The sequence below is a fragment of the Microbacterium timonense genome, from assembly GCF_900292075.1.
Classification (GTDB): domain Bacteria; phylum Actinomycetota; class Actinomycetes; order Actinomycetales; family Microbacteriaceae; genus Microbacterium; species Microbacterium timonense.
Genome location: NZ_OLMV01000001.1, coordinates 858,469 through 916,139 on the forward strand (window position 1 = coordinate 858,469; position 57,671 = coordinate 916,139).

Sequence of the window (57,671 nt, forward strand, 5' to 3'; positions counted from 1 at the left end):
AAGCTGCGGCGGGACGCTCCCCCGCCACTCGAGGGACGACAAGAACACGCCGACGGGGACGACGACCACCAGCACCACCAGGACGAAGACGCCGGAGAGCTCGCGCGAGCGCCGCTCGCGGAGGAACATCGCCGCCAGCGCCATGCAGATGCGCGCCAGAATCGCAGACGTGAGTACTCCCAGCAGCACGGAGACGATGGTGACCGGCACGGGGACGCCGTGATCGGCCCACACCACAGCCGTGCTGATGGCGACGGCGATCAGCACGAAGATCGGCACGCTCAGCAGTCCCGCCACCACCAGCACCATGGCGAGCGGCCCGCGCGGCAGGGCGAACAGCGCGAAGCGACGCGGATCGAGCGGGTCGTCGACGGAGGCGAACAGCGGTGCCAGCGCGAAGCCCAGCGTCACCGCGGAGCCACCCAGCACGGTCACCGCGAGGACGGCATCGGTGGAGGCATCCGACATCGTGAGGATCGCCCAGCAGGCCGCCACCGTCGCCGCGACCAAAAGCACCAGCCCGGTGGTCACGCGAGCCACATGGCGGCCGTCCCCGCGCAGCGCGCCGAACAGCAGCGCGAGTCTCAGTCGGAGAACGTGTGCAACCACTCGAGGCCCTCCACATCGCTGAGCCCGCCCGCGAGCTCCACGAAGCGCTGCTCGAGCGTGAGCTCGCCACGCACCTCGTCCACTGTGCCCTCGGCGAGCACCTGGCCCGCGACGATCACAGCGACGCGCGTGCACACCCGCTCCACGAGCTCCATGCCGTGGCTCGAGAGGATCACCGTGCCGCCGTGCGCCACATAGGTGGAGAGGATGTCGAGGATGACGGCGCTGGAGACCGGATCGACCGCCTCGAACGGCTCGTCGAGCACCAGCAGGCGCGGCGAGTGGATGAGCGCCCCGGCGAGCATGACCTTCTTCAGCATGCCCGCGGAGTAGTCCGAGACGCTTCGTCCGAGAGCATCGCCGAGGTCGAACGCCCGCGCGAGGTCGCCTGTGCGGCTCTCGACCACGGCCGGCGGGAGCCCTCGCAGCACCCCGTAGTAGTAGAGAAGCTGGCGTCCGGTGAGGCGGTCGAAGGTCCGCAGCCTGTCGGGAAGGACGCCCATGAGCTTCTTCGCGGCCAGGGGCTTCGCTCCTGCGTTCACACCGCCGACGTGGATGGTGCCGCGGTCGGGCTCGAGCAGAGCGGCGATCATCGACAGCGTGGTCGTCTTACCTGCACCATTCGGACCGACCAGGCCGTAGAACGTCCCGGCGGGAACCGTGAGGTCGATGCCGTCGACGGCGAGGGTGCTGCCGAATCGCTTGCTCACTCCGCGGAGGACGAGCGCGTCGCCCGCCGTCGCCGCCTCAGGCGACAGCGGAAGGGTCAGTGATGCCGTGCCCGGCTTGTCCTCCCCCGCGTAGCCCTCCTCGGGGGTCGCGAGAAGCGGCGCGGCGGTCGTGACGTCGGTGACGGGGTCCGGCGCGGGCTCGACCTCCGGTTCCGCCACGGGTTCAGCGACTTCAGCCTCCACCGGGGCAGCGGCTTCAGCCTCCACCGGGACAGCGGCTTCCACCGGGACAGCGGCTTCCACCGGGACAGCGGCTTCCACCGGGCCAGCGGCTTCCACCGGGCCAGCGGCGTCGACCGGGATCTCCGCGTCGACCTCGACGGCGTCGGGCTCTGCCGGCGCCTGGACCGGTGCGTCCGCCTCAGGCTGTGGCGCCTCGCCCTCGGGCTGCGGCGCTTCGCTCTCCGGCACTGACGGCGCTTCGAGTGCGTGACCGGCTTCGTCGGTACCGGCGACGTGCGGTGCGGAGGTGTCGGCCGGCAGCGGAGGGCGCGGCGGGATCACGATGCCGGCGGCGGCACTGGCCGCGAGCTCCAGGTCACTGGGAAGCGGAGGCGGCGGACCCGGATCGGGCGGTGCTGCAACCGGTCGCTTCTTGCGCGGCGCAGGCTTCTTCGACGCATCGGCGCGCGGTTTGCGCGGCGGGCGACGCGGTTTGTCGGGAGTGGGAGCGGAGGCAGCCGAATCCTTGAGCGGAACGACGCGCACCGCCTGGTGACGGTCCGGCTCTTCCGGATCGATGTCGTTCGGCACCGGGAGGGAGGCTGTCACCGAACCAACGTATCAAGCGGGTCCGCCACGGGGCAGTCGCCGTTCCCGATTGGCGCGAGACAGATGTGTGTCGTGGCACCGATGCGCCTTTTACACCGAATGTCACGAATCGGCAACGGGGGCGGCTGATTCTGCGCCTTCCCAGGGGCCATCGCTACCATGGTCCCGGCACGAAGGGGTGTCCGGCCGGTGAACCGGCAGTGAATCACGCACTTCAGGAGCAGATTTTGACCCTTCAGACCGTCATTCTCGCAGCCGGCATGGGCTCGCGGCTGGGACGCAGCCTTCCCAAGCCGCTCACCGAGCTCGGCGACGGCCGCAGCATCATGCAGCAGCAGCACGACAACATCCGTGCCGCATTCGGCCGTGACGCCAAGATCACCACGGTGGTCGGGTACCGGGCCGAGACCATCGTCGAGGCGTTCCCCGACGTGGACTACGTCTACAACGACCGGTACGACCAGACCAACACGTCCAAGAGCCTGCTGCGCGCCCTCGCGACCACCGGCCGGGCCGGCGTGCTGTGGATGAACGGCGATGTCGTGTTCGATCCGCGCGTGCTCGGCCGCGCCATCTCACTGATCGAGCGCGACCAGTCCTTCGTGACCGTGAACACGGCCAAGGTCAGCGACGAGGAGGTCAAGTACACCGTGACCTCCGAGGGTTACATCAAGGAGCTGTCGAAGACGGTCAAGGGCGGGATCGGCGAGGCCGTCGGCATCAACTACATCTCCAGCCGCGACAAGAAGGCGTTCATGCGCCACCTCACCCGCGTCGACGACCAGGACTACTTCGAGCGCGGCCTCGAGCTCGCCATCGCAGAGGACGGCGTCCTGCTCCAGCCGCTGGACATCTCCGATCTGTACGCCGTCGAGGTGGACTTCGCGGAAGACCTCGAGCGCGCGAACCTGTTCGTCTGACGGATTCCTGCCCGGTGTCAACCCTGAGCAGCTGCTCAGGGTCGTGCGCATAGGATCGGCGCGATGGCCGAGAAGGTTCACCGCATCCACTCGCTGCCGGGCGACGCCCCGTGGCACGGCGGCCTGCCGCCGACGGGGTCTGACGAGCACCCGTTCACCATCCGCGCGCTGGACCGCGTCCTGGCCATCCAGCGCCCCGTCGTGCTCGCGCATCTGCGCAGCATCCGTCTCAGGAATCCGGATGCCTCGCCGGCCGAGATCGTCCGGATCCTCGAGAGGCGGTATCTCGCGGCGGTGACCACCGGCGGCGCAGCCGTCGGGGCGACCGCGGTGATCCCGGGCATCGGAACGGGGGTCACGCTGGCTCTCAGCGGCGTCGAGACGGTGGGATTCCTCGAGGCCACCACGCTGTTCGCGCAGTCCGTAGCGGAGGTGCACGGCATCCCTGTGGCGGACCCCGATCGCGCGCGGGCGCTCGTGCTCACCCTCATGCTGGGCAAGGAGGGCGTCGACCTGGTCACCCAGCTGGCGGGACAGGCCGCGGGGCGGGGTCCCACCCGTGCGGCGTACTGGGGCGAGATGGTCACCAAGACGCTTCCTCGCGCGGCCGTCGGCCCCCTGGTCGATCGCCTCAAGACCGCGTTCATCCACCAGTTCGCGGCGCGCGGCGGGGCCTCGTGGCTCGGCAAGGCGCTGCCCTTCGGCATCGGCGCGGCGATCGGCGGGGCCGGCAACCATATCCTCGGACGCCGTGTCCTAGTGGGGTCGCGGCGCGCCTTCGGCGTTCCCCCGCTGACGTTGCCGGTCGACGTGGAACCTCGCCCGGGCGCGGACAGGATCGAGCGACTCGCGAGCCGCGGGATCCGGCGGGCGGGCCAGGCCGTGGCCGGGGGCGTCTCCCGCGGGACGACCGCGATCGGTCACATCGTCGGTCGGCGCCGGCCCGCGATCGAGCAGGGTCCCGACACACCGCCCTCCCCCTGAACCGGATCGCGACCTGACGTCATCGTCATCGACGGGGTGACAATGAGGGTATGGGTCTGTTCAGTCAACGTCCCGAAGAGACGAACGAGTGGGCGGGGCTCCCGTCCGAGCCGGCACGTCCCCAGACAGCTGCGGAGCGACTGGCCGATGCCGCGCCCGTCGATGTCGTCGGGCTCGGTCCCGGCGATCTCGGCACCGGAGCCGTCGAGTCCATCGTCATTCCCGTGAAGCCGGTCGTCGAGATCGCCGAATCCCGGGATACCGGCGCCGACGGCTAGCCGCGCGACGCGTCGGGAGGGGCCGAAGGCGAGCGGAGCATGTCTGTTGACGCGCACCGGGTGTGAAAGCGGCGGGCTGGATCGCCCGAATCGGGCCGCCGCGGGGCCCGCAACGGCGTGTCGTCCCGCCGCTTTGACGCGGCGTCGCCTCGCCCCGGGGAGCTCCCCGGCTCACCTCCCTTGCAGTCGGGCGTGCGCTTCTGCTCGAAGACTCGAACCGGCCGTCGGCCGCCCGCCGAGCAGGCAGGGCTGCAAGCGCTTGCATTCAATCCTCGACACGCTTCACCTGCGGGCATACGCTCGCAGGTATGGACAGCACCGTGGCGTGCCTTGCGGCGTGGATGCCGCGGCAGCGGTGGTACGCCGCGAAAGGGCGACCGCCGAGCCTTCGCCTCGTCTCGTGGTGGGATCTCACCGGCGACGAGTCGGCCGACGGCGCGTCACCGCTCGACGCCGACGTCCGGGTGCGCACATTCCTCGTGGCCGACGAGGGGGCGCTGCCCACCGTTCTGTATCAGATCCCCGTGGTGGAGCGCGCCACGGAGTCCGTCGATGCGGATCCCGCACATGTCATCGGCAGCCCCACCCCCGGAACCACCTTCATCGACGGCCCGCACGACCCCGCGTACGCGCAAGCGCTGCTGCGGCTCGTCGCACGAGGAGGGACCGCTCGCGGGCCTCAGACCGCCGCTGTCGGCCATCCGTCCTCGCGCACGCCGTCGCCGGCGGGAGCATCGTCCCGGGTGGTCAGCGGCGAGCAGTCCAACACCTCGCTGATCTATGAAGGCCCCGATGTGTCGGTGATCTGCAAGGTCTACCGGCAGCTGCACCCTGGGCTCAATCCCGACATCGAGCTTCAAGAGGGGCTGGCTGCCGCCGGATCAGCACACGTGCCACGCCCCATCGGCTGGTTGGAGGGGACCTGGCCGGATCCCGAAACAGCTCGCGGCGTCGTACAGGGATCGCTCGCCTTCGCGCAGGAGTTCCTTCCCGGCGTGGAGGACGCCTGGCGCGTCGCCCTGCACGCGGCGGCGCGGGGCGAGGACTTCCACGCCGCGGCGCACGCGCTGGGAAGCGCAACGGCGGAAGTCCACCTCGCGCTGGCACGGTGCTTCCCCACAAGACCGCCGACCGCCGCCGACCGGGATGCCACCGCCGCGACGTGGAGGCGCCGATTGTCGATCGCCATCGCCGAGGTTCCGGAGCTCGCCCCGCATCAAGCGGCAGCAGAGGCCGTGTACCGCCGCGCTCTCGCAGTGCCGTGGCCGCCGCTGCAGCGGATACACGGCGACTACCACCTGGGGCAGGTGCTCCACTCCCCCGAGCGCGGCTGGGTGCTGCTGGACTTCGAGGGCGAGCCGCTGCGGCCCATGGCCGAACGCACGCGGCCGGATCTCGCGCTGCGTGATGTGGCCGGGATGCTGCGTTCGTTCGACTATGTCGCGGGCTCCCTGCGGCTCGACGATCCGGACCGGTCCCGGTCCGCCGACGTCGTGCGCGGCTGGGCGCGCGACGCCAGGAACGGGTTCCTCGCCGGGTACGCGACCACCGCCGGCGACCTCGACCCCGGGCATCCCCTGCTGGCCGCGCTCGAACTCGACAAGGCCGTCTACGAGGCGATCTACGAGGCGCGCAATCGCCCGACCTGGGTCGCCATTCCGCTGGGCGCGATCTCGCGGCTGGTCGCGCGGCCCACTCCTGTCGGCTGACGCCGCCGAGCCCTCGCGCCTTCCGGCTCAGACCTCGTCGTCCAGTTCTGCTTCGTCTTCCGGCTCGTCGTCGGCATCGTCCGCGGATCGCGCGTACCACGATTCCCACTCGTCCATCAGCCGCTGCACGGCGGCGTGGAAGCGCGCCGTCGCGGCACCCGGCGTCGTGTCGCCGAAGTAGTGCCTGACCCAATGCTCCAGCCGGGCGACCGCCTCCGGGTCCGCCAGCACGCGCTCCGCCTGCGCGACGATGTCGGATGCCGCGTCCGCGTCCAGCCACTCGCACGCCGACAGATACCCGTGCGTGTCGATCGCCGCGGCCGGGTCGACCGGGCGCGTGATCATCAGCGGCTTGTCGGCGGCCAGCCGGTCGTAGACCATAGCCGAGATGTCGACGACTGCCACGTCGGCCGCCGCCAGCTGCCAGCCGAGGTCGGGCCCGTCGTCGAACACGTGCTGCGCTGACGGGTCGCTCGCATTGGCTGCCGCCAAGGCGGCGATGATGCGCTTGTTCGCGGCCCCGTACTCCGGATCGACCACCCCCGAACGCGGGTGCGGGCGATAGATGACCCGGTGCCGCCCGGTCGCGAGCAGCGCCGTCACCAGCGCCTCGCCGTGCGTGGCGATCGAGCCGTAGTGGGCGGAAGGCCGGTCGCCTTCCCACGTGGGCGCGTACAGCACCACCGTGCGGTGGTCGGGCATATAGGGAAGCGTGCCCGAGTAGTGATCGGCCTGCGGACGCCCGATCTCGATGGTGCGACGGTCGATGTCGTAATCCCACAGCACCCGCGACAGCCGCTCTCGCGCGGCGTCGCCGGCGATCATCGCGTAGTCGTACGCCTTGTACTGATTGGTGGTCATGTACATCTTGTCGGACTCGCCGTGGTTGATGAACACGTGCCAGCGCCGCCCGTACCGGAACATCTGGAAGTTGCGGGTGTTCTGGTTCACGTAGAACACGACACGGATGTCCTGCTTCGCGATGAAGGCCTCGAGATCCCTCACGGTCGGCACGAACGCGACCGGCAGCGCGTCGTCCGCCAAGAGCGCTCGTGCACCGGTCGCCGAGCGACTGAGCACCACCACCGGCCACGTCCTTGCCAGACCCGACAACGGCTTGTACCACTGCCGCATCTGGTACATGTTGACCGCGCCGTCCGCGAAGTACACCGCCACCCGGTAGTGGAACGGCGCGTGGGGCGGGCGAGCGGCCAGAGCCCGTCGCACATCGATGACCGCGGAGCGGCTGCGCACGGCCTTGCGTACCAGCGCGACCGCCTTCTTGGCATCGGAGACGAGACCCACCCGTCCAGCCTACCCAGGGGCACCCGTGACATGATCGACGCGTGCATGTCGAGCAACACGGGCGCAGGGACGCTCCGGTCCCGGCCCCCGACGCCGGCGTGACGTTCGTGATGCCGGTGCTCAACGAGCGCAGCTACCTGCGCCGCGCCGTCGAGACGGTACTGGCTCAGGACATCGCCGGACCGACGGAGCTCATCCTCGCACTCGGCCCCTCCACCGACGGCACCTCCGAACTCGCCCAGCAGCTCGCTCAGGACGACGGCCGCATCGTCCTCGTCGACAACCCGGCCGCCGACATCCCGATCGGACTGAATCTCGCCATCCGCGCAGGACGCTATCCGACCGTGATCCGCGTGGACGCGCACTCCGAGCTCGACCCCGCGTACGCGCGGCGGGCCCTGGCGACGCTGGATCGTGTGCGTGCCGCGAATGTCGGCGGCGTGATGCGCGCCGACGGCCGCACGCCGTTCCAGCGGGCGGTGGCCCGCGCCTACAACTCGCCGATCGGCCTCGGCGGTGGCGCCTACCACGGCGGCACCCAGGAAGGTGAGGCCGAGTCCGCGTACCTGGGGGTGATGCGGCGGGCTGTGCTCGACGAGGTGGGGCTGTTCGACGAGAGCATCCGTCGCGGCGAGGACTGGGAGCTGAACCTGCGCATCCGCCGGGCCGGGTACCGCGTCTGGTTCGACCCGTCGCTGGCTGTCACGTACTGGCCACGCGAGAGCTGGACCCGACTGGTGCGTCAGTTCACGGCCACCGGACGCTGGCGGGGCGAGCTCGTCCGCCGGTTCGGGCGAGGGAACTCGCTCCGGTTCTTCGCCCCGCCGCTGCTCGTCCTGGATGTCGTGCTCGCGCTCGTGATCGCCGTGCTGCAGCTGACGGGCGTGCTGCAGGGCTGGGCCTCGGTCGGGGCATCCGTCGTGTATCTGCCGCTCATCGCCTACGCGGTGCTGATCGTGGCCGTTGGTCTCGGCCCCGGCGGCGGCCGCGGCTGGCGCGACAAGCTCTGGACCATCGCCGTGCTCCCGACGATGCACCTCGCGTGGGGGTGCGGGTTCCTGCTGGGGCTCGTGGGCGGCGCACACGACACCGTGGACACATCCCGCCTCGGCAGCCGCAACACCCCGCTGCCCTGAGCGCCCGCCCGTCCCCGATCCGGCGGGCCGGCCCGCGCCGCCGTCGGGGCCTCAGCGAGGGTCGATGAACCCCTGGTCGAGGATGCGCGCGACCACCCGCTCCGCGGCATGACCGTCGTCACGCGCGTTGAACTTCTCACGCCACCGGGCGTAGCGATCCGCGTAGCGCGCGCGGTCGTCCGCCGCGAGCGCCGCCACCAGCTCGTCCTGGCTGCGCACCATCGGACCCGGCGCGTGCGCCGACAGATCGAAGTAGAACCCGCGCAGCTCGCCGCGGTAGTGCTCCATGTCGGGCACCAGGAAGTACATCGGCTTCCCGGTCACCGAGAAGTCGAACATCACGGACGAGTAGTCCGTGATGAGAGCATCGGCGACGAGCAGGAGCTGCGACGTGTCGGGAAAGCCCGTCACGTCGATGACCCGCGGGCCCTCGGCATCCCGTCCAGGCAGCAGCGTGCGCGAGTGACCGCGGACGAGGATGACGGCGTCGGTGGCCGCGGCAAGGGAGACGGGATCGACGAAGTCGACGATCTGATCCCGATCGTCGCGCCAGGTGGGCGCGTACAGCAGCACGCGCTCATCGTCCCGGATGCCGAGCGCCCGCCGCGTGGCGGCGCCGTCGCCGGTGCTCAGCACGTCGTTGCGCGGGTATCCCTCGACCCACACCGGGCGCGTCAGGAACGCGTAGGCCTTGCCGAGGATCCGGGCGGCGTAGGGGTTCTGGGCGAGGAGGATGTTCCAGCGCCGCGACTCGCGCACGACGGCCGCCATGCGACGGGGGTCGAAGCCGGGTCGATGCAGGGCGAGGCGTTTGAGAGGCGTGCCATGCCACGTCTGCAGCACCACCTGGCCCTTGCGCCGCGAGAACCTCCGGCGCAGCCAGTCGTTCACCACGAGCAGGCGTGCCGCCCCCCGGGCGCGCCACCAGTCCGGGCTGCCCTCGACCACCGGCACCGCACCCTCGGGCACCGCCACCGAGAGGTCGACCACGCTCCAGTACCGCGTCACTCCCGGGGCGCGACGAGCCAGCTCCCGATCGATCGCGAGCGGGTTGCAGCTCGCGTTGCGGCCGTAGAAGCTCTCGAAGAAGACCGCGTTCTCGAAGCCGGTGGCGGGCCGGGTCGCATATCGGCGCTCGAGGGCATCCTGTCCCTCGCCCGAGTCATAGGCCGGGTCGATCGGCGGGCCGACCCGCAGCGTCCAGCCCTCCAGCGACGCCCGCAGGGTGCCGAGCTGGGTGAGCGGGATGCCTTCGGACGCGGGGATGTCGCCGGCTCCGGCGACGCGCAGCTCGTAGGCGCCCGACGGCAGCGGAAGCTCGTCGCCACCCCATCGCGCAGCGCGCAGGGGCAGCACCGCACGCCAGGTCTTACCGCGACCGGTGATGCGCGCGGTGACGCGGGCCCGCGCCCCCACCAGTTCGACGGACGCCGGACGCTCGCCGTCGCCGGAGAGCACGAGCGTCGGGCCGTCGTCTGTCGTGAAGCGCGCGTCGGTCATCCGGTTCCTTTCCTGCGGGCTCGGTGGCGGGCCGCCCCGGCCAGAATCGCACGGTACACCCTCCGCGCGTTGCCACCGTCGCGGTAAGCGTGGACACGCCTGCTCAGCGCGTCCGCGCGCGCGATGCGCCGCGATCGCTCGCTCTCATCGCCCAGCACGGCATCCAGCTGCCCCGCCGTCTCGTGCCAGTCGGCCGCCCAGTCCTGTCCCGCCACGTCGGCGTAGGTCCCGTAGAACCCCCGGCGTCGGGCGTACTCGTCGACGTCCGGTGCGAGGAACAGCGTCGGCAGCGGCACCAGTGCGGCGTCGAAGGCCAACGACGAGTAATCGGTGACCAGGGCATCGACTCCCGGCAGAAGCGGCGTGACGTCGGCGACCAGGTCGCTGCCGAGGGCGTGCACGCGGTCGGTCGTGACCGGCGGCGTGTACTCGCCGGCCCCGAGCGGGTGGGAACGGACGAGGAGCGTGGCATCGTGGCGTGTGAGGACGTCGATGATCCGCGCCCACTCTGCGGCGGTCGGAACGGCGGGGTCCGCCGCCCCGTCGCGCCAGGTGGGGGCATACAGCACGACCGGGCCGGCACCGCCCCACTCGGGCACCGCGCGCGCGATCAGGGTACGCGCTGTCGAGCGCCGCTCCTCCGCGGTGCCCTGGGAGAGCACGTCCACGCGCGGCTCGCCCGTCACCGGCACCGCTGCGTCCGACAGGGCGAATGCGGACTCCAGCCGGCCACGAACGAGATGCGACGCCGCCGGCAGCAGGCCGATCCGTCGCGCCGCGGCCCGGTACATGAGCCGCAGCAGGCTGCGCACCGCCGTGCGCGCACGGGTCCGGGCCACCGCGTCGGGCACGCGCAGCGTCTCCGGCGAATCCAGCCCGATCCGCTTGAGCGGGATGCCGTGCCACAGCTGCACCACGAACGCGCCCGACACGGCATACCGGTTGACGTCGCCGAATCCGTGCGTCACGACGATGACGCGCGCCCGGGCGGTGCGCCACAGGCCGCGCAGCGAACCCTTCGGAACGGCGGGGATGCCGCGGGCCGCCGCATCCCGGGCCTCACGAGGTGTGGCCACCAGCCAGACGGCACGGTGGCCGTGGTCGGCCGCAACGTTCCAGAGGGCCAGCGCGCCGTCGCCGATACCGACCGCACAGCCGAAGACCCACTCATCGCGCGAGCGCGGGACGACGGCGGTGAGGAGGCGCCCTGCGGCATAGAGCGGAAGCGCCGCGAGCTTGCTCGCATTCCCCGCGCCGAACGAGAAGGACGCCATCACGCGAGCCTATCCTGCTCGCGTGATGGCGCCCGTGATGGTGGATTACTTCCCGAGCTCGCCGAGCGTCACCGTCGCCGTGAGCGTCTTGCCGTCGCGCACGTACGTGACCTCAGCCTCGCTGCCGGCGGCCGCGGCACGCACCTGCGCCGTGAGGTCGGTGGCGTCGGTGATCGGGACGCCGTTGAAGCCGGTGACGATGTCGCCCGCCTTCAGCCCCGCAGTGGCCGCGGCACCGCCATCGGTGACCTCCTGGATGTATGCGCCGGTGATGCTGGAGCCCTCGACCGACGCAGCCGGCTGGACGCTCGCGCCGAGCAGGCCGTGCGTGGCGGAGCCGTTCTCGATGATCTCGTCGGTGACGCGCTTGACGATGTCGGACGGGATCGAGAAGCCGACGCCGATCGAGCCGGAACCGTCCGAGGACGAGCCGCCTGCCGTCGCGATGGCGACGTTGATGCCGATCAGCTTGCCGTCGGAATCGACGAGCGCACCGCCCGAGTTGCCGGGGTTGATCGCCGCATCGGTCTGGATGACGGCGATCGAGATGCTCTCGCTCGGAGTCTGCTGCTGCTGGCCCTGGCCGAAGTCGAACCGGAACGGGCCCTGCTGCCCGTCGCCCTGGTCCTGCTCGTCCTCATCGCCGCCCTCCGGCGCTGCCGACGACGCGATCTGGATGGAGCGGTTCAGGGCGCTGACGATGCCCTCGGTCACGGAGTTGGGAAGACCCAGCGGCGCGCCGATCGCGACGGTCGTGTCGCCGACGTTCAGCTTGCTCGAGTCCGCGAACTGGATCGGGGTGAGGTCCTCGGCATCCTTCAGCTTGATCACCGCGAGGTCGTACGTCGGGTCGGTGCCGACGACTTCGGCGTCGTACACGCGTCCGTCCGAGGTGGTCACGCGGATCGTCGCGTCGCCGGTGGCGCCGTCGAGCGTCACGACGTGCGTGTTCGTCACCACGTAGCCGTCCTTCGTCAGGACGACCCCAGAGCCGGTGCCGGCACCGGACGAGCTCGTCGCAGAGATGGTGACGACGCTCGGAACCACCTTCGCCGCGATACCGGTCGTCTGGTTCACCGAATCGGTGTCGTTGACGGTGACGGTCGACGGTCCGGCAGCGGGTGAGGAGCTGACCGGGGTGAACCAGTTCACTCCGGCGTACGAGCCGCCCAGGCCGGCGGCGCCGCCGACGATGGCCGCGGCGACGATGAGGCCGACGACCTTTCCGGCGCCCGACGGCTTCTTCGTAGCGGTGGTGGTCGGCACGGCGCCGGTCGCTCCGCCGACGGGAAGCGTCGGCTGCGCGTCGGTGGCGCCGGCGCCGAACGCGGCGCCCGGTGCGGGCTGGCCGGCGTAGGCGTGCGGGTAGGGCGCCGGCTGACCGGCGTACCCCTGCGGACGGGCGTACGCGTGGCCTGCGGTCGGGTAGCCGGCGGGCGGCACCGGCTGCGTCGGCTGCGGAGCCGGTGCCTGGTGCGCCGGCGCGGTGTGCTGAGCCGCGGCCTGCGCGGCCGGCTGCGTCGGAAGCGCCGGCTGCTGTGCGGCCGGCTGCTGCGGTGCGGCGGGCTGCACGGGGGTCGCCTCAGAAGCAGGCTGAGCCGGCGGCACGGGCGGAACTGCGGGGGTCTGGTCTTCCGGGCGCTCGCCCTGGATGTCGCTCATGGTTGCTCCTTCTTCCAAGCACTCACCACTGTGCCCACCGATGCTGTGCGTTTCTTATGTCGCGAATGGGACTCGCCTATGCAAGCGGGATGAGTCGCCCGATACGGTGAAGCGATGCGAGACATCCCTGGAGCGTGGCGCCGCACGGCGGTCGGCGCCGGACTCGTCGCCGCCGACGGCTCGATCCGCCCTACCATCTTCGCCGAGATGTCGGCACTCGCGGCGCGGACCGGCGCCATCAATCTCGGCCAGGGCTTCCCGGACGAAGACGGGCCTGCCGCGGTCCTCGAGGTCGCGCGCGAGGCGATCGCGGGCGGCGCGAACCAGTACCCGCCGGGGCGCGGCATCCCCGACCTGCTGGGCGCCATCGCCGAACATCAGGAGCGCTTCTACGGGCTGCACGTCGATCCTGATCGCGACGTGCTGGTCACGGCGGGGGCCACCGAGGCGCTCGCCGCCGCTCTGCTGGCGTTGCTGGAAGACGCCGACGACGAGGTCGTCGTGTTCGAGCCCTATTACGACTCGTACGCGGCGGTCGCCGCTCTCGCGGGGGCGAGGCTGGTCCCGGTGCGACTGCGGTGGCCGGACTTCCAGCCCGACCTCGATGAGCTCCGCGCCGCGGTCAGCGATCGCACCCGCATCATCCTCGTCAACGACCCGCACAACCCCACCGGCGCCGTGTTCTCCCCCGAGGTCCGTGCCGAGGTCGTGCGGCTTGCGGAGCGCCATGATGCCGTGATCGTCACCGACGAGGTGTACGAGCACCTCGTGTTCGACGAGCCGCACGTGCCGATCGCCACCCTCCCCGGTGCGTGGGAGCGCACGCTGACGATCTCGTCCGGCGGCAAGACGTTCTCAACGACCGGCTGGAAGATCGGCTGGGCCTGCGGTCCGGCTCCGCTCGTGGACGCGGTACTCGCCGTCAAGCAGTTCCTCACGTACGTGAACGGCAGCCCCTTCCAGCCTGCGATCGCCACGGGCCTGCGCCTCGGCGACGACTTCTTCCGCGGGATCGCGCAGACGTTGCGCACCAAGCGCGATCTGCTGGGCGCAGGGCTCCGAGCCGCCGGCTTGGTGGTCTCCACACCCGCGGGTTCGTATTTCACGGTCGCGGATGCTGCGGCACTGGGAGCCACGGACGCCGCGGAGTTCTGCCGCGCGCTCCCCGAGCGAGCCGGGGTCGTGGCCATCCCGCTCACCGCCTTCACGACGCCCGCGCACCGTGACGACTACCGGAGCCTTGTGCGATTCGCGGCGTGCAAACGGGTCGACGTGCTCGAAGAGGCGGCATCCCGCCTCGCCCACTGGGCCTGACGCGGTTCAGCGAGGCCCGACGCCGAACCGGCGGAGACGAAGCGCGGGGTTGACCCGGCGCACCCGCTCGACGGCCGCGACGTCCAGATGGGCCACCGCGACGTCCGTCGCCGTGCCGATGGCGGCAAGCTCCACGCCCTGGGGGTCGACGATGAGCGAATGACCGACCCCCAGCGGCGGCGGATGGTCGGCGGCCGCCATGAACACCGTGTTCTCGATCGCGCGGGCATGCAGGAGCGTGCGCCAGTGGTGCTCCTTCAGCGGGCCGCGCACCCATTCCGACGGCACGACGAAGACGTCGGCCCCGGCGTCCACGAGCAGCCGCCCCACCTCCGGGAAGCGGAGGTCGTAGCAGGTCATGAGGCCGAAGCGCAGGCCCGCGAGCTCGAACGTCTGGGGCGGTGAGGCATCCCCCGGCTCCACCCAGTCCGACTCGCGCTGCCCGAACGCGTCGTAGAGGTGCAGCTTGCGGTAGTGCGCGCGCAGCCCCGCGCCGTCCACAGCCACGACCGTGTTCCGCACCCGCCCTTCGTCGCTCGCGTGCTCCAGCAGTCCCGCGACGATCACGACCTCGTGCTCGGCCGCGATCCGGGTGAGCGCGCTCACGAAGGGGCCGTCGAGGTGCTGCGCGTTCTCGGCGAGCGTCTGGTCGAACGGGTCGACGAAGTAGCTGGAGTACTCGGGGAACGCCACCAGGCGCGCGCCGCGGGAGGATGCCGTGGCCACCAGATGCGCGATCACCTCGAGGTTGGCGGCGGTGTCGGCCGTCGGGGCGAACTGACCGACGCCGATGGCCAGAGTCTCGGTCACGTGCGGGTTCCGTTCGTGCGCAGGCGCGCGCGGATCACCGCGGGCGCGACCAGCCACAGCGCGAGGATGAGCACGGCGAGGGGGATCAGCGCCCACCAGAAGGCGGAGCCGCCGAGCACGACGTCGAAGACGAACGCGACCACGCCCACCAGCAGCACCGAGACGGTCGTCAGGGCGGTGATCAAGGCGACGTGACCGTACCGGACGACGGCCGGTTTCGCGCCCTGCTGGAACAGCACCCGGTGCAGCGCCACCGGAGCGAGCGCGATGATCGAGCTCAGCGCCGAGAGCACGACCAGCCCCAGATAGATCGAGCGCTGCCCCGTAGACAAGTCGCCGAACGCGGGCTGGAATGCCAGCGCCAGCAGGAAACCGGTGAGGATCTGCGTGCCGGTCTGCAGGACACGCAGCTCTTGCAGCACCTCGTTCCAGTTGCGGTCCGCCCGCTCCGCCGGCGTCTCGTCGCGCCCATCGGCGCGGTCGTCGCCCACGCGCGCGTCGCGCACCGCAGGCGCGCTGTGTTCCGCAGACATGCCGCCCATCCTCTCTCCCGGCACGCGCTGCGGCAAGCGGACGCGCCCCGTGTCGCGACGCCTCCGAAATCCGTGCTAGGCTCTTTACTTGTGCCGCGGGGTGGAGCAGCTCGGTAGCTCGCTGGGCTCATAACCCAGAGGTCGCAGGTTCAAATCCTGTCCCCGCAACAGAAAACACGAAGAGGGCGTCCCGCAAGGGGCGCCCTCTTCGGCGTCCGCCGGCATCTGCCAGGTCTCAGGCCGATGCGGCGTCGCCGGGCGACGGCAGAGGCAGCGCGGCGAGCCGCGGGGACGTCGCCCCGGCAGGTGCGGCAGCCGAGGGATCCATCGCACCGCTGAGGTCATCGAGGAACCGCGACACGACGGCGAGCTCGTCTTCGTCGTAGCGCATGGCCACCTCGCGCATGGCGCGCAGCCGCTCCCCGAACACCCGGAAGAACGCTGCGCGGGCCTGGTCGGTGAGCACCACCACCCGCGCGCGGCGGTCGCTCGGGTGGGGCAGGCGCTCCACGTGCCCCGTGTCGACCAGCCGGTCCAGGAGCTTCGTCGTCGACGCGGTGGAGATCCGCAGGTGACGTGCGATGTCGCGAGGACTCACCAGCCGCCCGGCGGTCTCCCGGATCACGAGCATGCGCAGCGCGGCGACGTCGGTCGCGTTCATGTCCATGTCGTCCTTCATGGCGCTGTGCATGCGCTCCATGGCGTCGCTGAGGGCACGGATGCCGGTGAGCACGCGCATCACCGCGTGCTCATGCTCCGTCTCAGGGAGCCATCTCTCAGACATCGTGGACGTTCCTTTCGACCCGTTGTAGCATCGCACAACACCGATTGCTAGATTGGCTAGCAATCTGAGAGGATCCGGCCATGACCGAGACCGAGCACGTGGTGCTGCTGGACGACGAGGGCCGCCCCGTCGGCACAGCGCCGAAGGCAAGTGTCCACGGCCCGGACACCGCCCTTCACCTCGCGTTCTCGTGTCACGTGCTGAACTCTCGAGGTCAGGTGCTGATCACCCGCCGCGCCCTCACCAAGCGCACGTGGCCCGGGGTGTGGACGAACTCGTTCTGCGGTCACCCGCGGCCCGCCGAACCGGTCCTCACGGCGGTCCGTCGTCACGCCGAGCTGGAGCTCGGACTGGGCCTGGCGCCTGCCGACATCCGCCTCGTGCTCCCCCTGTTCCGCTATCGCGCGACGGACGCGAACGGTGTCGTCGAACACGAGGTGTGCCCTGTCTACATCGCCCGGACCGACGAGGAGCCCGTGCTCAACCCGGTCGAGGTTCTCGATGCCCGCTGGGTCGAGCCCGAGGCGCTCGCGACCTCACTCCAGGCCACACCGTGGGCGTTCAGCCCGTGGCTGGTGCTCCAGGCGCAGCAGCTCGACCTCTTCGGCGGAGCGGTCGCGGACCATCGAAGGGCATCATGATCCCGGCGGCTCACGACCCCGACCTCCACATCGCGATCGACGGAGCCCTCGCTCGCATCTGTGAACGCGCCCACGGCCTCGGCCCCGCGTTCGGTGCGCTGGGCGAGGCGATCGCCGGTGCGGCACGAGGCGGCAAGCGGTTCCGTCCTGCGCTGGTGATGGCCTCGTTCTCCGCGTTCGCGGGCGCGGATGCCGACCCGTCGGCGGCGCTGTCGATCGCCGCGGCATTCGAGCTGCTGCACACCGCCTTCGTGGTGCACGACGACGTCATCGACCACGACACGATGCGGCGAGGAGTCCCGAACGTCGCCGGTGCGTTCCGCCGGCGGGCTGTCGCGGACGGCGCCGACGCGGAGGGCGCCGCCGTGCTCGGCGATGCCGCCGGGATCCTCGCCGGCGACATCCTGCTGCACGAGGCCTTCCGCCTGGTGGCGATGGCGCCCATCGACGACGCGACGCGCGAACGGCTGCTCGCGCTCGTGGACGATGCTGTGCTGGTGTCGGCGGCCGGAGAGCTGGCCGACGTGGAGCACAGCGTCACCGCCCGGTTTCCCACGCGCTCGGCGACCCTCGACGCCGCGTTCAACAAGACGGCTGTCTACTCGTTCCGCGCGCCGTTGCAGGCCGGCGCTCTCCTCGGCGGCGCTGATGCGGACGCCGTGCGCATCGTGGGCGACGCCGGGGGAAGCCTCGGCTTGGCGTTCCAGCTCGTCGACGACCTCATCGGCGCGTTCGGCACGGCGGAGCAGACCGGCCGCGACATCGCACCCGATCTCCGGGAGACCAAGCGCACGCCGCTTGTCGCGTGGGCCCGCGAATCGGCAGGGAAGAGCCGTGTCGACGAGACGCTCGCCGCTGCGCGCACCGGACCGATCGCCGTGCGCGCGGCCCAGCGGGTGCTCGAGCAGAGCGGCGCGCGCGAGAGGGTGACCGACCTCGTCATCGACCTGCTGGACGAGGCGCGCGGTGCGTCGCGGCATCCCGCGCTCCCGGAGCGGGCAGGCGCCCTGCTGCGCCTGGTCGCGGACGGCATCGAAGGGCGCATCCCATGACCCCCGAGCGCAGCACGGCGACGGGGCTCGCCCTCTACGACAGAGCAGCCGCGGATGCCGCAGCGACCGTCATCGCGCGCTACTCGACGTCTTTCGGGCTCGCGTGCCGTCTGCTCGGACCGCGCCCGCGTCCGCACGTGCGCAACATCTATGCCCTCGCCCGAGTGGCGGACGAGGTCGTCGACGGACCGGCCGCAGAAGCCGGCCTGTCGGCTGAGGCCACGAATGCGGTGCTCGACGAGCTCGAACACGAATGCCTGACGGCCATCGACCGCGGCTTCAGCGCGAATCTGGTGGTCCACGCATTCGCGGGTACGGCGCGCGAATGCGGCATCGGCCGCGAGCTCGTCGTCCCCTTCTTCACGTCGATGCGCACGGATCTGCGCACGCGGCGCCACGACGCCGCATCACACGATGCGTACGTCTACGGCTCCGCCGAGGTCATCGGGCTCATGTGCCTTCGTGTCTTCGTCAACGCCGGCGCTCCGCAGCCGGTCGCTCCCGCCCCCGACCTCGTGGCCGGCGCACGGAGCCTCGGCAGGGCGTTCCAGGACGTGAACTTCCTGCGTGATCTCGCTCACGACCGCCGGGTGCTCGGTCGGGAGTACCTTCCCGTCGCATCTGCGGCCGGCGACCGCTCCGTGGTGCTGCAGCGCATCGACGCAGACCTTGCTGCTGCGGCACAGGTGATCCCGGCGCTGCCCCCCGACTGCCGGCGCGCGGTCACCGCTGCGCACGACCTGTTCGCCGAGCTGGCCGCGCGACTGCGGGCGTGCGATGGCACCGAAAACCGTGTGCGCGTGCCCGACGCTGTCAAGGCGAGACTGGCCGCACGTGCCATGCTCGGGTGGGCGCCGCGCGGGGCGCGGACATGACCGGCAGGCAGCGGCGCGCCGTCGTGATCGGCGGCGGCATCGCGGGCCTGGCCACTGCCGCGCTCCTGTCCGCCGAGGGCTGGAGCACCACGCTCTTCGAGGCCCGGGACGAGATCGGCGGGCGAGCCGGATCGTGGCGCCACGGGGCCTTCCGGTTCGACACCGGCCCCAGCTGGTACCTCATGCCCGAGGTGTTCGACCACTTCTTCCGACTGCTCGGCACGACCGCCGACGAGGAGCTGGACCTCGTCCCCCTCGATCCGGCGTACCGGGTGTACTCGGATCCGGCGACCGGTCTGGACCCGCTCGATGTGAGGTCGGGTCGCGAGGCGGCGACCGCGCTGTTCGAGAGCGTCGAGCCGGGCGCTGGAGCACGCCTGGATGCCTATCTGGATTCGGCCGCTGAGGCCTACGACCTCGCCGTCACCCGGTTCCTCTACGACACGTACGAGACCACCTCAGGACTCCGCGACCCCGCGCTGCTGCGTCGCATGCCGCGGCTGGCCCCGCTGCTGACGCGCAGCCTGGCGCGCCACGTCGAGCGTCGTTTCACCGACCCGCGGCTTCGTAAGATCCTCGAGTACCCGGCGGTCTTCCTCGGCGGCTCGCCGTACGGCGTGCCGAGCCTGTACCACCTGATGAGCCACCTCGATCTCGGCGACCGGGTGCTGTATCCCCGCGGCGGATTCACCGAGGTGATCGCGGCCGTCGCGCGCGTGGCCGAGGCATCCGGCGTCACCATCCGGACCGGAGCCGCCGTCGCCTCGATCACCGCCTCCGACGGCGCGGCGACCGGTGTCGAGCTCGCCGACGGCCGACGGGTCGCGGCAGATCTCGTCGTGTCGGGGGCGGACCTCCACCGCACCGAGACGCAGCTGCTCGCGCCGCAGCTGCAGACCTATCCCGAGTCATGGTGGCGCTCCCGCACGCCGAGCCCGGGGGCGCTGCTCTTGATGCTCGGCGTCGAAGGCTCGCTGCCGCAGCTGGCCCACCACACGCTCCTGTTCACACGGGACTGGCGCGGGAACTTCGACGACATCTTCGGACGCCGACCGCGGATCCCCGATCCGGCGTCGCTGTACGTCTGCCGGCCCAGCGCCACGGACTCCACCGTCGCCCCGCCGGGTCACGAGAACCTCTTCGTCCTCGTGCCGGTTCCCGCCGATCCGTCACTCGGGCGCGGCGGCGTCGACGGCTCGGGCGATCCCGCCGTCGAGGCCGCCGCCGACCGCGTGATCGCCCAGATCGCGGACTGGTGCGGCATCCCCGATCTCGCCGACCGCGTCGTCGCTCGCCGCACCGTCGCCCCCGGCGACTTCGCGGACGAGTTCGGCGCCTGGCGCGGAAACGCACTGGGCCTCGCGCACACCCTGAGACAGAGCGCGCTGTTCCGGCCGCGCAACGCGTCGCGGAAAGTGGCGGGACTGGCCTATGCGGGCGCGTCGACGCTGCCCGGGATCGGGCTGCCGATGTGCCTGATCTCGGCCGAGCTGGTGGTCAAGCGCCTGCGCGGCGACCGCTCCCCCGGTCCGCTCGCCGAGCCTGCGAGAGTGTGAGCATGCCGGGACTGTACCTCCTCGCGATCCTCGCCTCGACCGCGGGTGTCATGCTGCTCGACCGACGGTGGCGCCTGGCCGCCTGGCATCGCCCGGGCCGCACCGCCGCGGCGGTCGGCATCGGCACGGCGTTCTTCCTCCTGTGGGACGCCGTCGGGATCGTCGCGGGCGTCTTCGTCAAGGGCGACAGCGCATTGCTGCTCGGGATCGATCTCGCGCCGCATCTGCCGCTGGAGGAACCGGTGTTCCTGGCGTTCCTGAGCTATCTGGCGCTCGTCGTCTCGGCTGCCGCCGAGCGCGCGCTCTCGCGGCGCGACCGACAGGATGCCGGGGCCGCGACATCGCGGGAGATCCCGTGACGTATCCGCTCATCGTGCTGCCCTTCCTCGTCGCGACAGTCGTCGTCGTGCTGACGACCGCGGGGCATCCGCGGTTCGCGCGCCGGATGGGGGCCTCCGCCATCGCCGCCGGCATCCTCGTCACGCTCACGGCGGTCTTCGACAACGTCATGATCGCGGCCGGCCTCTTCGACTACCCCGAGGCGCTCATCTCCGGGGTGCGCGTCGGCCTCGCGCCGGTGGAGGACTTCGCCTACCCGGTGTGCGCCGCCTTCCTCGTGCCGGCGGTGGGCGTGCTGCTGAGTGGACGGAACGGATCCGCGCGCGGGCGGAGCGCATCGTGACAGCCGCCCCTCCGCTGCGGGCCGGCGCGGTGGCGCGGCAGCTCCTGGTCGCCTCGCGCCCGATCAGCTGGATCAACACGGCCTATCCGTTCGCTGCCGCCTACCTCCTGACGACCAGGGGCCTCGATGCGACGCTCGTCATCGGGACGCTGTTCTTCCTCATCCCGTACAACCTGGCGATGTACGGGATCAACGACGTCTTCGATTACGAATCCGACCTGCGCAACCCGCGCAAGGGCGGTGCGCACGGTGCGGTCCTCGATCGCCGGATGCACGCCATCACCCTGTGGTCGTCCGCCATCGCGTGCCTGCCGTTCGTCATCTACCTCGCGGTCACGGGTTCCCCGGCATCGTGGGCGGTGCTGGCGGCGAGCCTGTTCTTCGTCGTGTTCTACAGCGCGCCGCCCTTCCGTCTCAAGGAACGGCCGTTCCTGGACAGTCTGACCAGCAGCATCCACTTCTTCTCACCGGCGGTGTACGGCCTCGTCCTGGCGGGCGCCGTGTGGACCCCGCAGCTCGTCGCGCTCATCACGTCCTTCGCGCTGTGGGGCGTCGCCTCGCACGCGTTCGGAGCTGTGCAGGACGTGGTCGCCGACCGGGACGCGGGAATCTCGTCGATCGCGACTGCGCGAGGCGCCCGCTGGACCGTCCGCTTCTGCCTTGTCTGCTACGCCGCCGCCGGGCTGACGGTGCTCGCCACGGCGTGGCCGGGGCCCCTCGCGGCGCTGGCGGCCGTGCCGTACCTCGTGACGGTGTGGCCGTACCGCTCGCTCGCCGACGAGGAGGCGCCGGCAGCCACCGCGGGGTGGCGCCGCTTCCTGTGGCTGAACCAGCTCTCGGGCTTCATCGTCACCCTGCTGCTGATCTGGTACGCCGTCCTCACCGCGTGAGAACGCCGCGCCCTTACTGCTCGCCGAGCTGGATCAGCTTCTCCACCGCCGCCGTCAGGCGGGCGTCGGCCTCGCCGTACGCCGCCCAGTCGCCCTTCTCCAGCGCCGCCTGGCGATCGAGCATCGCCTGCTGCGCTTCCTGCAGCGCGGCCTGGTAGTCGTCCGCCGGCTCGCTGGGAGTCGTCGGCTCAGAGGGCGTGGGGGTCGGCTCGGGCGTCGGTGCGGGGGTCGCGCCCGGGGTGGGCTCGACATCCGTGTCACCCGCATCGGCACCCGAGTCGCCTCCGAAGAGCGTGTCGAGCGCCTCGTTCAGCGTGTCTTCGAACGCGATGTCGTCGCCGAAGGAGACCAGCACCTTCTGCAGCTTGGGCAGCTTCGTCGCCCCGGAGGACTGGACGAACACCGGCTGCACATAGAGGAGACCGCCACCGACGGGGAGCGTGAGCAGGTTGCCGTTGAGCACCTCGGACTGTCCCTGTTTCAGCAGGTTGATCTGAGACGACACCAACGGGTCGGAGTTGAAGGTGTTCTGCACCTGACCGGGCCCCGGCACGGTGGTCTCGGCGTCGATCACGAGCATGCGCAGCTTGCCGTAGCCCTTGCTCTTGACGCCCGCCTCGCTGCCGGCGTTGGAGTCCACCGCCAGATAGCCCATGAGGACGTTGCGCGCGTTGCCCGTCGTGGACGACGGGATGAACGACGTGAACATCGAGTAGGTCGGGCTGTCCTGGCCCGGCATCTGCATCGTCAAGTAGTACGGCGGCTGCAGCTGCGTGTCTTCCTGCGGGTCGTTCGGAGTCTGCCAGCGGTTGTCGCTCTGGTAGAACGACCGCGCGTCGTCGACGTGGTAGGTGCCGAGGATCGTGCGCTGCACCTTGAACAGGTCGGTGGGGTACCGCACGTGGCTCATGAGGTCGGCCGACATGTCGCTGATGGGCTTGATGGTCGACGGGTACACCTTCTGCCACGACTGCAGCACCGGGTCCTCCTCGTCCCAGGCGTACAGCGTGACCGACCCGTCGTACGCGTCGACCGTGGCCTTCACCGAGTTGCGGATGTAGTTGATGTCGTCGACCGTGAAGCGCGGCGCCGGGTTGCTGGAGTCCGAGATCGCCGAGGTGAGGCTCACCGTCGACGAGTACGGGTAGTTCGCGCTCAGCGTGTAGCCGTCGACGATCCAGACGATCCGGCCGTCCACCACGCTCGGGTAGGCGTCGTTGTCGAGCGTCAGGTACGGCGCCACCTTCTGCACGCGCTCGCGCGGGTCGCGGTCGTACAGGATCTGCGAGTCCTCGTTGACGTAGTCGGAGAAGAGGATCTGCTCGGCCTGGAACTTCAGCGCGTAGATGAGACGGTTGAAGACGTTGCCGAGGCTCGGGCCACCGTCGCCCTCGAAGGTGGTCTTGGTCTCACCGGAGCCGTCCTCGCCCGACGGGTAGTCCAGCTCGACCGGGTCCGCACCCTCGGGCGCGCCCACGATGGAGTACGTCGGAGAGTACTCGCCGAAATAGACGCGCGGCTGGAAGTCCTCCTGGTCCGACAGGAAGCCCGACGCGGGGATGCCGCGCTCGAGGAACACCGGGTCTCCCTCGGTGGTGCGGTCGTTGCCCTTGGCGGCCACGATGCCGTAGCCGTGCGTGTAGACGACCGCGGAGTTCTGCCAGTCCGCCGCCGCGCCGAGCTGATCGAGGTCGAGCTCGCGGACCGAGACGATCGTGTCCTGCGAGACGCCGTCGATGTTGTAGCGGTCGACGTCGAGCGGATCGGCGAACTGGTAGTACCCGCGGTACTGCTCCAGCTGGCGGATGTTCGGCGAGATGATCGCCGGGTCCATGATGCGCACCTGCGCCGTGGTCGCTGCGTCGTCGCGCAGCTGGCCCGCGGTGACATCCGTGACGGCGGCGAAGTCCTGCTGCTCCAGCCCGTCGACGCCGTACGCCTCGTGCGTCATGTCGACGTTGCGCTGGTAGTACTCCTCTTCGAGCGTGAAGCGGTTCGGCTGCACCTGGAAGGTGTTGACCACCCACGGGTAGCCGACGCCCACGACGATCGCCGAGACCACGAGCAGCGCGGTCGCGATGAGGGGGTAGCGCCAGCGACCGATGATCGCGGTGACGAAGAACAGGATGGCGACGATGACGGCGGCGAACGCGAGGATCGTCTGGCCGGGAATGATGGCGTGCACGCCGGTGTAGCCGGGACCGGTGATGCGGTCGCCCGGCTCGACGAGCGTCTTGTAGCGATCCAGCCACAGGCTCGCGCCCTGCACCAGCAGGTACAGGCCGGCGATGACGGCCAGCTGGATGCGCGCAGACTTCGAGATGCGCAGCTCGCGCTGACCGATGCGCACCGAGCCGTACAGGTACGACACGAGGGCGGTCACGAGCAGGCAGATCAGCAGCACCGCGGAGGCGAACCCGATGAGGGAGCTCCAGAACGGCATCGCGAACATGTAGAACCCGGTGTCGAGCCCGAACTCCGGGTCCTTCGTGTCCGTCGCCACGCCGTTGAACCACAGCCACGTGGTCTCCCACTGCGTGGAGGCGGCGAATCCGGCGAAGAACCCGAAGAAGATCGGGATGCCCCACATCGCCAGCCGTCGCAGCGGCTCGACGACCTCCTGGTAGCGGTCCAGCTGCGAGCTCAGCCGTGCGTAGACCGGACGGAGCCGGTACGCGAGCTGGATCGACAGCCACACCGGCACCGCCATGCCGAGGAACCCGACGACGAACATCACCACACGGGCCACCCACTGCGTCAGCAGCACCTCGGAGAACCCGAGCTGGTCGTACCAGAGCCAGTCGGCGTAGAGGCTCGCGAAGACGAAGAACGCCACCACGAGCGCGGCGATGACCGCGAGGGTGATGGCGACGACGCGACGGGTGCGGGAGGGTGTGGCCGGGTTCGGCGACGAGGTCGTGGTCACCGTCCCATCCTAGGCGGCCCGTTCTGAGCGGCCGCCTTGTCCGCGCTGGGCGAACTCCCCGAAACACGCAACGTTTCGGGCACGATCGGGCGAGTCGCTTGACGGCTCAGCCGGCGGTGCACGTCGGCAGCGCGTCGAGGTCGCCGTCCTCCCGCACCGCGTCGAGCACCGACAGCGCCTCGTCCAGGTCCGACACCGCGAACACCCGGAGGTCGCCGGGGATGTGACCGACCACCTCGTCGCAGTTGGCCTCCGGGGCGAGGAACCAGTCGGCGCCGGCATCCAGTGCGCCCCACATCTTCTGGCGGATGCCGCCGATGGGGCCCACCGCGCCGTCGGCCGTGATGGTGCCGGTGCCGGCGACCTGCTGTCCGCCGTTGAGCTCGCCCGGGGTGAGCGTGTCGATGATGCCGAGCGCGAACATCATGCCGGCACTGGGGCCGCCTACGTTGTTGAGCTGGATCGTGACGTCGATCGGGAAGTCGTAGTCCGTGATGAGGTTCACGCCGATGATCCACACCGACTCGCCGTCGGCCGTGGACTCCTCCGGCGTCAGCTCGACGGTCTGCTGCTGGTCATCGCGCTCGATCTGCAGTTCGACCGGGTCGCCCTCCCCCTCGTTGATGACCGCGCGCAGGCGCGCGGCGTCCGTCACCGCCTGGCCGTTCGCCTCCAGGATGACGTCGCCTTCCTCCAGCACGCCCTCGGCCGGAGCACCCTCGATCACCGAGTGCACCGACAGCTGAGCGCCGACGTCGTAGCCCAGCTCCGTGAGCGCGGCGGCCGTCGCCTCCTGCTGCGAGTCGACCATCATCGCCGCGCTCTCTTCGTTGCGCTCCTCGGTCGTCTGCCCCTGGGGGAACACGGAGTCGATCGGGATCACGGCTTTGCTCGGCTCGAACCATGCCATGGCCAGCTCGAACCACGACGGTGTGTGCTCGCGGTTGCCCTGCACCTGGACGGTCAGCAGGTCCAGCGCGCCGTCGGTGGGGAACGTCTCGGCGCCTTCGACCGAGATGAGCGGCACCTCCTCGCCGTCCGCGTTCTCGGCAGTCCCGAGGGTGTTGTAGACCGGGCCCGGGCGCTGGATCACGTACGACGTCGGAAGGAACGTGATGACCAGGAGCACCACCATCGCCACGGTCAGCGCCCACACCCCGGCGACCGTGCGTCGCGACATCCGGGACCGCGTCGCGGGCGGCTCGATGGTCGAGTTCTCGTCGAACAGGGCCACGCGGGACCTCTCTTCCGTGCCTTGTCGATGATGCCTGGTCGTTCGCGACCGGCGTAAGGCGTTCGGGGTCCCTGCCGGGGAGTGCGATGGATGCTGCGACTAGCGTAGAGCGCAACCTCATCGACCGGCTGAAAGGCTGCTGAAGTGGCAGACGACGACACCTCCGCGGGCAACGAGAACAGTCCCGAGGACGATTTCCAGGAGCTCATCCGACAGCTCTTCGGGGGCGGCGCGGGCGGCTTCGACCCGGAGCAGCTGTCGCGGCTGTCGGGCATGAACATCGATCCGGCGATGATGCAGGCGGTGATGCGCCAGCTGCAGGGCGCGTTCGCGAACGCCGACGAGAGCGGCATCTCGTGGGACATGGCCAAGCGTCAGGCGCTGCACATCGCCAATCAGGAGGGGCTGGGCGTGACCGCGGGCCAGCGCACCGATCTCGACCAGGCATTCGCCCTGGCGACCCTGTGGCTCAGCGAGGCGACGGCCATCTCGGAGCTGCCCGCTCCCCCCGAGACTCTCACGCGCGGCGGCTGGGTGGAGGCGACCCTGCCGGTGTGGCAGGAGCTGGCGGAGCCGGTGGCGACGAGCATCGCGGACGCGCTCACGGCGGCGTTGAGCGCGCAGGCGCCCGAAGACATGCAGGGCATGATCCAGGGCGCCGGCCGTCTCATGCGCACGGTGGGCGGCTCGCTGTTCGCCTCGCAGCTGGGACAGGTGGTGGGCAGCCTCTCCAAGGAGGTCGTCAGCGGCGGCGATGTCGGCATCCCGCTGATGCCCGACGGCGAGGCGGCGATCCTCCCCCAGAACTTCGCGGACTTCGGCCGCGACCTCGAGGTCCCCGAGGATCAGCTCGCGCTGTACGTCGCGACGCGCGAACTCGCGCACGCGCGCCTGTTCCGCCACGCCCGCTGGCTGCGGCTGCACGTCATCTCACAGGTGACCGACTTCGCGCGGGGCGTGCACGTCGACACCGATGCGCTGGAGGAGCTCGCCTCCCGCTTCGATCCGTCCGAGCCGGAGGAGCTGCGCCGAGCGATCGAGAGCGGCGCGCTGCTGCCCGCGCGGTCCGAGGCGCAGGAGGCGGCGCTGGCGCGGCTGGAGAACCTCCTCGCCACGATCGAGGGGTGGGTCGAGGTCGTCACCGCAGACGCCACGTCCCGGCTCCCCTCCGCGCAGCGCATCGCCGAGGCGGTGCGCCGCCGCCGGGCCGTGGGTGGCCCTGCCGAGCGGGCCTTGGGCTCGCTCGTGGGCCTCGAGATCCGTCCGCGGCGCATGCGCGAGGCGGCGGCGATGTGGCGCGCGGTGACGGATGCCGTCGGCCCGGCCGCACGAGACGCCCTGTGGGACTACCCCGACCTGATGCCCAGCGCCTCCGACATCGACGATCCGGCATCGCTGGTGGCGCGCCTGGAGGCTCGCGCGCGGGGTGAGGAGCCGGTGCCGGACGAGATGGACGACGCACTTGCTCGCCTGCTCGCCGGCGAGGTGCCCGGCGACGGCTCGGAGGGCGACGGCTCGGAGGACGACGGCGAGAGCGGCACGCCCGACGACCACCGCCCGGTGTAGCAGCGGTCGCCGCCTCCTCCACAGGGCACGGCCGAGGGGAACCGTGCGACGGGTCCTGTGGACAGCCGCGGCGGGCACCGCGCCGTCGGGCAGGATCGGGACATGCTTCGGCTCGACCCGTCCTATCCGCCGGTGTGGCGCTCAGACTCCGTCCTGCAATTCGGCTCGGAGCGCGCGGTCGTCTGGGAGGACCCGCAGCCGTGGCACCTGAGGGTGATCCGCGAGCTCGAGCGCGGCATCCCCGACGGAGCATTCGTGCCGTTGTGCCAGGCGTTCGGGGCGCCGACGGCGGAGGACGCCACCCGGTTCCTCTCGCGCATGCGACGGGTGCTGGCGACCCAGGCCCCACCCCGTCGGCGCGTCGCGATCCAGGCGGCGTCCGACGTTCCCGACCTCCAGCGCGACGCTGTCGGTGAGGGACTGGCGGCCGCCGGGTTCGAGGTCGAAGCGCTGCACCGATACGACCCCGTCGGCACCGCATCCTCGAGCGAGGTCCTCGTCTTCGTCGTCCACCGGGTCGTCGCCCCCAGCGCGGTGGCGGCGCTGATGGCCGGTGACGTGGCGCACGTCCCGGTGATGCTCACCGGTTCGGGCGCCGACATCGGCCCGTTCGTGGCTCCCGGCCGCACGGCGTGCCTGTCGTGCGTGGCCGCACAGCGCCGCGACGAGGATCCCGCGTGGCCTGCGGTGGCGGCTCAGCTGATCGGACGTGCGGTGGACGCGGATCCCGCGGTGATGTGGGAGTCGGGCCTCGTGGCCGGGCGTCTCATCGCGGAGCGCGCGCGGATCCCCCACGGGTCGCGGACGCGTTCGGTGGCGCTGCGCGCCGGCTCCCTGCACCGGACCGTCCGCTCGCACCGCCCTCACGCAGAGTGCCGCTGCCGATCTCTCGGAGGAACCTCGACGGCTGCCGTTCCCGTACGCCCCGCGACCACGTCAGCGACAGGGTTCGCCCGGCCCGCGTGATGCCCACGTACGCCAGCCGCCGCTCCTCGTCGACCTGCTCGAATGTGGTGGCGTACGAGATGGGGAGCAGCCCCTCCGCCACCCCGATGAGGTGCACGTGGTCCCACTCGAGCCCCTTCGCGGCGTGCAGGGTGGCCAGCGTGACGGTGCGCAGTGCGGGCTCATCATGCGCCTTGGCGCGCGCGGTGAGTTCGTCGGTGAAGGAGCGCAGCGTCGTGCCGGGTGGGGCCTCCTGTGCCAGGCGCAGCAGCGCCGCGCGTGCCTCCCAGGCGTCGCGCAGTGCGCCACCGGCCTTCGGCGGTTCATCTGTCAGACCCCGGGAGCGGAGGATGTCGCGCACCGTGTCGACGAAGCCGCTCTCGATCGGGGCGACCGAGGCGGCGCGCAGCTCCATCACGGCCTGGCGCACCTCCGGCATGTCGAAGAAGCGGCGGCCGCCGAGGACGGTCGTGGCGACACCGGCGTCCGCCAGCGCGGCGACCACCTCCGCGGACTGGGCGTGCGCGCGGTACAGGACGGCGATGTGGCGAGGGTCGGCGCCCTCGGCGATCTGCTGCGCGATGCGCGTGGCGACCGCGCGCGCCTCGGCGCGATCGTCCTGGTAGGCGGTCACCGTCGGGATGACCGGTTCCGTTCGGTCATCGCGCACGGCCGCCTCCAGCCGGAGCGCGCCGGGTCGTCCGCGCATCAGCTCGTTCGCGACCTCGAGGATCGGCGCCTCCGACCGGTAGTTCGTCTCGAGCCTGATGACCCGGGCCCCCTCGTAGCGCCTCTCGAACTCCAGCAGGAACCGCGCGTCGGCACCGGCGAACGAGTAGATCGTCTGGCTGGCGTCGCCGACGACGCAGATGTCGCGCCGGTCGCCGAGCCACAGCTCAAGCAGCCGGTTCTGCAGCGGTGAGACATCCTGGAACTCGTCGACGGTGAAGTGCCGGTACTGCTCGCGAACGGCCTTGGCCACCTGCGGCTCGGCCTCGAGCATTCCCGCGCAGGCCAGCAGGACGTCTTCGAAGTCCAGCTGACGGCGCTCGTCCTTGAGCTTCTCGTACGCGTGCTGCAGCGCGACGACATGGTCCACGCCGAGCCTGCCCACCCCGGCAGGGCGTGCCGCGGCGTAGCCGTCGATGCTCAGCATCGACACCTTGCGCCATTCGATCTCGGAGGCGACATCGCGCAGTGTCGCGACATCCGGATCCAGGCCGATCCCGTCGGCGGCGTGCGCCAGCAGGCGCACCTTGTTGTCGACGATGCCGGGGGCGCTGTCGCCCGCCAGCGTCGGCCAGAAGAAGTTGAGCTGCGCGAGCGCGGCGGCGTGGAAGGTGCGCGCCGACACGCCGCCCACGCCCATGGCGCGCAGACGACCGCGCATCTCACCGGCCGCCTTCGTCGTGAAGGTCACCGCCATGACGCGTCCCGGCGAGTACGCGCCGGTCTCGACCCCGTGGGCGATGCGGTGCGTGATGACACGCGTCTTGCCCGTGCCCGCGCCGGCGAGCACGACGACCGGGCCGCGCAGCGCGGTCGCGGCCTCGAGCTGGCGCTCGTCCAGCCCGGCCAGGGCTCCGGCGCTCACGATCGCCCCGCGTGCCAGTCGGCGATGAGACGATGCGCGATCGACGCGGTCCCCGGCAGCACGACGTCGCCTTCGCCGGCGAGAGCGCGGCCGATCTCGTCGCGCGTGAACCACCGCACCGCGGCGATCTCCTCCCCGTCGGCGTGCGCCGCGTCATCGTCCACCGCAACGGCGAGGAACCCGAGCATGAGGGAGCGCGGGTACGGCCAGGCCTGCGACCCGCGGTACGACACGGTGCCGACCTCGACGCCCGACTCTTCGCGCACCTCGCGCCGCACCGCGGACTCGAGCGACTCGCCCGCCTCCACGAAGCCGGCGAAGCACGAGTAGCGCTCAGGTCCCCACAGTGCGTTCGAGCCCAGCAGCAGCAGGTCCGGATCGGACGCGCTGGTGATCGCCACGATCACGGCGGGATCGGTACGGGGAAAGTGCTGTCGTCCGCACGACGGGCACCGGCGGGACCATCCGGCTTCACCGAGCAGCGTCTGCGACCCGCAGGCGGGACAGAAGGGCGCGTCCAGCAGCCACCGGCCGAGACTCAGACCCGTCACGAAGGCGGCGCCGTCGTGCACCGACAGCGTTCCCCCCACGCGCCGCAGTCCCGCCCAGCCTGCGGGAGCCTCGAACAGATCGGTCTCCTGCGCCGGGAACACCGCTGCCAGCAGAGCCGAACGATCCTCGTCGCGACCGAGGAACGCCCACTGGCCGCCGTCGGGCACATCGTCCGGAGAGCGCCACAGCAGCGCGTCGGGCGCGGCGAGCGGCGCGGCGTCGCCGGCGATCACGAGAACACGCGTGGCGGCATCCGATCGGGCGGCGTCGATGAGCCCTGGGGTCAGCCGTTCCTCAGCCGCACGGTCCAGACCGGAGCGGGACGGCTGCGGGTGGCTCGTGCTGTCGGGCGCCGTCATCGAACATGCTCCGCTTCGTCGATCAGGGCCGGGCGTGGCGCGGGGACGGACGAGCGCGACCGACCTACCCTGGGCACATGGCACGCTCACCCCTCACTCTAGCCGCGTCCGTCACGTCGGCTCTTCCGCGGGTCGCGGTGGTCGGGGTCGGTGCCCTCACCGAGGGCGCGACCGGCCGGTACGACACGGCGGTGGCGGACCTCGACGACGGCCGGCGTGTCGTCGTCCGCGTTCCCGCGGACTCGTCGTCGGCGTCGGAGCTGGCCGCCGAAGTACGCGCACTGCGCGCGCTGACCCCGGGCGTACGCGGCCTTCTCCCGTTCCGTGCTCCCGAGCTCCTCGGAGAGGCGGGACTGGGTGACAGCCGTGTCGTCGTGGTCGATTTCCTCCCCGGCTATCGGGTCGACGCGGCGCATCTGCCTCCCGGTCGGGGGGCTGCGACCTCGCTGGGCGCGGCCCTGGCGGCCCTTCATGCGCTTCCCCACTCGATCGTGCGCGCCGAGGGACTCCCGGCGCGCACGCCGCAGCAGGTGCGGGCCGACATCACGCGCCTGATCGATCGAGCGGTGGCCACCCGGCGCCTGCCCGTCACCCTCGCCGGCCGCTGGCAGCGGGCGGTGGATGCCGATGAGCTGTGGCAGTTCGAGTCCGCGGTGGTGCTCGGCGGAGCCGGCGCGGCATCGTTCCTGTTCGAAGATCTCCACGGCGTGCCCACGGTGACCGGGCTGCTGGATTGGCACGGACTCTCGGTCGGAGACCCGGCGACCGACCTGCAGTGGCTGGCGTCGGCACCCGACGCCGCCGACGACGTGTACGCCGCGTATGTGGCCGACAGCGGTCGCGCCCCCGACGCGCGGGTGCGCGACCGGGCTCGCCTGTACGCGGAGCTCGAGTTCGCCAAGTGGCTGGTGCACGGGCATGACTCCGACCGCGACGATATCGTCGCCGATGCCGTCGAGCTCCTGGAGTCGCTTGCCGCCGGCGTGGCGGGCGATGAGATCGTCTCACCGTCGGCGGTCGACGTCGACGACGCGATCGCCCTTCTGGAGCGCATGCCGGGGGCGCCGGCACCGGCGACCGACACGTCGATGCAGACCGACGCATACGATCCGGGCGAGCTGGCGCAATGGCTGACGGGTGAGATCGACCTCTCCCCCTCACCGGAGCCGGACGTCGCCCCGGCGGAGGCCGCAGACGCCGCGCCGACGGCGGCCGCGGACGACGTGTCGACGGCTCCCATCCGGTTGCCCGGCGCGCCGGTCGACGCGGAGGACGCGGAAGCCTCGCATGACGGGTCGGATGCCGCGGCCGAGGCCGAACGTGCCTCCGAGGCCGCTCTGCGTCGCTGGCTCGCGGACTGAACGACGAGCGGACGCCGGGCCGCTCAGCCTCTCAGGATGACATCCTCGGCGACGTAGTACAGGGCGACGTCGATCTCTTCCCGCGGCACGCCGTGCTTGGCGTGATAGGCCTCGCGGTACAGCTCGAGCTGCAGCATCCGCTCCTCCTTCTCAGCGGGAGTGCGAGGCGCCACGCCGGTCTTCCAGTCGACGATCTCGATGCGTCCGCCGCGATCGTCGCGACGGTAGACGGCGTCGAGCTTGCAGATGACGATGTGCGGGAGCCCGTCAGGGCCCGTGGTCGTGAAGTCGATCTCGGTCTCGACCTCGATGGGTCGAAGCGACGCCCACTCCGAGCGGAGGAACCGCTCGCGCAGCGAAGCCAGCGCCGCCGCGTCTTCGACCGACGACGTCGTTCCGGGTGCGTCGTCGTCCAGCTCCCACAGCGCGTCGTCGAGCGATCCGCCGAGTCCGGGTCGACCCGACCGCTGCTCCACCCACGCATGGAACAGGGTTCCCAGCCGTGTCTGGCGGAACGGGCGCTCGGGCAGCGGCCGTGCGATGCGTGCCAGCGTGCCCTCGAGATCCGCGGCGTACTCCTTGTAGCGCGACGCCGCGATGCGCGTGGGCGCGGTGCGGACGGGCCGAGCGCGTCTGGCGTCTCGTTCTGCCAGCAGCAGGACTGCCTGCGGGTCGAGCGCCGCCCTCGGCCCTTCGAGAGCGGCCTGGACTGCTGCGGCGGCGGTCTGGACGGCTTCCCGCCGCGCGCCGAGCGGGTCGATGGGCCACTGCAGGACCCGCCGCTCGCCCTCATACGGGTTGTCGCCCGCTTCGTCGTCGGAGAGGGCGACGCCCAACGCCTGTGCGATCTCGGTGAAGAACGTGCCGCGCGCCCGCGGCCTCTTGGTGCCGGACCAGGTGGCGCCCGTCAGCAGCAGGTGTTCCCGCGCACGGGTGACCGCGACGTACGCCAGGCGGCGGTCCTCTTCGAGCTGCCGCGCGCGGTTGGCTTCGACGAACGCCTCGATCGCCTCTTTCAGCTCCTGCTGCGTCTGCGCGGACTGCCAGGCGAGGGCGGGGAGCCAGGCGGAATCGCCGCGGAACGCGTACGGCAGGACGCCGAACCCCAGCCACGCCTTCGTGTCGCGGGGCGCGCTGGGCAGCTCGTCCTTCACCATGCGCACCACCGCGACCGCGTCCCACTCCAGCCCCTTCGAGCCGTGGATGGTCAGCAGCTGCACCACGTCGTCTTCCGGCGGCTCCGTGCGCGGGGCGAACTCGTCGAGCTGCTCGGCGTGATCCAGCCAGGCCAGAAGGCTCGACAGCGATCCCGTCTCGTCCGCCGCCAGGAACGCGTGGACCTCGTCCACGAAGGCGCGCAGCTGCGCCGAGGCGATGCGAGCCGGACCGCGCGACTCGTTCGCTGCGAGCTCGACGTCCAGCCGCAGTTCGAGTTCGATGAGGCGCACGAGCTCGGGGATCGGCATCCCGACCGCCTGACGAAGACCGGCGAAGACGGCGGCAGCGTCGCGCAGGCGTTCCCGGGCCTCGGGCGTGAACCCGGCGAGCCATCCGTGACCGGGCTGCTGCCGCAGCACGAAGTCGAGAGCGTCGACGAGGGAGCCGTCGTCATCGCCCGCGCTGCCCCGGATCCGCTCGACGACGTCGGGTGCCAGCGGCTGCAAGGCCGCGTCGTGTCGTGCCAAGCGGCGGGCGAGGGCGGCCAGCTCGCGCAGGTCGGGAAGGCCGATCCCCCACCGCGGGCCGGACAGCAGGCGGATGAGGGCCGAGCCCGCCGACGGGTCGCTGATCACTCGGAGCGCGCACACCACATCGACCACTTCGGGGGTGGACAGCAGGCCGCCGAGGCCGAGGATGCGGTGGGGAATGCCGCGCCGTCCGAGGGCGTCGCCGAATCGGACCATGTGCTTCTTGCTGCGGAACAGGATGGCGCCGGTCGTGCTCCGGCCGTTCTTCGCGCGCTCAGCGCGCACACGCTGGAACCATGCGGCGACGCGGTCGGCCTCGCTGTCGAGATCGGGATCGAACCCGAGCTCGACCTCGCCGTCGGGCGCGCCGGGACGTGCACGGAGCTCCTGCACGCGAACCTGCGTCGACCCCGCCAGCGGCGCGAGCACCGCGTTGGCGGCGGTGAGCACCGTCGAGCTGTTGCGCCAGCTCGTCAGCAGGGCGTACTGCCGGCACTCCCCCTGCCCGGCGAAGGCGGCCGCGAAGCCTCCCAGGTTGCCGGCGCTCGCGCCGCGCCACCCGTAGATCGCCTGATGCGGGTCGCCCACGGCCATCACGGCGCCGCCCGCGAACAGTGCAGCCAGGAGGTCGGTCTGCACGACGGACGTGTCCTGGTATTCGTCCAGCAGCACGACACGGTACCGATCCCGCAGCTCCTCCGCGACGGCGTGGTGGCTGGCGACCACTTCGAGCGCGCCCGCCACCTGGTCGGAGAAGTCGATCACGCCCAGTCGCCGCTTCTCGGCGGCGTACTCGCGCGCCAGGTCGGCCAGAAGCGACAGGGCGCCGACCTTCTCGACGGCTTCGGCGACGTCGGCGTACACCGTGGTGCGGCGGTTGGTGGACGGAAGCTCCTGCACGCTCCGGAACCGCTCCGGGAACGCGGCGAGCTCATCGAAGTCCACGAGGTTGTCCACGCCGTCCCGTGCGATGCGCAGCGCGGCATCGACGATGGTGCGCACCGCCTCACCCCGCAGCTCGAGCCGCGGGTCGTCCGAGGCGAAGACCACTCGGCGCATGAGCAGCCAGGCGGCCGACTCCGACAGGACCGCCGCCTCGGCATCCCTGCCGATCCGCACCGCGTGCTCGCGCACGATCTGGTCGGCGAAGCTGTTGTACGTCGCCACGGTGGGCCTGTGCAGCAGTGCGTCGTCGCCGACCTCCTGTGCGACGGCCCCGACCGATCGCGCCAGCGCCTCGAGCAGCCGGTGCCGTTCGGCTCCCGCACGCGAGCCGTCGAGTCCGGATCGCTCGAGCTCGCCGAAGGCGTCGAGGCGCCCGTCGGCCGCGAGCGCCGGCAGTGCGGGCAGCAACCCGCTCCGCTCGAACTCGGCCAGGCGTGCCAGCCGCCTCTGGATGCGCTCGGCGAGCTCGCCGGCAGCCTTGCGCGTGAAGGTGAGACCGAGCACCTCGTCGCGCCGGACCAGTCCGTTGGCCACCAGCCACACCACCCGCGCGGACATCGTCTCCGTCTTGCCGCTCCCGGCGCCGGCCACGACGAGCGTGGGAGCCAGCGGCGCCTCGATCACAGCGACCTGCTCGTCGGTGGGCGGGAACTGCCCGAGCGCAGCCGCGATCACCCGCGCCGACAGTCGCGCGTCGGCCGGGTGCTGCGTTCCGTCGGCGAGTGGCTCGATGAGCGTCACGAGGCGCTCACCGCCCCGACGGTGTGGATGCGGCACAAGCCATAGGCATGCTCGTCGCGGCAGTGCTCCTCGTACGGCGCGGTGAACGTCTCACCGCGCATGACCCGCACCGCGGCGCGAATGCGGGCGAGGAAGGCCTCGCGACGCTCGTCGTCGAAGGGCGGCTGCCACGGGGTGACGTAGTCGGCCTTCGACGCGGTCGGCCGCAGCACGAGAAGCTTCGCACCGCCCGGCGCGTGGCCGTTCGCGGCCGGGATGGCACCGGACTCGAAGGCGAGCTGATACGCGGCCAGCTGCGGGTTGTCGAGCACCTTCGCGTCGGTCTGCGGCTCCCGCTTGCCCGTCTTCAGGTCCATGATCACGACCGATCCGTCGGGTGCCAGCTCCACCCGGTCGATGTACCCGGAGAGCACCACGCCATGCTCGGAGCTGCCTCCCGCACCGTCGTCGGGATCGAGGGCGATCGGCACCTCGAAGTGCGGCTCGGCGCCGATGAGGGTGCCGCCGGCGTCTTCGAACCGGCGGAGGTAGAGATGCAGGCGACGCACGAGATCTCGAGCCCGCGCCTGCTCCGCGCGGTCCCGCCAGGCCGCTTCGAAGCTCAGCTCGCCCCAGCGCGACTCCACCTCGGCCCACAGTGCCGCCTCGTCGTGTCCGGCCGCGTGCTCGAGCGCCGCATGGATGATCGTGCCCAGGCCGGCGGTCGTTCCCCCGGGATCGCCCCCGAGGTCGCCGATGACCCAGTTCAGCTCGCATTCCTCCAACGCGTGCAGGCGCGACGGCGATACGCGCACGTCTTCGCGGGTCAGGTCCCGCAAGGGGCCCACCGACGTCGGGGGCAGCACCCCGTACCACTGGCTCGGTGCCGCACCCGGCACGCCCGCGTCGGCCAGCAGTGCGAGCTGCTGGGCCGCACGCTGCGCGGCCGCCGGAAGCGGTGCCCCCTCGCCCACCGCGGACCCTCCGCCCTGCCCGGCGGAACCGGCCGCCTCCGCCCGCGCGGCGGACCGGGTGGCGAGCGTCAGCGTGCGGCGATGACGGGCGACGAGGCCGCGGAGCGACACCGGGTGGTCCAGCTCGAACGGGTCGGGATCGGGGAGCATCTCGAACAAGACGCTCGGACCGGTGTCGTCGTCGTCCACGGCCGTGACGATGGTCTGCGCCGTCGCCCGGGAGAGGGCGCGCACGAGCAGGCGCAGCTCGTCGTGCATGGCGGCGCGACGGCGGTCGTACGCGCCCGCAGCCGCGTCGTCGGCCCGGGTCGCGGCATCCGCGAGGCGCCAGGTGTCGAGAAGGCTTCCGCGCAGCCGGGTGTTGGGCCACACGCCCTCTTGCACCCCCGCCACGATGACCGTGTCGAACTCCAGCCCGAGCGCACCGGCCGGCGTGAGCACGCGCACCGCGTCGTCGGGCGCGGGTGCGTCGAGACGGTCTTCGGCCACACCGCTGTCCAGAAGCGAACGCACGAACACACGCGGGTCGGCGTCCAGCGAGCGCTCGACGAAGCGCTTGGCCGCCTGGAACAGCGCGACCAGGGCGTCCAGGTCACGCCCCGCCTGCTCGGCGAGCGGACCGTTGCCGCGGGCGAGCTCGGACCACACCGGCTCCAGGCCGCTGCGATCCCACGCGGTCCACAGCAGCTCATGCGCTGTGGCGCCGCGTTCGAGCTCGCCGCGCAGCACGTCCAGGGTGCGGGCCAACGACGCGGCACGCCTTGCTTCCCGCGTGTCGATCAGGTCGAACTCGAGCGGCTGTCGCATGGCGGAGAGCACGAGATCGCGGCCCGACCGCTCCGAGATCGCGTCGTCGGCGGGTTCGCCCTCGACGACACGGCGCAGCTCGGCGTGCCGCAGCGCGGAGCGCAGACGTCGCAGCTCGATGACATCCAGACGCCCGTATGTGCCGACCAGTGCGGCCGACACGTCGTCGAAGGTCCACTCGTCGCGCGCGGCGAGCTCGATCAGGCGCAGCAGGTCGGCCACCGGCCGCAGCGTGCCGAGCGCGCGTCCGGGCCCGCTGGCCCGCGCCGGCACCTCACGGGCCGACAGCTCTGTCTCGAGGGCGGAGACCTGCCGCGTGTCGTGCGCGATGACCGCGCACCTCCCCCACGCCACTCCGTCGTGCACGTGGCGCTCCCGGAGCAGTCGCGCCACGGCGTCGAACTCCTCGGCGGGCGATCGCAGGGTCAGCACGCGCACAGACGCGTCGGGCTCTGCACCGCGACCCGACCCCCGGTGCGAGACGACCCCGACGGCGCCGATGCGCTGCGTCACCCGCGCGACGAGCTCCTGCTGCCAGGCCGTGCCGCGATGCGGTCGGGACAGGGTGTGGATGGAGCCCAGCGAAGACGCCAGCCGCGCGAAGTTCTCGGGTGTCGCCCCGCGGAAGGAGCCGGAACCGACGTCGGGATCGCCGAACGCGAGCACCGCCGCCCCCCGTGCGCGCAGCGCCTCGAGCAGCTCGACACCCCCGAGGGTGAGCTCCTGCGCATCGTCGACGAGCACGACGCGCACCCGGTCGGCGACGGGGCTGCCCGCGGGCGCGGTGCGCAAGATGCCGACCGCCTCGCGGACGAGGCCGGCCGCGTCCCGGTGCGCTCCGCGCATGCCGTCGCGCACCTGGAGGTACTCCGAGAAGAACGAGGAGAGCGCGATCCACGCCGGCAGCTCCCACCGTTCACCGAGCTCGCGCAGCCGGCGCGGCTCGATGCCGAGCGTGGTGCACTCGGCGAGGAAGGTGCGCACCTCGGTGCGGAAGCCGGCCGTGCCGCGGATCGCCGCGCTCAGCCAATCCGGCCAACGGGTGGTGCCGGCCGCCTCGTCCTCTTCGTCGCCCTCGAGCAGGTCGCGGATGATCTGGTCCTCGTCGCCGCCGGTGAGCAGCTGCGGCGGTTCGGCGTCGACGGCCACGGCGTGCGCGCGGACGACCTGGAAGGCGTAGGAGGCCACCGACCGCGCCAGTGGACCGGTCGTGGCCACCCGCACGGCCAGCCCCAGCCGGTCGCGCAATGCCGTCGCGGTCTGGCGCGACGGCGTGAGCACCATGATCGCGTCGGCGTCCACTCCTTCGCTGACCAGCCACGCGACCCGCGAGACCAACGTGGCCGTCTTGCCGGTGCCGGGAGCGCCCACCACGACTCCGGAGGCGTCGACCGGGAGCGTCAGGACCGCGTGCTGATCGGCGTCGAGCACCGTCGTCGCGTCGTGCAGGGTCCCCGAGGTCACGCTTCGACGCTAGCGCGTGGGACCGACATCGGCCGTTCGCCCAGAGCGTTCCGCGGGCGGACGGATGCCCCGTCGCGGTGTCGTAGAGTTGCCATGCGCCCGGGGAGCCCGCACCCTTCGAACGGCAACCGTCGCCCCGCGCAGGAGGTCAGTCACGTGGAGATCCGCATCGGCATCGCGAACACCGGCCGCGAGCTCAACTTCGAGACGAACGAGCCGGCGGCCGACGTCAAGAAGTCCGTCGCCGCGGCGCTGGACGCCGGCGCGACGCACGTCACGTTCGCCGACGCGAAGGGCAACTCGTACATCGTGCCCACCGCGGGCCTGGCGTACATCGAGCTCGGCTCGGAGGAGTCGCGCCGCGTCGGATTCGTCGCCTGAGCGGAGCCACGGCGTGCAGATCCTTCTCGCCTTCATCCTCGGCGCGGTCATCGGCGTCGGCATCCACTTCCAACTGCATCAGCGCCTGACGCGCGGCGTGGTGCTCGCACCGATGGTCGGCGCCGTGTCGGCAGGTGCGGCGTGGACCATCCTGACGTGGCTGGGCGTCGGCATCGACACGCCGTGGCCCTGGCTGGCCGCCCTCGTCGTGCCGATCGTCGTGACGTATCCCGTCGTCATCGTCGTCTCGCGCGTGCGTGTGGCTCATGACGCCCGGGAGAAGGCGCGCCTCGGCATCGGCTGAACCGGACCGTCAGGCGGCCAGACCCATCGCGTCCATCCGGCGTGAGTGCGCGGCCATCAGCTCGGTGAAGACCGGTTCCACCTTCTCCTGATCGGCCCGTCCGCGATCGCCCGGCCGCAGGGCGGCTCGGGCGATGAGCAGCGTGTCGCCGACCAGTCGCCGTCCCCACAGCGCCAGCAGCGATCGCCACTCCGAGTCGGCGGCGATCGCCTGGGAGATCAGCTCCACGATCGCCTGGCGGTCGGAGTCGGCCAGCAGGATCCGCGCGACCCGGTCCCCCGTCTCGCCGTAGCTGGCCGACAGGGCGAGGTAGAAGTCGTCCAGCATGCCGGCGGTGATGTGCACCGACAGCAGCGTCTCCTGGGGACGCACGCCGTGCGTGGCGGCACGGAAGGCGTCCAGCGGCTCGCGGAAGGGGCGCATGACCTCGGTCGGATCGTCGCCGCGCTCCCGGATGAGGGCGACGAGCGCCTCGTGCTTGGTCAGCGCCGCGCCGGCGGCACGGGAGACCGCCTCCTTCTCGGACAGCTCGGGAATGGTCTGGATCAGCTCGGTGAGAGTCTCGAAGAACCCGAGCTGCAGGTACGCGGCCTGTCCGAGGAAGGTGTCGATGTCGGGAGCGAGCTCCTCGAAGTCGACGCGGTGGGCACCGCTGAGCTCGTCCCGCGAGCGGAGCTGCAGCCTGCGCCCCGTGTCACGCCGCTGCCAGAACCACTTCACCATGCACGAAAGCCTACGAGGCGTGCGCCGAAGTGTCCGTGCGCGCAACCTCCGGTATCTTGGGTGTCGGCCCCGGCGTCGGATCGGGGCGCCCGCGCCTGAGGGAGAGAAGGGCGTGGATCGCACTTCCGCCCGCGCACGGGCCCTCCCGGGCTCGGCACGCGCCCGGGCATGAACCCAGGCAGCATCCCACTGCCGGACAGGCACACATCGTGACGACCTTCGCCGAACTCGGCGTCGATCAGGACATCGTCGACACCCTCTCGGCTCGCGGCATCACCGACGCGTTCCCGATTCAGGAGCAGACCATTCCCCTCGGCCTTCCCGGCCAGGACATCATCGGACAGGCCAAGACGGGCACCGGCAAGACCTTCGGCTTCGGCATCCCCGTGGTCCAGCGCCTCGGCGCCGATCCGGCACCCGGCGTCAAGGCGCTCATCGTCGTGCCTACCCGCGAGCTGGCGGTGCAGGTGTACGAGGACATGGACATGCTCACCTCGAACCGCTCGACCAGCGTCGTGGCGATCTACGGCGGCAAGGCGTACGAGGGCCAGATCGACCAGCTCAAGGCCGGTGCGCAGATCGTCGTGGGCACCCCCGGCCGCCTCATCGACCTGAACAACCAGCGATTGCTGGACCTGTCGAACGCGACCGAGGTCGTGCTGGACGAAGCCGACAAGATGCTCGACCTGGGCTTCCTGCCCGACATCGAGAAGATCTTCTCGAAGGTCCCGGCGGTCCGTCACACGCAGCTGTTCTCCGCGACCATGCCGGGCCCGATCGTCGCACTCGCCCGCCGGTTCATGTCGAACCCGATCCACATCCGCGCCAGCGACCCCGACGAGGGTCTCACCCAGGCGAACATCCGCCACCTGGTCTATCGCGCGCACTCGCTGGACAAGGACGAGATCATCGCGCGCATCCTGCAGGCCGAGGGCCGCGGCAAGACGGTCATCTTCACCCGCACGAAGCGTGCCGCGCAGAAGCTCGTCGACGAGCTCAACGATCGCGGCTTCAACGCCGGCGCCGTCCACGGAGACATGAGCCAGGAGGCGCGTGAGCGCTCGATGGCCGGCTTCAAGGCGGGCAAGAAGGACGTGCTGATCGCGACCGACGTCGCCGCGCGCGGCATCGACGTCGACGACGTCACCCACGTCATCAACCACACGATCCCCGACGACGAGAAGACCTACCTGCACCGCGCCGGCCGCACCGGCCGCGCCGGCAAGACGGGTATCGCGGTCACCTTCGTCGACTGGGAGGACCTGCACAAGTGGGCGCTCATCAACCGCGCCCTCGAGTTCGGTCAGCCCGAGCCGGTCGAGACGTACTCGTCCAGCCCGCACCTGTACAGCGACCTCGACATCCCGGAGGGAACGCGGGGCCGCATCGCCACAGCACCCAAGACGCAGGCGGTGCGCGTGCAGCCCGCTCGGGCGACGGATGCCGCGGCAGAAGCCGAGGCCGGCGCTCCGGCTCCCAGCAAGCGCCGCAGGCGGCGCCGTTCCGGGTCGTCCGCCGAGCGCGTCGGCTCCAGCTTCCAGGCCGACACCGCCGAAACCAAGGCGTCCGAGTCCGCCAGGACGGCGACCGGCGAGCGCGACGTCGAGGGCGCGGGTACGCACGACGGCGGAGGCAAGGAGCACCACGACGGGCGCACGGCGCCGCGTCGTCGCCGCCGGCGCCGCAGCGGAGGCTCCGGCACGCCGGGCGGCGTGGCCGCCGGCGCCTGACGACACGCGGGGAAGATCGCGCCACCGCGTAGCGTCGATCAGCGCTATCGTGAGCGCAGGCGGCGGGCTTCGCCGTCCCCTCGCATCATGAAAGGCCGATCGTGCACTTCATCGACGTCATGAACACCGGCTACCAATATCAGGGCTTCTGGGGCTCGTTCTGGGACATCATCTGGTGGTTCCTGTGGGCTTTCGTCTTCGTCGCCTACCTCTTCGCGCTCTTCGCGGTCATCGGCGACCTGTTCCGTGACCACACGCTCAACGGCTGGTGGAAGGCGGTGTGGATCATCTTCCTGATCTTCGTCCCCTTCCTCACGCTGCTGATCTACCTCATCGCGCGGGGCCGCGGCATGGCCGAGCGCAGCGCGAAGGAGGCCAAGCAGCTGCAGCAGGCTCAGGACGCGTACATCAAGTCGGTCGCGGGCTCCTCGTCCGCCAGCGCCGCCGACGAGATCGCCAAGGCCAAGGCCCTGCTCGACGCCGGCACCATCACGCAGGCGGAGTACGACGCGCTGAAGGCCAAGGCACTGGGCTGACCCACGTCGCCGGGACCCCCGGCGTCACCTCACGAGGACGCGCCCTCGTCCACCTCACGGGTAGACGGGGGCGCTTCCCGTTCCCAGGGCGATGATGCGGGAGACCATGTCGTCGCGTGTGGTGTTCTCGCCCGGCTGATTGGGCTTTCCCAGCCCGTGGTAGTCGCTGGAGCCGGTGATGATGAGGTCGCGCTCCGCGCACAGGCGTCGCAGGGTGCCGAGGGCGGGTTCGCGGTTCTCGCGATGGCCGAGCTCGAACCCGGCCAATCCGGCATCCAGCATGCGCTCCAGCAGACGTCGCGGGAGCAGGCCGGCGCGTCCGGCGGGGTGGGCGATCACGGGGACTCCCCCGGCACCCGCGACGAGACCGACCGCCGTGACGGGGTCGGGTGCGTAGAGGGCGACGTAGTAGTCGCCGCCGGGATTGAGGATGCCGGCGAACGCCTCGGCGCGATCGCGCACCAGTCCCCGGGCCACCAGGGCGTCGGCGATGTGCGGCCGCCCGACGGTCGCCCCGTCGGTGGTCTGAGCGAGGATGTCGTCCCAGACGAGGTCGTAGTCGCGCGAGATGCGATCGGCCATCAGCCGCGCGCGGTCGAGCCGCGACGAGCGGATCCGCGCCGTCTCGGCGCGCAGCGCGGGTTCGTCGGGATCGGGAAGGTACGCCAGCACATGAACGCTGCGCCACTCGTGGCGCGCCGACAGCTCCATCCCGGGCACGAACGTCATGCCGAGGGACGTCGCCGCCTCTGCGGCCTCGGCCCAGCCCGACGTGGTGTCGTGATCGGTGAGCGCTGCCGTCCTCACGCCATGCCGGTGCGCGGCCGCCATCACCTCGGCGGGCGACTGGGTGCCGTCGGAGTTCGCGGAATGCAGATGCAGATCGCTCGGCCCCTCGAAGCGCTGCGGTCCCGGCATCCTCCGAGCGTATCGCGGGCGTCCCGCCGGCGACGGCCCGGGCTGCTGACGGATCTCCCAGCCTGCTCGCATAGAGTCTGGGACGTGCTTCGCCTGCTCGGGATCCTCGTCACCGTGCTGTGCGCGATCGCGGCGGCCGTGCTGACCTTTCCCGGTTTCTTCCGGGTCGAGCGGTTCTTTCCGATCGCACAGATCATCTCGTTCCGCGGCGTGCTGGCGCTCGCGTTCGCCGCGGCCGCACTGCTGCTGCTGCTCCTGTCGATCGCCCGGCCGATCCGTGCCTTCGCCCTCGCGCTGGCGGTGGTCGCCGGTGTCGCTGCCGTCGCCAACATCGCGGTCCTCTCGGCCCGCGGCGGCCTGGGCACCGACCCGCTTCCGGCCAAGACCGACTCCAGCATCCGCGTGATGACATGGAACACGGCGGGGCCGGCGACCTCGCCCGAGACCATCGCGAAGATCGCGGTGGCGATGGATGCCGACATCGTCGCCCTTCCCGAGACCACGATCGAGACCGGGGCTGCGGTCGCCGTCGCCATGCGCGATCTCGGCCACCGCATGTGGGCGCACCATGCCGAAGACCCGTCGACGGAGTGGGACGCCGGCTCGACGACTCTCCTCATCTCACCCGAGCTCGGCGACTACGCGGTGATCGAGTCGTCGCTGGACGGAACGAGCAACACCTCGACCGTTCCGAGCGCCGTGGCGATGCCCGTCTCGGGAGACGGTCCGATCGTGGTGGCGGCCCACGCGGTCGCGCCCCGCCCGAGCTACATGCAGAGCTGGCGCGACGACCTGCAGTGGCTGTCCGATCAGTGCGGAGACGGCAACGTGATCATGGCCGGCGATTTCAACGCCACCGTCGACCACATGACCGGTCTCGGCATCGACGGCGGCACGCTCGGACACTGCAGCGACGCCGCCGTCGAGACCGGCAACGGTGCCCTCGGCACATGGTCTGCCCAGTACCCGGCGATCCTCGGGGCGCCCATCGACCACGTCATGGCGACGAAGCAGTGGCGCGCGACGGGGTCGCTGGTGCTGCGGGCGCTGGACGACTCGGGCTCGGACCACCGCCCGCTCATCGTGCAGTACGAGCCGGCCGGCTGAGCCTGCCCGCGGGCGCCGGCCCGTGCGAGACTGGACGCATGAGCAGCGCAGCCAGCGAGGCGTCCGAAGGCACCACGAGCACCACCGAGACGCCGACGTCGACCAGCACCAACCGACGCCAGCCGTTCGGGCAGGGATTCCTCGACACCATCTCGACCGGGTGGGCGCAGCGGCCCGAATCGACGCCCCCGGCGCGGGCGCAGGCGCCCTTCGCCGCTGCGCGGCGCGAGGCGGTGTCGGCCGCGTTCCCCGGCCGGCGGCTGGTGATCCCGGCGGGCGAACTCAAGCAGCGCAGCAACGACACCGATTACCCCTTCCGGGCGCACTCCGCCTTCTCGCACCTGACCGGGTGGGCGGCCGATTCCGAGCCCGGAGCGGTGCTGGTCTTCGAGCCGCGCAGCGAAGGCGGTCACGACATCACGCTCTATTTCCGCGAGCGCGCCGACCGCACCACCAGTGAGTTCTACTCGGACGCCTCGATCGGCGAGTTCTGGATCGGTCCACGCCCCGCTCTGGCCGGCGTGGCGGCCGATCTGGGCCTGGCCACCGCTCACGTGGACGAGTTCGAGGCTCGCGACGGCGATCTGGTGCTCGACGAGGACGAAGAGCTGACGCGGTTCGTCTCGGAACTGCGCCTCATCAAGGACGCCTACGAGATCGGACAGATGGAGCTGGCGGTCCAGGTGACGGCGGACGGCTTCGACGACATCGTCGCCGATCTGCCGGCCATCATCGAGCACCCCCGCGGCGAGCGCGTCGTCGAGGGCGTGTTCCACCGCCGGGCGCGCAGCGACGGGAACGCGGTGGGCTACGACACGATCGCCGCCTCCGGGCCGCACGCGTGCTACCTGCACTGGACGCGCAACGACGGCGCAGTCGTGCCCGGCGACCTCATCCTCATCGACGCGGGCGTCGAGGTCGACAGCCTCTACACCGCCGACATCACGCGCACGCTCCCGGTGAGCGGCCGCTTCACCGATGTGCAGCGCAAGGTGTACGAGACGGTCCGCGAGGCGGCCGATGCCGCGTTCGCCGCCGCCAAGCCAGGGGTGCGGTTCCGCTCGATCCATGAGGCGGCCATGCAGGTGATCGCCGCGCGGGTGGCCGAGTGGGGCCTGCTGCCGGTGAGCGCCGAAGAGGCACTGGATGCCGACCGCGGCGGCCAGCATCGCCGCTACATGGTGCACGGCACGAGCCACCACCTCGGCATCGACGTGCACGACTGCGCACAGGCTCGCCGGGACATGTACTACGACGGCATCCTCGAACCCGGCATGGTGTTCACGATCGAACCGGGCCTGTACTTCCAGATCGACGATCTGACCGTTCCCGAGGAGTACCGCGGGATCGGGGTGCGCATCGAGGACGACATCCTGATGACAGCGGACGGGCCCGTCAACCTGTCCGCCGCGATCCCCCGTACCGCCGACGAGGTCGAGGCCTGGATCGCCCGCGGCGGCCGCTGACCCGCCCTCATTGGGGCCCCCCCCGGATACTGAGCCCCCACCTCGCGTTGAGCCCCCACCCCGGATATTGAGCCCCCACCCCGGATATTGAGCTTGTCGAAATACACGCCTCCCCCGTCGTTCACGACGCGTCCGACCCTGACGGGCACGTTCGGCATGTCCGCATCCACGCACTGGACCGCGACCGCGACCGCCCAGGCGGTTCTCGAGCGCGGGGGCAACGCGTTCGACGCCGCCGTGGCGGCGGCGTTCGTGCTGCACATCGTCGAGCCGCATCTCAACGGTCCCGGCGGCGACCTCGTGGGGATCTTCCAGACCGCCGACGCCGCCACCCCGACCGTCCTCATGGGGCAGGGACCCGCACCGGCCGGCGCGACCATCGAGCACTACCGCGGCGAGGGCCTGGATCTGGTTCCCGGCGCCGGAGGGCTCGCCGCCGCCGTACCGGGCGCGGTCGACGCGTGGCTCCTGCTGCTGCGCGATCACGGCACATGGGAGCTGACCGACGTGCTGGCGTACGCGATCGGCTACGCGCGCGACGGGCACCCGCTCGTCGCCGGCGCGGCGGTGACGATCGCGCGCGTGGCGGAGCTCTTCCGCGACGAGTGGACGAGTTCGGCGGCACTGTGGATGCCCGAGGGCGCTCCCCCGCCGGCCGGCACGCTGATGCGCAACCCCGCCTACGCCGACGTGCTGGACTCCCTCGTCCACGCCTCCTGCACGGTGCGCGACGACGGGCCGGTCGGGCGCGCGGCGCGCATCGACGCCGCGCGGCGGGAGTGGAAGACGGGCGCGGTGGCGCACGAGGCGTCCGCCTTCCTCGCCGAACCCCACCGCCACTCGCACGGCGGCTCGCACCGCGCCGTGATCGCACCCGACGACTTCGCCTCGTTCGACGCCGGCTACGAGCCGGCGCTGACGCGCGAGTTCCGCGGGCGGACGATCGCGAAGGCGGGCGCCTGGACGCAAGGTCCGGCCCTCCTGCAGACGCTCGGCCTGCTCGAGCCCCTCGCCGACGAACTCCTCGACCCGTCGCAGGAAGCCGGTGCCCACACGATCCTCGAGGCGCAGAAGCTCGCGCTCGCAGATCGAGACGGCTGGTTCGGCGACGACGACGTCGACCTCGAGTCGCTGCTGTCGCCGGACTATCTCGAGCAGCGCCGGTCCCTCATCGCCGAGACGGCGTCACGCGAGTTCCGCCCGGGATCTCCCGGCGGTCGGGCGCCGTTGCTGCCGCCGTTGCGGACTGTCTACAGCGCGCAGTCCGTGGCCACCGGCGAGCCGACCGTCGCCAAGAACGGCGAGACCCGGGGCGACACGTGCCACCTCGATGTGATCGACCGATGGGGCAACATCGTCTCGGCCACCCCGTCGGGCGGGTGGCTGCAATCCTCACCGGCGATCCCCGCCCTGGGCTTCTGCCTCGGCACGCGACTGCAGATGACGTGGCTCGAGCCCGGCCGGCCATCGTCGCTGGTACCGGGCCGGCGCCCGCGCACCACCCTCACCCCGACCCTGGTGCTCCGCGACGGCATGCCCGAGTTCGCGATCGGGTCGCCGGGCGGCGACCAGCAGGACCAGTGGCAGTTGCTGGCGCTGCTGCGGATCATCGTGGGCGGCTACTCGCCGCAGCAGGCGATCGATGCGCCCGCACTGCACACCACCGCGATGCCGGAGTCGTTCTGGCCTCGCACCTGGACCCCGGCGGGGGCGGTCGTCGAGGACCGTCTCGGCGACGCCGTCATCTCCGGACTCGAGCGTCGCGGTCACGCCGTCACCCGCGCCGGCGACTGGGCGCTGGGACGGGTCTCGGCGGTCGGGAAGGATGCTGCGACCGGCGTGCTGTGGGGCGCGGCGAACCCTCGAGGAATGCAGGGATACGCCGCGGGCCGCTGACCGGCGGGCTGGGGCGTACAGCGGTCACGCCGCGACGGTCCGGACCGACGGCCCGACGTAGCGCGCGGACGGCCTGATGATCTTGGGATCCCGTGCCTGCTCGAGGATATGGGCGGTCCAGCCGATCGTGCGGGCGATCGCGAACGTCGGCGTGAACATCGACCGCGGCAGCCCGCACTGCTCCATCACCAGCGCCGCCCAGAATTCCACATTCGCGTGCAGGTCGCGCCCCGGCTTCGCTTCGGCGAGCAGGCGCTCGGCGGTCTCCTCGAACCGCAGCGCCAACTGGACGCGTGCTCCCCCGCGACGCAGGGCGACCCGCTTCAGCAGCTCGGCGCGCGGGTCGGCCGTCCGGTACACCGCGTGGCCGAAGCCCATCAGCCGCCGCCCCGCCGCCAGCTCCTCGCGAATCCACGGTTCCACCCGGTCCGCCGTGCCGACGGCGTCGAGACCATCCAGCGCACGCGAGGGCGCGCCCCCGTGCAGCGGACCGGTCAGCGCCCCGAGCGCGCCGGCCAGACAGGACGCGGCGTCCGCCCCCGTCGAAGCGATCACACGCGCCGTGAAGGTCGAGGCATTGAAACCGTGGTCCATCACCGCGATGAGGTACGCCGTCAGGGCGCGTTCCGTGTCGTCGTCGGGGACGATGCCGGTCACCTGATGGAGGTAGCAGGCGACGACGCCCCGGTCTGTCAGCAGTGGCAGCGGTCGCTCACCGCGAGCGCACCGCCACAGCGCGCCCACGAGCGCCGGCGTGGCGGCCGCGAGGGTGATGGCGTCGTCGAGCCGCTGCTCGTCGTCGAGGTCGTAGAGGGGGCGCAGGGCGAGCCGCGCACCGAGCAGCGGCCACGCCGCGGCCAGGCCGGGCAGCACCTCGGGCGTGACCCGAGCGACCGCGTCGACGACGGCATCGATGTCGGATCGCCGCCCCTCGGCGGCGTGCTGCAGCCGTCGTCGGAACGGCGGTCGTGAGGCATCCGTCGCCGGCTCTCCGGTCACCAGCAGCTGCCATGCGTCCTCGAACGACACCGTCTCGGCCAGCTCTATCGCCGAGCGATCGCGGTACTGGTAGAAGCCTTCCGCGCCGCGGACGTCGCTGACGGCGGTATCGGCGACCACCACACCGGCAAGTCCTCGGGCGGCAGTGGGCACGGCGGTCGAGGCCGTTGTCATCATGGTGTCTCCCTTCACCGACACGGGCGCGATGGTCAACGGGCCTCGTGTCGCCTGCTTGTCCGATGCGCCCGCTACACTCAGCGTGAATCTTGATGTGAGATTCGTCAATCTTGATCGGATCAACATGGCGGCCGACCTTCCTCGCTTGACGGCGGTGCAGGCGGCCGCGCGTCTGGGCGTCAAGCCCGAGTCCCTCTACGCGTATGTGTCGCGGGGACTCCTCACGCGCGAACGCGACGCGGCGGGCTCGTGGTTCGACCCTCTCGAGGTCGAGGCGTTCGCGCGTCGGCGTCGCCGGCAGCCCGACGCGCCGTCGCGGGGGCCGGTGGGAACACCGCTGATGGTGCTGGACACCTCCCTCGCGCACGTCGACGACGACGAGCTCTACTATCGTGAGCGGCCGGTCGCGCGCCTCGCGCGCGAGCACAGCTTCGAGGAGGTCCTCTCGTGGCTCTGGGACGTCCGGACCGTCGCCGCCTGCGACCCGGGCGACGTGCGCGTCGCCCGGGCCGCGATGACCGCCCTCGGCCCGTCGGCCGATCTCCTGGACCGCCTCGCCGTCGGCATCACGGCGCTGGCGGCCACCGACCCGCTCCGCCACGACCCGTCGCCCACCCAGCTTCCCCGCATCGGCTCACGCCTGGTGACGGGGCTGCCCGCGGCGCTGACCGACCGCGACCCGCGCGGCGTCGCCGAGAACCTGTGGCACGCTCTGACGTCGCAGCACCACCCGGACGGGGTGCGACTGCTCGACGCCGCCCTCGTCCTCACCGTCGACCACGATCTGGCCGTCTCCACGCTCGCGGCGCGCGTGGCCGCCTCGGCCAGGGCGTCCGGATACGCCGTCGTCTCCGCCGCCCTCGGCGCCTTCGACGCGCCGCTGCACGGGACGGCCAGCCGGGCGGCCGCCGCCATGCTCCGCACGGTCGTCGCCGGCGACTCGCCCGCTGCCGCGATGGCCCGCGCGATCCGGGACGGCGGTCGCGGCATCCCGGGATTCGGCCAGTCGATGTACGCGGGCGGTGACATGCGAGCCCGGGTGCTCCTCGACATGCTCCGAGAGGCGCCGGCGGGCGCCGACATCATCGCGGCGGCCGATGCGGTCAGTGACGAGGTGGCCCGGCGTGCCGGGATTCGCCCGAACCTCGATCTCGCCCTCGGAGCGCTCACGCTATGGTCGGGCATGCCCGACGACGCCGGCGCGGTGATCTTCGCGATCGGGCGCATCGGCGGCTGGATCGGCCACGCGATCGAGGAGTACGACGAGCGGCCGATGCGGCTGCGGCCGCGCGGACGCTACGTCGGGCCGCCCGCGGGCTGACCCCGGCGAAGCCATTCCGCCACGAGCGGCGCCAGCTCGGCACCGACCTCGGCAGGCGCCCGCCTCGTTCCCTTGACCTCGAAGGAGTGCCCGCCGCCCGGGATCCATGCGATCTCGGCGGTGCGGCACGACGCGACCGCGTCTTCGAGCTGCCCGTGCGGTTCGGAGAAGGGGTCGTTGGTGCCGGTCACGAACAGCTGGGGCTGCGGCACGTCGGGCAGATGGGAGACGCGGGCCTTGTCGGGACGACCCGGCGGATGCAGCGGGTAGCCGAGGTAGACGAGGCCGTGCGGATCGATGGCGTGTTCGGCGGCCGCCATCGAAGCCATGCGGCCGCCGTAGGACTTCCCGATGGCGAACACCGGCGCGCCGGCGGCCGCGCGCGAGAGCTCGTCGTGCACAGCTCGCCAGGTGGCGACCGCATGAGCCGCGGGTCCCGGCATCCGTCTGCCGGCCTCGACGTACGGGAAGTTGAATCGCAGCGCGGCGACGCCCTCGCGCGACAGCGCGTCGGCGAAACCGAGGAGGAACGGATGCCGGAACCCTGCGCCCGCGCCGTGCGCGATGGCGGCGAAGGCCCATGGCGAGGACGGCGCGATCAGCTCCGCCGAGACATCTGCCTTTCCGCCGGGCAGGGCCACGGTGATCCGCGAGGACGAGGCGGCGAGCGTCACGGGCGGTCGCCGTCGTCGGTCCCGGCGTTCTCCCGCGGACCGGCGGACGGCGAAGACGGCTCGGAGTGCGGGACTTGCCCGTGATCGGCTGGCGTGTCGGGCGATGCCGCACCTGCCGGACCCGACGGCGCCGTCCCATCGGGCTCGGGCGACGTACCCGGCACCGAGTCGGATGCCGGCGCCGGGTCGGATGCCGGCGCCAGCCGCTCGCCGTACTTCGGCGGCTCACTCAGGTCGTCCGGGACCTGCTCGGCCGGCCGGACCGGCGGCGGAGGGGCCGACGCCGCTTGCGGGCCCAGGATCTGCCGGGCACGACCGAGGCTGTTGTCGGTCACCGTGACCTCGTAATGGTCGGCGACGACCTGCATGACCGAGGCGTAGTCGCGGCGACGGCGCACGAACGAGTACGCGACGATGCTCATGAGCATTCCGATCGCGATGCCCACGAACAGCACCCCCACGAACGCCTGGATCGGCACGGACGGCGACCCGATCACCAGGATCGCCGAGAACAGCAGGCCCAGCAGCAGGCCGTTCACCGCCCCTGATCGGGCGGCCGATGCGTAGCCGAGCCGCCCGGTGACCCGCTCGATCGAGCGGAGACCCTGCCCGACGATGGCGATGTCGCGGGCGGGGACGTCCGCGGCGATCAGGGATGACACCGCCTTCTGCGCCGCCTCGTACGTGGGGAAGCTCGCCACCGTCTGACCGACCGCGTCCGAGCCCTGCGGGGAGCGCCCTCCCATCATGGTCATCTCCCCATCCTCCCATGGCACGCGGACTACGCTGGGACGTGTGAGCACGCAGAGGGTTTTCGTCGCGCGCCTGTCCGGGTGCTCGGTCTTCGACCCCGCCGGCGACCGTCTCGGCAAGGTCCGCGACGTCGTCGTCATCTACCGCAAAGACGATCCGCCGCGTGTCATCGGTCTCGTCGTCGAGATCCCCGGTCGACGGCACGTCTTCGTGTCGATCGGCCGTGTCACCTCGATCGCCACGGGTCAGGTCATCACCACCGGTCTCATCAATGTGCGGCGGTTCCAGCAGCGCGGCGGCGAGGTCCGCGTGATGGCCGAGATGCTCGGCCGCAAGGTGTATTTCGCCGACGGATCCGGCACCGCCGTCATCGAGGACGTGGCGATCGAGCGCAACCGCCTCGGCGAATGGGATGTCGGTCAGCTCTTCCTGCGCAAGCCCAAGACGAGCGCATCGCCGTTCGCGAAGGGCCCGACCACCTTCGCGAACTGGGACGCCGTCCGGGAGCGTCAGAGCCCCGGCGAGGCGCAGTCCGCCGAGCAGCTGGTCGCCACGTACTCGGAACTGCGTCCGGCCGACCTCGCGAACACGCTGCTCGATCTTCCCGAGGACCGCCTGCTGGAGGTGGTCGAGGAGCTTCCCGACGACCGCCTCGCCGACGCGCTGGAAGAGATGCCCGAGGACGAGCAGGTGCACATCCTCGAGGCCCTGGACGATGAGCGCGCCGCCGACATCCTGGACGCGATGGAGCCGGACGATGCGGCGGACGTGCTCGGGCAGCTGCCCGAGGAGCAGCGCGAGGAGCTGCTCGATCTCATGGAGCCCGAGGAGGCGGAGGACGTCCGGGCGCTGCTGAAGTACGGGCCCGACACCGCCGGCGGTCTCATGACCAGCGAGCCCATCGTGCTCTCCGCGGACGCCACGATCGCCGAGGCACTCGCGCTGATCCGCCGTCACGAGCTGCACCCCGCCCTGGCCGCAGCGGTGTTCGTCACCCTTCCCCCCTACGAGACGCCGACGGGGCGGCTGCTGGGCACGGTGCATTTCCAGCGAATGCTGCGCTACCCGCCGCACGAGCGGCTGGGCGCCATCATCGACGACACTCTGGACCCGGTTCCCGCGACTGCTTCGGCCGCCGAGGTCGCCCGCCTCCTCGCGTCGTACAACCTCGTGTCGCTCCCGGTCGTCGACCCGGCGCACCGCCTCGTCGGGGCGGTCAGCGTCGACGACGTGCTGGACTATCTCCTTCCCGAGGACTGGAGATCGCAGGATGCCGAGGAGGCTGATCGCCCGGCATCCCTCCCGACCCACACCGCGAGCACGCTGACCATCGGCAAGGCTCCCGGCGCAGGGAGGAGGCGCTGATGGCACGCTCGACACGTCAGCCGTCGCTGGACGCCCCCCGCGGCCGCTCGGGGATGCTGCAGCGCACGCCGCAGCAGTCCAGCGATCGTTTCGGCCGGTTCTCGGAGGCCTTCGCACGGGCGATGGGTACTTCCGGGTTCCTCATCGGCATGACGATCTTCGTCGCCGTGTGGCTGTGCTGGAACATCTTCATGCCCCCGCAGCTGCAGTTCGACCCGGCCGCGACGAACTTCACGCTGCTGACACTCATCCTCTCGCTCCAGGCGTCGTACGCTGCGCCCCTCATCCTGTTGGCACAGAACCGTCAGGACGACCGCGACCGCGTGCAGATCGAGCAGGACCGCCAGCGGGCCGAGCGCAACCTCGCCGACACCGAGTACCTCGCCCGTGAGGTGGTGGCCCTACGGATGGCCGTGAACGACTTCGCCGACCAGGTGATGACGCGCGACGTGCTGCGCACCGAGCTGCGCGCGCTGCTGGACAAGCTCGACACCAATTCCGAGCTCGAGGACGGCGCCGCGCGATGATCGTCCCCGCGCGCTCTCCGCACCCGGGCGAAGCGGCAGACGACACCCCGGGTGGTCCCCCGGTCACCGACGCGGTCCGGGCGGCGGTGGGCGCGGTCGCCGATCCGGAGCTGCGACGCCCGATCGGTGAGCTCGACATGGTGCGCGCGGTCTCGGTCGACGGCGGCACCGCGCATGTGGAGATCGCGCTGACGATCGTGGGATGCCCCGCCGCCGACCGCATCGCCGCCGACGTGCGGGCGGCCGCGGCATCCGTTCCCGGCATCGCCCACATCGACCTCGAGGTCGGAGTGATGACCCCGGACGAACGTCGCGCACTCACCGAACGGCTGCGGGGCGGCCGTGGCAGGGAGATGCCGTTCGGACCCGACAGCCTCACGCGGGTGATCGCCGTGACCAGCGGCAAGGGCGGCGTGGGAAAGTCGACGGTGACCGCGAACCTGGCCGCCTCGCTGGCTGCGCGGGGCCTGGCCGTCGGCCTCGTCGACGCCGACGTGCACGGCTTCTCGATCCCCGGACAGTTGGGGCTCGTCCGGCCGGACGGCACCGTGCCGCAGCCGACGCGCGTCGACGAGCTCATGCTGCCGCCCGTGGCGCACGGGGTGAAGGTGATCTCGATCGGGATGTTCCTGCAGCGCAGCGCCGGCGACGGCCCCGTAGGTGCGGTCGCGTGGCGCGGCCCCATGCTCCACCGGACGGTGCAGCAGTTCCTCACCGACGTGTACTTCGGCGACCTGGACGTGCTGCTGCTGGACATGCCGCCGGGAACGGGGGACGTCGCGATCTCGGTCGGTCAGCTGCTCCCCCACGCCGAGGTGCTGGTCGTGACCACGCCGCAGACCGCCGCGTCGGACGTCGCCGTCCGCAGCGGCCTGGTCGCGCGACAGACCGGGCAGCGCGTGATCGGCGTGGTGGAGAACATGGCCGCGATGACGCTGCCCGACGGAACGACCATCGACGTCTTCGGAGCCGGCGGGGGCGCCGCAGTGGCCGAGGCCCTGTCGCACGAGCACGCCGAGGTGCCGCTGCTGGCGTCGGTGCCACTCAGCCCGCTCCTGCGTGCGGACGCGGATGCCGGCATCCCCGGTGTCATCGCTCACCCCGACGATCCGGCGGCGCGGGCCATCGCCGACCTCGCCGCTGTCCTCGCCCGCTCTCCGCGCGGGCTGTCGGGCCGCTCCCTGCCGTTCCGTCCGCGCTGACAGGGCAGCGGCGACCGATCTCCGGTGCCGGTGGGGCAGGCTGACGTGTCAGGTGGCTTCCGTGTCGTACGGCGGAGGGCCGTCCGCCGGGCCGCGGTACGAGGAGCGGGCCGGTGCGGCCAGTGCAGCCGGCGCGGGAGCGGGGACGCGCGCCACCGGCGCGTCGTCCAGGAGTGCTTCGCGGATGATCCTCCGCGGGTCGTACTGGCGGGGGTCCAGCGTGCGCCAGTCCACGTCGTCGAAGTCTTCGCCCATCTCGTCACGCACGCGCGTCTTCGCCGTCGTCACCCACTCTCTCGCCCGTTTGGTGAGACCGGCGAGGGACTCGGCGTAGCGCGGCAGGCGCTCCGGTCCGAGGATGAGCGCGGCGACAAGTCCGATCAGCAGAAGCTTCTCGATCGTGAGGCCGAAGATCATGACTTCAGGTTACCGCCGCGCCTGTGCGGGCAGCGCCGCGCGGCCGCGTAGGCTGGCTGGCGGGAGGACTGCGATGGGAGAGCAGAGCGCGAGCCAGCGGTTCGTCGACGAGGCGACGGCCGAACCGGAGCACATCGCGCGTGCCCGGGCGCACGCCCTGGAGCTGGGCGCTACACCGCTCAGCGCTGCCCTCGGGGCGCAGGTCGCCGTGCTCGCCGCGGCGTCGCAGGCGCTCAACATCGTCGAGATCGGTACGGGCGCCGGTGTGTCGGGGCTGTGGCTGCTTCACGGCTCGCCGCGCGCGACCTTGACCACCATCGACAAGGAGCCCGAACACCTCGGTGCAGCACGACAGGCGTTCGCAGACGCTCGCATCCCGCCCGCGCGTGCGAGATTCATCACCGGCCGGGCATCCGAGGTGCTCCCTCGTATGAACGAGGCGTCGTACGACATCGTGCTCGTCGACGCGGACCCGGAGGGCGTGATCGAGTACGTGGAGCACGGTCTGCGACTGGTGCGCACCGGCGGCACCGTGCTCGTCCCGCGGGTGCTCGCGGGCGGCGCCGTCGCCGATCCGGTGCGACGCGACCCCGTGACGACCGCCTACCGCTCGCTCATCCAGGAGACCCAGGCCTCCCCCGCCGTCATCGGAGCGCTCTCCATCACCGGCGAGGGGCTGCTGCAACTGACCACCGTGGCCGGGCGCTGACCCAGCCGCACACGACGACGGCCGGCCCCGCAGGACCGGCCGTCGTCGCAACAAAGCATCTACGCGGCGTTGACGACGCCCCCCAGGACGTCATAGAGCTCCTTGGCCTCAGCGTCGTTCACCGAGACGACGAGGCGACCGCCTCCCTCGAGCGGCACCCGCACGATGATGAGTCGGCCCTCCTTCACGGCCTCCATCGGCCCGTCTCCGGTTCTCGGCTTCATGGCTGCCATTGCGGCTCCTTTTCATCGATGGTCTGCGTTTCAAGTTTATCGTGAGGGCACCGACGCCGGGCACGCCTTGGGGAAAGCGCCCGTCCGAGCAGCCCCAGGGGTGACTCACGGCACCTGCCAGGCCGTATTCCCCAGCGCGTACATGTTGTAGATCCACCACCACTGCCCGGCGAGGCACGCGACGAGCACCGCCACGCGCCACACCCGGGAGCGAGGAACGGCGACCGCTCCCCACAGCGGTGACAGCGGCACGAGGAGCCGGAAGATGCTCGACTGGGGGAAGAACACCAGCAGCAGGTACACCAGGTAGCTCGCGCTCCACAGGCGGATCTCCATCCCGAGCCGTCGCACCGCCGGAAGAAGGATCAGTGCCGCGCCGACGAGGATCAGGGCGGCCGCCGCAATCGCATAGCCCATCGCCACCGGCAGATGCCACATCGTGCCGAACCAGAACTCGATGCCCGCCAGGAACGGCTCGAAGGGGGCGAACGTCGCATCGCCGGGCACCCAGTTGCGCCGCCAGGCGAGCTCGGTCGCCAGGTACGCGCCGGGATCGCCGGTGACCCAGCCCGCGATGACCTGCCAGGCGAACCCGCACGCCGCGGCGAGCAGCCCCAGGACGACGATGTGCACGATCTCCGCGGTCCTCAAGGGCTCCCGGCTGCGCCGAAGCCAGCGCCAGCCGCCGAAGAGAGCGAGGAACAGTGCGAACGCGAGCGCGCCCGGCCGGGTGAAGGCCATCAGCGGGATCAGCGCGTACAGCCATCCGTACCGGCGGTGCATGACGCACCAGAGGGCGCATATCAGCCACAGCAGGTTCAGCGACTCCGCGTAGCCGATCTGGAAGAGCGCCGCGAGCGGCCCGCTCGCGAAGAAGGCGACGGCCCACAGCGTCGTCGATTCGTCGACGCGCGCGCGCAGCAGGTGGTACAGCGCGACGGATGCCCCGTAGCCGGCGACCAGCGACACGATCAGCGCTCCGCTGCCCCATTGCCCGAACGGGAGGGACACCACCTGCGAGAGGTACGGATACACAGGCAGGAACGCCCACGCGTTCTCGGCGATCTGCCCGGTGTCGGTGA

Annotated in this window: 50 protein-coding genes and 1 tRNA gene (2 of these 51 only partly in view); 28 read left to right on the forward strand and 23 right to left on the reverse strand. The window is 71.4% G+C overall.

The genetic code is table 11. The annotated features are described in order from the left end of the window. On the reverse strand, positions 1-609 hold the start of the coding sequence (locus tag C9992_RS04160) for a hypothetical protein (protein ID WP_106814282.1). 957 nt of this gene lie to the left of the window's left edge; the window shows 609 of its 1,566 coding nt (coding positions 1-609); it begins with the start codon at positions 607-609; its stop codon lies beyond the left edge, outside the window. Continuing rightward, complete coding sequence (locus tag C9992_RS04165) at positions 585-2,111, reverse strand: ABC transporter ATP-binding protein (protein WP_235007967.1); 1,527 nt, start codon at positions 2,109-2,111, stop codon at positions 585-587. Before C9992_RS04165 ends, C9992_RS04160 begins: the two co-directional genes overlap by 25 nt. A gap of 227 nt (positions 2,112-2,338) precedes the next feature. Here C9992_RS04165 and C9992_RS04170 point away from each other — a divergent pair, with 227 nt between their 5' ends. From C9992_RS04170 to C9992_RS04185, 4 genes are all read left to right on the forward strand, one after another. Then, positions 2,339-3,031, forward strand: a complete 693-nt coding sequence (locus tag C9992_RS04170) for a phosphocholine cytidylyltransferase family protein (RefSeq protein ID WP_106814283.1) — start codon at positions 2,339-2,341, stop codon at positions 3,029-3,031. Between the two features lie 63 nt (positions 3,032-3,094). Next, positions 3,095-4,015, forward strand: a complete 921-nt coding sequence (locus C9992_RS04175; protein ID WP_106814284.1) for a hypothetical protein — start codon at positions 3,095-3,097, stop codon at positions 4,013-4,015. A 50-nt stretch (positions 4,016-4,065) separates the two neighbouring features. Next, complete coding sequence (locus C9992_RS04180; RefSeq protein ID WP_106814285.1) at positions 4,066-4,293, forward strand: hypothetical protein; 228 nt, start codon at positions 4,066-4,068, stop codon at positions 4,291-4,293. Between the two features lie 308 nt (positions 4,294-4,601). Further along, positions 4,602-6,002: a maltokinase N-terminal cap-like domain-containing protein gene (locus C9992_RS04185; protein WP_106814286.1), complete on the forward strand. Its 1,401-nt coding sequence runs from the start codon at positions 4,602-4,604 to the stop codon at positions 6,000-6,002. 27 nt (positions 6,003-6,029) lie between these two features. Here C9992_RS04185 and C9992_RS04190 read toward each other — a convergent pair whose 3' ends face one another. After that, on the reverse strand, positions 6,030-7,307 hold the full coding sequence (locus C9992_RS04190; RefSeq protein WP_106814287.1) for a CDP-glycerol glycerophosphotransferase family protein: 1,278 nt from the start codon (positions 7,305-7,307) through the stop codon (positions 6,030-6,032). A gap of 110 nt (positions 7,308-7,417) precedes the next feature. Between C9992_RS04190 and C9992_RS04195 the strand changes: the two genes are divergently transcribed. Then, the gene (locus C9992_RS04195) at positions 7,418-8,443 is read left to right on the forward strand and encodes a glycosyltransferase family 2 protein (RefSeq protein ID WP_106814630.1); all 1,026 of its coding nucleotides are present in this window, start codon (positions 7,418-7,420) and stop codon (positions 8,441-8,443) included. 51 nt (positions 8,444-8,494) lie between these two features. On the opposite strand, the gene C9992_RS04200 is transcribed toward C9992_RS04195, so the two are convergent. The 3 genes from C9992_RS04200 to C9992_RS04210 are packed head-to-tail and all read right to left on the reverse strand — an operon-like array spanning position 8,495 to position 12,879. Continuing rightward, the gene (locus C9992_RS04200; protein ID WP_106814288.1) at positions 8,495-9,943 is read right to left on the reverse strand and encodes a CDP-glycerol glycerophosphotransferase family protein; all 1,449 of its coding nucleotides are present in this window, start codon (positions 9,941-9,943) and stop codon (positions 8,495-8,497) included. Continuing rightward, entirely contained in the window at positions 9,940-11,217 is a 1,278-nt protein-coding gene (locus C9992_RS04205) for a CDP-glycerol glycerophosphotransferase family protein (RefSeq protein WP_106814289.1), read from the reverse strand. Before C9992_RS04205 ends, C9992_RS04200 begins: the two co-directional genes overlap by 4 nt. A 45-nt stretch (positions 11,218-11,262) precedes the next feature. After that, positions 11,263-12,879, reverse strand: coding sequence for a S1C family serine protease (locus C9992_RS04210; RefSeq protein WP_106814290.1), 1,617 nt, complete (start codon positions 12,877-12,879; stop codon positions 11,263-11,265). Positions 12,880-12,993: 114 nt separating this feature from the next. On the opposite strand from C9992_RS04210, the gene C9992_RS04215 reads away from it, so the two are divergent. Then, positions 12,994-14,193, forward strand: a complete 1,200-nt coding sequence (locus C9992_RS04215; RefSeq protein ID WP_106814291.1) for an aminotransferase class I/II-fold pyridoxal phosphate-dependent enzyme — start codon at positions 12,994-12,996, stop codon at positions 14,191-14,193. A gap of 6 nt (positions 14,194-14,199) precedes the next feature. Here C9992_RS04215 and C9992_RS04220 read toward each other — a convergent pair whose 3' ends face one another. After that, on the reverse strand, positions 14,200-15,003 hold the full coding sequence (locus tag C9992_RS04220) for a carbon-nitrogen hydrolase family protein (RefSeq protein ID WP_106814292.1): 804 nt from the start codon (positions 15,001-15,003) through the stop codon (positions 14,200-14,202). Next, complete coding sequence (locus C9992_RS04225) at positions 15,000-15,536, reverse strand: DUF6328 family protein (RefSeq protein WP_106814293.1); 537 nt, start codon at positions 15,534-15,536, stop codon at positions 15,000-15,002. The genes C9992_RS04220 and C9992_RS04225 overlap by 4 nt, the downstream gene beginning before the upstream one ends. 94 nt (positions 15,537-15,630) lie before the next feature. Here C9992_RS04225 and C9992_RS04230 point away from each other — a divergent pair. Further along, positions 15,631-15,704, forward strand: a tRNA-Met gene (locus tag C9992_RS04230). A 67-nt stretch (positions 15,705-15,771) separates the two neighbouring features. On the opposite strand, the gene C9992_RS04235 is transcribed toward C9992_RS04230, so the two are convergent. Then, positions 15,772-16,320: a MarR family winged helix-turn-helix transcriptional regulator gene (locus tag C9992_RS04235; RefSeq protein WP_106814294.1), complete on the reverse strand. Its 549-nt coding sequence runs from the start codon at positions 16,318-16,320 to the stop codon at positions 15,772-15,774. Between the two features lie 80 nt (positions 16,321-16,400). Here C9992_RS04235 and idi point away from each other — a divergent pair, with 80 nt between their 5' ends. The 7 genes from idi to C9992_RS04270 are packed head-to-tail and all read left to right on the forward strand — an operon-like array spanning position 16,401 to position 22,016. Then, positions 16,401-16,961, forward strand: a complete 561-nt coding sequence (gene idi, locus C9992_RS04240) for an isopentenyl-diphosphate Delta-isomerase (protein ID WP_106814295.1) — start codon at positions 16,401-16,403, stop codon at positions 16,959-16,961. Beyond that, entirely contained in the window at positions 16,958-18,013 is a 1,056-nt protein-coding gene (locus C9992_RS04245) for a polyprenyl synthetase family protein (protein WP_106814296.1), read from the forward strand. The genes idi and C9992_RS04245 overlap by 4 nt, the downstream gene beginning before the upstream one ends. Beyond that, positions 18,010-18,888 carry a phytoene/squalene synthase family protein gene (locus tag C9992_RS04250; protein ID WP_106814297.1) on the forward strand — a complete coding sequence of 293 codons (879 nt, stop codon included), beginning with the start codon at positions 18,010-18,012 and terminating at the stop codon, positions 18,886-18,888. Before C9992_RS04245 ends, C9992_RS04250 begins: the two co-directional genes overlap by 4 nt. Then, the gene (gene crtI / locus C9992_RS04255; RefSeq protein ID WP_106814631.1) at positions 18,885-20,444 is read left to right on the forward strand and encodes a phytoene desaturase family protein; all 1,560 of its coding nucleotides are present in this window, start codon (positions 18,885-18,887) and stop codon (positions 20,442-20,444) included. Before C9992_RS04250 ends, crtI begins: the two co-directional genes overlap by 4 nt. A 2-nt stretch (positions 20,445-20,446) precedes the next feature. Further along, positions 20,447-20,803 (forward strand): lycopene cyclase domain-containing protein, encoded by a 357-nt coding sequence (locus C9992_RS04260; protein ID WP_106814298.1) that lies wholly within the window; start codon positions 20,447-20,449, stop codon positions 20,801-20,803. Next, the gene (locus C9992_RS04265) at positions 20,800-21,126 is read left to right on the forward strand and encodes a lycopene cyclase domain-containing protein (protein WP_106814299.1); all 327 of its coding nucleotides are present in this window, start codon (positions 20,800-20,802) and stop codon (positions 21,124-21,126) included. The genes C9992_RS04260 and C9992_RS04265 overlap by 4 nt, the downstream gene beginning before the upstream one ends. Beyond that, entirely contained in the window at positions 21,123-22,016 is an 894-nt protein-coding gene (locus C9992_RS04270; protein ID WP_235007969.1) for a prenyltransferase, read from the forward strand. The genes C9992_RS04265 and C9992_RS04270 overlap by 4 nt, the downstream gene beginning before the upstream one ends. Before the next feature lie 13 nt (positions 22,017-22,029). On the opposite strand, the gene C9992_RS04275 is transcribed toward C9992_RS04270, so the two are convergent. Both C9992_RS04275 and C9992_RS04280 read right to left on the reverse strand, forming a co-directional pair. Continuing rightward, positions 22,030-24,942, reverse strand: a complete 2,913-nt coding sequence (locus C9992_RS04275) for a UPF0182 family membrane protein (protein WP_106814300.1) — start codon at positions 24,940-24,942, stop codon at positions 22,030-22,032. 106 nt (positions 24,943-25,048) lie between these two features. Continuing rightward, positions 25,049-26,176: a YlbL family protein gene (locus C9992_RS04280; protein WP_106814301.1), complete on the reverse strand. Its 1,128-nt coding sequence runs from the start codon at positions 26,174-26,176 to the stop codon at positions 25,049-25,051. 144 nt (positions 26,177-26,320) lie between these two features. Between C9992_RS04280 and C9992_RS04285 the strand changes: the two genes are divergently transcribed. Beyond that, the gene (locus tag C9992_RS04285) at positions 26,321-27,742 is read left to right on the forward strand and encodes a zinc-dependent metalloprotease (RefSeq protein WP_106814302.1); all 1,422 of its coding nucleotides are present in this window, start codon (positions 26,321-26,323) and stop codon (positions 27,740-27,742) included. A 766-nt stretch (positions 27,743-28,508) separates the two neighbouring features. Here C9992_RS04285 and C9992_RS04290 read toward each other — a convergent pair. Then, a complete protein-coding gene (locus C9992_RS04290) occupies positions 28,509-30,281 on the reverse strand; it encodes an ATP-dependent helicase (RefSeq protein WP_106814303.1) in 1,773 nt (590 codons plus the stop codon). Continuing rightward, on the reverse strand, positions 30,278-31,192 hold the full coding sequence (nudC, locus tag C9992_RS04295) for an NAD(+) diphosphatase (protein ID WP_106814304.1): 915 nt from the start codon (positions 31,190-31,192) through the stop codon (positions 30,278-30,280). Before nudC ends, C9992_RS04290 begins: the two co-directional genes overlap by 4 nt. A 77-nt stretch (positions 31,193-31,269) precedes the next feature. Between nudC and C9992_RS04300 the strand changes: the two genes are divergently transcribed. Continuing rightward, positions 31,270-32,553, forward strand: coding sequence for a phosphotransferase (locus C9992_RS04300; protein ID WP_106814305.1), 1,284 nt, complete (start codon positions 31,270-31,272; stop codon positions 32,551-32,553). Between the two features lie 23 nt (positions 32,554-32,576). On the opposite strand, the gene C9992_RS04305 is transcribed toward C9992_RS04300, so the two are convergent. Together C9992_RS04305 and C9992_RS04310 are read right to left on the reverse strand one after the other, a co-directional pair. Next, positions 32,577-35,927 (reverse strand): ATP-dependent DNA helicase, encoded by a 3,351-nt coding sequence (locus C9992_RS04305; RefSeq protein ID WP_235007971.1) that lies wholly within the window; start codon positions 35,925-35,927, stop codon positions 32,577-32,579. Continuing rightward, positions 35,924-39,151: an ATP-dependent helicase gene (locus C9992_RS04310; RefSeq protein ID WP_235007973.1), complete on the reverse strand. Its 3,228-nt coding sequence runs from the start codon at positions 39,149-39,151 to the stop codon at positions 35,924-35,926. Before C9992_RS04310 ends, C9992_RS04305 begins: the two co-directional genes overlap by 4 nt. 156 nt (positions 39,152-39,307) lie before the next feature. On the opposite strand from C9992_RS04310, the gene C9992_RS04315 reads away from it, so the two are divergent. Both C9992_RS04315 and C9992_RS04320 read left to right on the forward strand, forming a co-directional pair. Beyond that, positions 39,308-39,532 (forward strand): DUF3107 domain-containing protein, encoded by a 225-nt coding sequence (locus tag C9992_RS04315; RefSeq protein ID WP_045296833.1) that lies wholly within the window; start codon positions 39,308-39,310, stop codon positions 39,530-39,532. A gap of 13 nt (positions 39,533-39,545) precedes the next feature. Beyond that, on the forward strand, positions 39,546-39,836 hold the full coding sequence (locus C9992_RS04320; protein ID WP_106814306.1) for a hypothetical protein: 291 nt from the start codon (positions 39,546-39,548) through the stop codon (positions 39,834-39,836). Between the two features lie 9 nt (positions 39,837-39,845). On the opposite strand, the gene C9992_RS04325 is transcribed toward C9992_RS04320, so the two are convergent. Further along, positions 39,846-40,559: a ferritin-like fold-containing protein gene (locus tag C9992_RS04325; protein WP_106814307.1), complete on the reverse strand. Its 714-nt coding sequence runs from the start codon at positions 40,557-40,559 to the stop codon at positions 39,846-39,848. Positions 40,560-40,768: 209 nt separating this feature from the next. Here C9992_RS04325 and C9992_RS04330 point away from each other — a divergent pair, with 209 nt between their 5' ends. Together C9992_RS04330 and C9992_RS04335 are read left to right on the forward strand one after the other, a co-directional pair. Next, the gene (locus C9992_RS04330; RefSeq protein ID WP_106814308.1) at positions 40,769-42,289 is read left to right on the forward strand and encodes a DEAD/DEAH box helicase; all 1,521 of its coding nucleotides are present in this window, start codon (positions 40,769-40,771) and stop codon (positions 42,287-42,289) included. Between the two features lie 119 nt (positions 42,290-42,408). Further along, entirely contained in the window at positions 42,409-42,825 is a 417-nt protein-coding gene (locus C9992_RS04335; protein ID WP_106814635.1) for an SHOCT domain-containing protein, read from the forward strand. Positions 42,826-42,879: 54 nt separating this feature from the next. Here the strand turns inward: C9992_RS04335 and C9992_RS04340 are convergent, their stop codons facing one another. Further along, positions 42,880-43,743, reverse strand: coding sequence for a PHP domain-containing protein (locus tag C9992_RS04340; RefSeq protein ID WP_106814309.1), 864 nt, complete (start codon positions 43,741-43,743; stop codon positions 42,880-42,882). An 84-nt stretch (positions 43,744-43,827) separates the two neighbouring features. Between C9992_RS04340 and C9992_RS04345 the strand changes: the two genes are divergently transcribed. The 3 genes from C9992_RS04345 to C9992_RS04355 all read left to right on the forward strand — a co-directional run bounded on the left by C9992_RS04345 (position 43,828) and on the right by C9992_RS04355 (position 48,212). After that, complete coding sequence (locus C9992_RS04345; RefSeq protein WP_106814310.1) at positions 43,828-44,850, forward strand: endonuclease/exonuclease/phosphatase family protein; 1,023 nt, start codon at positions 43,828-43,830, stop codon at positions 44,848-44,850. A gap of 38 nt (positions 44,851-44,888) precedes the next feature. Then, the gene (locus tag C9992_RS04350) at positions 44,889-46,316 is read left to right on the forward strand and encodes an aminopeptidase P family protein (protein ID WP_106814311.1); all 1,428 of its coding nucleotides are present in this window, start codon (positions 44,889-44,891) and stop codon (positions 46,314-46,316) included. Between the two features lie 156 nt (positions 46,317-46,472). Further along, a complete protein-coding gene (locus tag C9992_RS04355; protein ID WP_106814636.1) occupies positions 46,473-48,212 on the forward strand; it encodes a gamma-glutamyltransferase family protein in 1,740 nt (579 codons plus the stop codon). Positions 48,213-48,236: 24 nt separating this feature from the next. Here the strand turns inward: C9992_RS04355 and C9992_RS04360 are convergent, their stop codons facing one another. Beyond that, positions 48,237-49,388 carry a citrate/2-methylcitrate synthase gene (locus C9992_RS04360; protein WP_327316830.1) on the reverse strand — a complete coding sequence of 384 codons (1,152 nt, stop codon included), beginning with the start codon at positions 49,386-49,388 and terminating at the stop codon, positions 48,237-48,239. 94 nt (positions 49,389-49,482) lie between these two features. Here C9992_RS04360 and C9992_RS04365 point away from each other — a divergent pair, with 94 nt between their 5' ends. Then, positions 49,483-50,709: a citrate/2-methylcitrate synthase gene (locus C9992_RS04365; RefSeq protein ID WP_235007975.1), complete on the forward strand. Its 1,227-nt coding sequence runs from the start codon at positions 49,483-49,485 to the stop codon at positions 50,707-50,709. On the opposite strand, the gene C9992_RS04370 is transcribed toward C9992_RS04365, so the two are convergent. Together C9992_RS04370 and C9992_RS18315 are read right to left on the reverse strand one after the other, a co-directional pair. After that, entirely contained in the window at positions 50,685-51,383 is a 699-nt protein-coding gene (locus tag C9992_RS04370; protein WP_235007977.1) for an alpha/beta hydrolase family protein, read from the reverse strand. The genes C9992_RS04365 and C9992_RS04370 overlap by 25 nt on opposite strands. Next, the gene (locus tag C9992_RS18315; protein WP_235007979.1) at positions 51,380-52,138 is read right to left on the reverse strand and encodes a general stress protein; all 759 of its coding nucleotides are present in this window, start codon (positions 52,136-52,138) and stop codon (positions 51,380-51,382) included. The genes C9992_RS04370 and C9992_RS18315 overlap by 4 nt, the downstream gene beginning before the upstream one ends. Positions 52,139-52,178: 40 nt before the next feature. Between C9992_RS18315 and C9992_RS04380 the strand changes: the two genes are divergently transcribed. Genes C9992_RS04380 through C9992_RS04390 form a run of 3 tightly spaced genes read left to right on the forward strand, consistent with a single transcriptional unit; the run spans position 52,179 to position 55,230 of the window. Next, positions 52,179-53,501 carry a magnesium transporter MgtE N-terminal domain-containing protein gene (locus C9992_RS04380; protein WP_106814312.1) on the forward strand — a complete coding sequence of 441 codons (1,323 nt, stop codon included), beginning with the start codon at positions 52,179-52,181 and terminating at the stop codon, positions 53,499-53,501. Continuing rightward, a complete protein-coding gene (locus C9992_RS04385; RefSeq protein ID WP_106814313.1) occupies positions 53,501-54,028 on the forward strand; it encodes a DUF1003 domain-containing protein in 528 nt (175 codons plus the stop codon). Before C9992_RS04380 ends, C9992_RS04385 begins: the two co-directional genes overlap by 1 nt. Continuing rightward, the gene (locus C9992_RS04390; RefSeq protein ID WP_106814314.1) at positions 54,025-55,230 is read left to right on the forward strand and encodes an Mrp/NBP35 family ATP-binding protein; all 1,206 of its coding nucleotides are present in this window, start codon (positions 54,025-54,027) and stop codon (positions 55,228-55,230) included. The genes C9992_RS04385 and C9992_RS04390 overlap by 4 nt, the downstream gene beginning before the upstream one ends. Before the next feature lie 48 nt (positions 55,231-55,278). Here the strand turns inward: C9992_RS04390 and C9992_RS04395 are convergent, their stop codons facing one another. Further along, a complete protein-coding gene (locus tag C9992_RS04395; protein WP_106814315.1) occupies positions 55,279-55,647 on the reverse strand; it encodes a Sec-independent protein translocase family protein in 369 nt (122 codons plus the stop codon). 73 nt (positions 55,648-55,720) lie between these two features. Between C9992_RS04395 and C9992_RS04400 the strand changes: the two genes are divergently transcribed. After that, the gene (locus C9992_RS04400) at positions 55,721-56,356 is read left to right on the forward strand and encodes an O-methyltransferase (protein ID WP_106814316.1); all 636 of its coding nucleotides are present in this window, start codon (positions 55,721-55,723) and stop codon (positions 56,354-56,356) included. 59 nt (positions 56,357-56,415) lie between these two features. On the opposite strand, the gene C9992_RS04405 is transcribed toward C9992_RS04400, so the two are convergent. Then, positions 56,416-56,589 (reverse strand): DUF3117 domain-containing protein, encoded by a 174-nt coding sequence (locus C9992_RS04405; RefSeq protein WP_019179788.1) that lies wholly within the window; start codon positions 56,587-56,589, stop codon positions 56,416-56,418. A gap of 105 nt (positions 56,590-56,694) precedes the next feature. Continuing rightward, positions 56,695-57,671, reverse strand: partial view of a hypothetical protein gene (locus C9992_RS04410; RefSeq protein WP_106814317.1) — the 3' portion only. Its footprint extends 250 nt past the window's final position; 977 of the gene's 1,227 nt are visible here — the last part of the coding sequence; its start codon lies beyond the right edge, outside the window; it ends in the stop codon at positions 56,695-56,697.

Coding starts and splice junctions, on each gene's coding strand:
- C9992_RS04325 (WP_106814307.1), bottom strand. CDS start 40,559: ATGGTGAAGTGGTTCTGGCAGCGGCGTGACACGGGGCGCAGGCTGCAG.
- C9992_RS18315 (WP_235007979.1), bottom strand. CDS start 52,138: ATGACCATGATGGGAGGGCGCTCCCCGCAGGGCTCGGACGCGGTCGGT.
- C9992_RS04215 (WP_106814291.1), top strand. CDS start 12,994: ATGCGAGACATCCCTGGAGCGTGGCGCCGCACGGCGGTCGGCGCCGGA.
- C9992_RS04300 (WP_106814305.1), top strand. CDS start 31,270: ATGGCACGCTCACCCCTCACTCTAGCCGCGTCCGTCACGTCGGCTCTT.
- C9992_RS04395 (WP_106814315.1), bottom strand. CDS start 55,647: ATGATCTTCGGCCTCACGATCGAGAAGCTTCTGCTGATCGGACTTGTC.
- C9992_RS04405 (WP_019179788.1), bottom strand. CDS start 56,589: ATGGCAGCCATGAAGCCGAGAACCGGAGACGGGCCGATGGAGGCCGTG.
- C9992_RS04195 (WP_106814630.1), top strand. CDS start 7,418: ATGCCGGTGCTCAACGAGCGCAGCTACCTGCGCCGCGCCGTCGAGACG.
- crtI (WP_106814631.1), top strand. CDS start 18,885: ATGACCGGCAGGCAGCGGCGCGCCGTCGTGATCGGCGGCGGCATCGCG.
- C9992_RS04385 (WP_106814313.1), top strand. CDS start 53,501: ATGGCACGCTCGACACGTCAGCCGTCGCTGGACGCCCCCCGCGGCCGC.
- C9992_RS04175 (WP_106814284.1), top strand. CDS start 3,095: ATGGCCGAGAAGGTTCACCGCATCCACTCGCTGCCGGGCGACGCCCCG.
- C9992_RS04245 (WP_106814296.1), top strand. CDS start 16,958: ATGATCCCGGCGGCTCACGACCCCGACCTCCACATCGCGATCGACGGA.
- nudC (WP_106814304.1), bottom strand. CDS start 31,192: ATGACGGCGCCCGACAGCACGAGCCACCCGCAGCCGTCCCGCTCCGGT.
- C9992_RS04360 (WP_327316830.1), bottom strand. CDS start 49,388: ATGATGACAACGGCCTCGACCGCCGTGCCCACTGCCGCCCGAGGACTT.
- C9992_RS04185 (WP_106814286.1), top strand. CDS start 4,602: ATGGACAGCACCGTGGCGTGCCTTGCGGCGTGGATGCCGCGGCAGCGG.
- C9992_RS04210 (WP_106814290.1), bottom strand. CDS start 12,879: ATGAGCGACATCCAGGGCGAGCGCCCGGAAGACCAGACCCCCGCAGTT.
- C9992_RS04235 (WP_106814294.1), bottom strand. CDS start 16,320: ATGTCTGAGAGATGGCTCCCTGAGACGGAGCATGAGCACGCGGTGATG.
- C9992_RS04355 (WP_106814636.1), top strand. CDS start 46,473: ATGTCCGCATCCACGCACTGGACCGCGACCGCGACCGCCCAGGCGGTT.
- C9992_RS04340 (WP_106814309.1), bottom strand. CDS start 43,743: ATGCCGGGACCGCAGCGCTTCGAGGGGCCGAGCGATCTGCATCTGCAT.
- C9992_RS04180 (WP_106814285.1), top strand. CDS start 4,066: ATGGGTCTGTTCAGTCAACGTCCCGAAGAGACGAACGAGTGGGCGGGG.
- C9992_RS04225 (WP_106814293.1), bottom strand. CDS start 15,536: ATGTCTGCGGAACACAGCGCGCCTGCGGTGCGCGACGCGCGCGTGGGC.
- C9992_RS04350 (WP_106814311.1), top strand. CDS start 44,889: ATGAGCAGCGCAGCCAGCGAGGCGTCCGAAGGCACCACGAGCACCACC.
- idi (WP_106814295.1), top strand. CDS start 16,401: ATGACCGAGACCGAGCACGTGGTGCTGCTGGACGACGAGGGCCGCCCC.
- C9992_RS04335 (WP_106814635.1), top strand. CDS start 42,409: ATGAACACCGGCTACCAATATCAGGGCTTCTGGGGCTCGTTCTGGGAC.
- C9992_RS04400 (WP_106814316.1), top strand. CDS start 55,721: ATGGGAGAGCAGAGCGCGAGCCAGCGGTTCGTCGACGAGGCGACGGCC.
- C9992_RS04390 (WP_106814314.1), top strand. CDS start 54,025: ATGATCGTCCCCGCGCGCTCTCCGCACCCGGGCGAAGCGGCAGACGAC.
- C9992_RS04205 (WP_106814289.1), bottom strand. CDS start 11,217: ATGGCGTCCTTCTCGTTCGGCGCGGGGAATGCGAGCAAGCTCGCGGCG.
- C9992_RS04200 (WP_106814288.1), bottom strand. CDS start 9,943: ATGACCGACGCGCGCTTCACGACAGACGACGGCCCGACGCTCGTGCTC.
- C9992_RS04260 (WP_106814298.1), top strand. CDS start 20,447: ATGCCGGGACTGTACCTCCTCGCGATCCTCGCCTCGACCGCGGGTGTC.
- C9992_RS04250 (WP_106814297.1), top strand. CDS start 18,010: ATGACCCCCGAGCGCAGCACGGCGACGGGGCTCGCCCTCTACGACAGA.